This is a genomic window from Actinoplanes sp. NPDC004185 (assembly GCF_053603475.1).
On record NZ_JBSGFR010000001.1, the window covers coordinates 1 to 57,671 of the forward strand.

A 57,671-nucleotide genomic window follows, 5' to 3' on the forward strand; every position below is an offset into this window, starting at 1 on the left:
GAGGCGGTCGAGGTCTACAAGGTCCAGGGCCAGAACCAGTACCTGATGATCGTCGAGGCGATCGGCAGCCAGGGCCGCTACTTCCGCTCGTTCACGGCCACCAGCCTGAACGGCACGTGGACCCCGCAGGCGGCCACCGAGAGCAACCCGTTCGCGGGCAAGGCCAACAGCGGCGCCACCTGGACCAACGACATCAGCCACGGTGACCTGGTCCGGACCAACCCGGACCAGACCAAGACCGTCGACCCCTGCAACCTCCAGCTGCTCTACCAGGGCAAGGACCCCAACGCCGGCGGCGACTACAACAACCTGCCGTGGCGCCCGGGCCTGCTCACCCTGCGCCGATAGGGCGGTGACCCGGCGGGCTCGGCATCACGCCGAGTCCGCCGAGGCCCGCCAGAAGCTGTCGGGCAGGGCCTCCACGTCGGTCGCGGAGCGTTCCAGGAGCTCCGCGACAGGCAGCAGCGCGATCGACGCCGGATCCCCGGCCCCGGCCATGTCGCGGATCACCCCGGCCTGCCGCCGGGCCCGCTCCGGCACCACGGCACCGAACGCGAGCCGATCGCCGTCATACCCGTACGCGTCGAGCAAGAGATGGAGCCGCCGCGACCGCTCCCGGAGATCCGGGCCGCTCAAGGCGGCGCCGTCGCGCGGCGACGCGAGCGGCACCCAGGTGAGCGCGGAGAAGGCCAGGTCCCACTCCCGCGAGGACGGGCCGGCGATGTCCCAGTCGCAGAAGCCGACCAGCCGGTCCCCGTCGACGACCGCGTTGTAGGGAGCGGCATCCTGGTGCCCGACCACGAGACCCGGACCCATCGCCCCACCGATGAACCAGCGCTCGTCCTCGGGCGCCGTGAACCCGGCAGTCAGGTCGTGCAGACCGCGCAGCCACCGGCCGACCTGGGCCAGCATCGCATCGGCCGAGGTCCAGGCGGGCCCGGGCTCCCGGTCACCGATCGTCTCGCCCGGCAGATAGGTGAGCACCTCCCGGCCCTGATCGTCGAAGCCGAGCGCGCGCGGAGCGCCGGCAAAACCGGCATCTTCCAGATGCCGCAGGACAGCATGCACGGTCGCGGTCCACGGCGAGGCCCGCTTGTGGACGAACCCGTCGATGAGTACGGCACCAGTGGTGTTACCGCCGGGCAGGGTCTCTTCGCGCATCCACCGTGTGTATCGGGCCCCGCCGAGTTTGGACAGCGAGTTTCAGTCGCCCAGCGCGAACGGCGAGTAGTAGCCGAGCATGTTCGTGGCCACCATGAACATGGCGAACAGCAGGGCGGAAACCGTGACGGCGACCGCGGAACGGCCCCGGATCCAGCCCGCGACGACGAGACCCACGCCCCACGGCACCGAGTACGCCAGGGTGGCGATCTGGTGCAGCCCGGTGATGTCGCCGGTTTCGTCGGCCGCGTTCCACAGCTGCGGCAGCAGGCCGAGCACCGCGACGCCGGTGGCGACAACCATGGGCCGGGCCGGGACGAGGCTGCGCCACCCGCCGACGGGCTCGCGCCACACCAGTCCGGCAGCCGACACGGTGGCGGCAGCCGCGACCAGCGCCGCGGCAGCCGCGTAGGTGATGTGGGTCTCGGTGAGGCTGCCCGATCCGCCGAAGTCCTTGATGGCGGACCAGGCCCGGACGGCGATCAGCCCGATGCCGACCAGCTGCGCGGCCACGACGGCGGCGAGCAGCGCCGCGGCGCGGGCCCACCGGTGATGCGCCATGACCGTCACCCCGGCGACTGCCAGCGCGAGCAGCAACGGCCAGGTGACCGCCGGGTACTCCAACCGGCGGGCCGGACCGTCGGGCGTCAGCACGTGGTCCGTGGTCGCTATCGCCCCGGCGATGGCGACGGCGCACACCAGGATGAACGCGCCACCGACGGCAGCGGTCACCGGCCGCCGCGCCTGCGTGCCGGTCGTCACGGACTCTTCGGTTCTCAGGTCGCTCACCGGTGATCAACGCGGTCACGAGCGACCGGATGTGGCCGCCGCTGCCGCGCGCCTATCGGGTGGCGGGGCTCGTGCGGTGGACGATCAGGCCGTCCAGCAACAGCGAGATCAGCCGCGAGGCCAGCCCACGCTGACGCTCGTGGCCCCCGGTCGAGAGGGATCCCGCCCAAGGCCATCAGGACATCGGCCGCCGCGATGTCGGCCCGGAACTCGCCGGCGGCGACGCCGGCGTTCAGCAGCGTTTCCACGGCGTCCGAGCGCTTCGCGGCTGTGCCGCCGCAGACCCCCGCGCCGTTCGGCTGTGAGCGTTAGTCTGCCTCGATGGCTCCCACCCCGCTCACCGCCGAGATGGTGGTCGACGGTCGTGTTCCGCGCGCGCCGGCGCTGTCGCCGGACGGCCGGTGGGTCGCCTACGTGGTCGCTCCGGTCGGACGGGCCGGCGATCACCCGGCCGGCGAGCTCTGGGTGGTGGCGGCCGACGGCACCGAATCGCCCCGGCGATTGACGTCAGGGGAGGCCAACGATGCGGCACCGCGGTGGGCCGCGGACTCGCGGCTGATCTACTTCCTGTCCGACCGGGCCGAGCGCGGCACGGCGCAGGTGTGCCGGGTCGGGTTGTTCGACGGTGTCGCGGAGACGGTCACGTCGGAGCCGGGCGGGGTGTCGGCTCACCTCCCGCTGACCGATCCGGACCTGGTCGCCGTGATCGCGGCCCCCGCTGAGGCCGGGCCCGACCGGCTGCGGCTGCTCGACGTCCGCAGCGGGCAGGTCCGGACACCTGACACGTTCGGCGATCGTCATGTCGTCGAAGTGGTCCAGCGGCCCGGCGACGGCATGCTGGCGGTGCTCACCTGGTCGACGCCCGAGGTGGACCCGGGTCTGCTCGAAGCTGGTCTGCACCTGCTCGACCCGGTCAGCGGCACGGCCCAGGATCTGGGTCCGGCCGCCGCGGCCGCGTCGTCACCGGTCTGGTGGTCCGCCGCCGACGGCCGGCACCTGGCGTACCTCGCGAAGACCCCGCCGTTGCTGGTGGGCGGGCAGGCGGTTCTCGAGGTCGCCGTACCGGTGGGCGAGCACCGCAGCGTGACCGCCGGCACCACCGTCTGCCCGATCGGTCTGGTCCAGGTGGACACCGGCCCGCCGCTGGCGTTGGTCGCCGACGGGCTCGACACCGCGATCCACCGGCTCGATCCGGCCGGCCACGGCCTCGTCGAGGTCGCCCGGATCGCGGGCCACGCGACGTCGCTGACCACGAGCCGCGACGGTGCCGCCGTTGCGGCGGTGGTCAGTACGACCTACGAGCCGGCCGACATCCACGCCGGCCCGACCGGTGGGCCACTGACCCGGCTGACCAACCTCAGGCCGGACCTGGACGACATCCGGTGGGGTGTCCAGGAACGCTTGTCATACCAGGCGTCCGACGGGCTGGACCTCGACGGTCTGCTGATCCTGCCGGCCGGTCGATCCGGGCCCTTTCCCCTGGTGACGCTGGTCCACGGCGGCCCGTACGACCGGCACGCCGACCGGCTGCAACTCGGCTGGGACCCGTCCGGCCAGTGGCTGGCCACCGCGGGATACGCGGTGTTCCTGCCGAACCCGCGCGGCGGCATGGGCCACGGCCACGACTTCGCGGTACGTGTCGCCGGGGCGGTCGGGCTGGAGGAGTGGACCGACATCTGCACCGGCATCGACCGGCTCATCGCCGACGGCGTGGCCGACCCGGACCGGCTGGGCATCGGCGGCTGGAGCCACGGCGGATTCATGGCGGCCTGGGCGGTCGGGCAGACGGACAGGTTCAAGGCCGCGGTGATGGGCGCCGGCATCAGCGACTGGGCAATGCTGGCCGCGACCGGTGAGGAAGGCCGTTTCGAGTCGGCCCTCAGCGGCTGGGAAGGGCCAGGTCCACACCGCCAGAGCCCGATCTCGTACGCCGGGCAGGTGCGCACGCCGGTGCTGATTCTGCACGGCGAGAACGACACCAACGTTCCGGTATCGCAGGCGGAGCTCTTCCACCGGGCGTTGCGCAGGTATGGGGTGGAGCACGAGTACGTCGTCTATCCCCGGGAAGGGCATGGGATCCGGGAACGTGGACACCAGCTCGATGTGCTGCGCCGTACCCGGGGGTGGTTTGATCGCTGGCTCTGATAATCCCGGCACCGACTATCCGCGGCAGGTCTTGGCATTGGCGACTGAGGCGATGCCCGTGGCGGCCTGCGCGGTCAGGCTGACCGTCGACATGGCGGCGATGGCGGCGGCGGTCAGACCGACGCCGGCCACCAACCTGTGCAGCAATAGGTCCATGCGAATTTGCCCGAAGTGAAGACAGTCGATGGCTGTTGCGCCGGCGCGTCATAGCGGTCGTCGATCCCGGGGCGCCTGCCGCTTGGGTCGGATCAGCCGCCGCGGACAAGGCGACGGAGCTTGAGGTAAATGGACAGGCCTCCGGCCGTCGTCATCACCAGGCCGATCAGAATCGCCGGGATCTGCGGCGCGGACCCGGCGGGATCGGTCACCAGCGCCAGAAGCAGAAGCAGCGTGACGATCGCGAGAAGCAGTGTGACCGGAGTCGATACAACTATGTAGACGATGGTGCCCGTGCGCTTGGCCGAGGAAAGCCGTGGCTTATCGGTCGTAGATGTGGGTTCAGGGATTGTCACGACGCGCAGCCTAGGTGACCGCGGCTGACCGCACCGCTGCCGGGACGAGGTTTGAGGTCCAGGCAGTTCCAGTGGCTCCGCCGTGCGACCGTGGTCACCATTCGTCGCGATGCGGTGACGATGGGTCTTGCGAACGATCGCCGCCGATCGATATCGTACCGGCGGCGGTGATCTTGCTGAGGAGTGCGATTCCTCGGGAGCGGCGCCGGTCTCACGGGGGATTTGATGACGCACGGCATGCGGCCGGTGGGCCGCCGTTTTGACCTGTCCAGGAGCAGTCTGGCGCGTGCGCTGACGGTCTCCACGGCCGCAATGATCACGGTGGCCTTGGGGGCTCTCGTCGTCCCGTCTTCCGCGGTGGCAGCGGTACCGGTCACCGTCGCGGCGCCGGTTCCGACCGAGGCTCATGACGAGGCCACGGCCATGCATCTCGCGTGGAAGAGCCGCCGGGAGGTTGAGATCCTCGACGAGCGGACCGAGTCGTCGGAGACGTTCGCGCAGCCGGACGGCACCCTCCGGACGAAGACGTACGCCTCGCCTGTCCGGGTGCGCCGCGGCTCGGGCTGGGTCGCCGTCAACACCGACCTGAAGGTGGCCGGCGGCGCCGTGGTGCCGGAGGCGACGACGCTGGATGTCAGGTTCTCCAACGGCGGCGACGGTCCGCTGTTGACGGTGGTGCGCGATGGGCGGTCGATGGCCTTGTCGTGGCCCGGCACCTTGCGGCCTCCGGCGTTGACCGGCGACACCGCGACGTACTCGGAAGTGCTGCCGGGTGTCGATCTGCTGCTGACCGCTCATGTTGATTCGTTCAGCGAGGTCCTGCTCGTCAAGACGCCGACCGCGGCGGAGAACACCGAACTGCGGCAGCTCCGGTTCGATCTCGCCACCCAGGGCGTCGTTGTCCGACGCGCCGCCGACGGGTTCATCCGGGCCGAGACACCGTCGGGCGAGCCGGTCTTCGTCTCCGACGGGGCTCGGATGTGGGACAAGCCGCAAACGTCGGCCACCGCGGTCTTCAAGCGGGCACTCGGTGCTGAGCCGGGCGCGGCAGTTCTCCCTCAGGATCCGGAGCCGCGTCGGGTCGAGGATCTGCCGGTGCACCTGGACAGCACCTCGCTGACGGTTGTGCCGTCGCAGCAGATGCTGACCGATCCGGCCACGGTGTATCCGGTGTCGATCGACCCCGGTTTCAACGGTGGCAAGGAGATCTGGACGCACGTCAACCGCAAGAACCCCACCAAGTCCTACTGGAGTGACACCTCGACGCGGGGCGACATGCGGGTGGGTCAGCTGTGGCACGGTTCCTCGGACGACGACTGGCGCACGATCGTTCAGTTCGACGTGACGAAGCTCAAGGGCTCCCAGATCAAGAGGGCGGCCGTGCTTGTCAACGTCCGCCACAGCGCCGACTGCTCGCCCTCGCCGTTCCAGCTGTGGCGCACCAACTGGGTCGACAAGTCGGCGTCGGTGACGTGGAACAGCACCAAGGACAAGTGGTGGAAGTCGCTGGGCCAGGTCAACGCCACCGCGAACAAGAGCGCCTGCCCGAAGGGCAACGACGAAGTCCGGTTCGCCCAGACGGCGGTCAGGGACGCCTTCCAGGATGCGACGGCGAACAGCACCATCACACTGGCATTCCGGGCCAAGAGCGAGTCCGACGATTACCAGTGGAAAAAGCTGATCCCGGATTCGGCGTACCTGGACATCTTCTACAACAACACGCCCGGTAAGCCGACCGGCCTGGCCTTCAGCCCTTGCTATGTGGCGTGCGGCAGCGGCACCGCGGTGACCTCCAGCAAGCGGCCGGCGCTGAGCATGAAGGCGACGGATCCCAACGGCGGCAAGCTGACGTACACGTACGAGGTCTACGCCGCCAACAAAACCACGCGAGTGGCCGGATCCGACAAGACCGAGACCGGTGTGGCCAGCGGCAGTCAGCGCTCGTGGACGCTCAAGTCCGACCTGAAGGACGGGCAGTACTACTGGCGCGGCAAGGCCTGCGATGCGTACCTGTGCGGTTCGTACTCTGATTGGTTCGGTTTCAAGGTCGACACCGCCAACCCGAAGAACCCGATCGTGACCAGCGCGGACTATCCACAGACCGAATGGAGAGGCGGACCGGGTGTTCCCGGCAAGTTCGTCTTCAGCCCAGGAAGCACGAGCGACGGTGTGAAGACGTACTCCTATTCACTCAACGGTGCCAAGGAAGAGAAGGTCTCGCCGCCGAGCAGTGGAGTGCTGGAGCGCACCCTGATCCCGACCAAGGATCTCACCAACACCCTGACGGTCAAGGCGATCGACACCGCAGGAAACCTGTCCGGAGTCGCCCACTACCTCTTCAAGGTCAGTCCCGTGGGCGAGTCCTGGTACTGGTCGCTCGACGAGAAGTCCGGAACAACAGCGGCCTCAGCGCCTGAGAACAACCGCCCCGCCACGGTCTCCGGTACCGGAGTGGCATGGTCGGATGTCGGTAAGAGGGGTGACTCGGCCCTGAGCTTCGCCGGCACCGGCGAACTCGCCACCTCCTCGCCGGCGTTCGACACGCGCTCGCTTTCAGGGTTCACCGTCGCCGCGTGGGTGCGCCTACCCGGGTTGCCCACCGCCGATGGCGACTCCGACGCCGATCCCGGCACCGAGCCGACTGAACCGGACCCTGGAACCGGTGACGATCCCGACGAGGAACAGACGCCACCGGATGACGAGCAGACCAACGAGCCTTCGCCGCTGCCGACCGGGAACCGCGTCGCCGTCTCCCAGGACGGGCAGAACACGTCGATGTTCGAGCTCGGCTACCGCACCGACCTGGACATCGACGGCGACAGCGTGAAGGACCGCGCCTGGTGCTTCACGGTGGCGGCCGCTGATACGGCTGGTGCCGCCACCACGGACGCGTGCACCACCAGTTACGTCGAAGCGGGCGCTTGGGTGCACCTGGTCGGCATCGTGAACCCGCTCACCAACCGCATCCAGCTGTACGTCAACGGCACACCGGCCACCGAAGGGGTCCTGGCCGAACAAACGGGCACGGCGACCTGGGAAGCGACCGGCAAGTTCGCGATCGGCCGCGGTTGGATCCTCTCGCTCGGCGAACGGTGGACCGGCGAGATCGACGAGGTGCACCTGGCTCCACGGATCTGGGAGGAGCAGGACATCTTCCAGATGTCGCGGGCCGAAGAAATTCCCGATGTCTGACCGGTCGGAGATCTTCTCGCGACCGCAACATCGACCATCGTCGGCCCCGGCCGATGCACGGGGGACTGCCGCTTCGGCGGCTGACAGGAGACTGGTGTGACGGCGAACGCTGCATCTTCGCGTGCCTTTCGGGATGTCAAGCGCAGAGGCGCACGGCTGCTACGCGTAGTGCTTGTCCTGCCGCTGGTGGCGGGCGTCGTAGGGCAGCTTCCGGCCGCTCCAGCGGCCGCGGCGGCAACAACGGCGGTCAAGCCGACCGATGTCAAAGGCATCAAGGTGACACCCGTGATGGCAAAGCCGTTGCCGGAGTACACCGCGGAGAATCGAGAGCTCACTGAAGCCGATCTGCCGCCGGATCCGGAGGACCCGGCGGATGAACAACTGGTCGACCTCAGCGGGCAGGCCGCGACGCGGGTGAAGGCAGGGGCACTTCCCGTTTCGGTCACGCCGGTGGCCAAGCTCGCTGCGTCGCAGAACGCTGCGGCACGGGAACCCGACAGCACGGTACGCAAGGTACGGGTCAGCACCCTGGGCCGCACCGCGACCGAGAAGCTGGGCGTGAAGGGCCTCGTGGTCCGAGTCGCCCGCGCTGACGGTGCGAAGCAGGCAGGCCGGGTGCGGCTGGCCGTGGACTACCGACAGGTGGCCGGTTTGTTCAGTGGTGATGCGCTGAGCCGCCTTCGACTGGTGCAGCTCTCCGACGGTCGGCCGGTGTCGTCGAGCATTGACGTGCGCAAGGCGACGGTGACAGCGACTGTGCCCCTGGCCGCGGCGGGGGCGGTGTCCTCGTTCGCGCTGGCCGCCGCGCCGGAGGGTGAGAACGGCGACTACAAGGCGACCACGCTGACGCCGGCGTCAACGTGGCAGGTGTCGCAGCAGAACGGATCGTTTGCTTGGTCGTACCCCATCAAGGCCCCGCCGCCGCCCGGCGGCATGGCGCCCGACCTGGCGCTGAGCTATTCCTCCGCCGCGATCGACGGCCGGACCTCCGGCAACAACACCCAGGGCTCGTGGATCGGAGACGGTTGGTCGCTCGAGCCCGGCTACATCGAACGCAGCTACCGTTCCTGCGCCGACGACAAGGGTGAGCAGGACGGCAAGGCGGCCAACAACAAGGACGTCTACGGCGACGACCAGTGCTGGTTCAACGACAACGCGACGATGTCGTTCAACGGCGCGTCGACCGAACTGGTCAAGGACGCGGCCACCGACAGCGGACCGGCTGACACCAACGTGCGCTATCACGGTGTGGCCGATGACGGCTCGCGGATCGAACAGCTCAAGGGTGTGGACAACGGCGACGACGACAAGACCTACTGGCGCGTCACCACCGTCGACGGCACCCAGTACTACTTCGGTCGAGGCACAACCGACGGTGGCAGTTCCTCCGGCGCCGAAACGAACTCGGCCTGGACGGTGCCGGTCTACAGCAACCACCCCGACGAGCCCGGCTACGACAAGGACTTCGCCAAGTCGAGGGTGAAACGCGCCTGGCGCTGGAACCTCGACTACGCCGTGGACCCCAACAAGAACACGATCACCTACTTCTACGGCAAGGAGACCGGCGCCTACGCCCGCGAGGGCGACCAGGACAAGCGCATCACCTACGACCGGTCCGGTTACCTCACCAAGGTCGAGTACGGCAGCCGCAGCGACGCGGGTTCCACCGTCCACCCGGTCAACCGGGTCCGGTTCGACACCGTCGACCGGTGCATCGGCACCTGCCGCACCAGCACCGACAAGCCGATCGCCAAGCGGTTCCCGGACACCCCCTGGGACCAGTACTGCGACAAGGCACCTTGTAAGACGCAGTACTCGCCGACGTTCTGGACCAACAGGCGGCTGGCGACGATCACGACAGAGGTGTACTCCGGCAGCGGGAGCGCGTACACCCCCGTCGGGACCTACCAGCTCGCGCACGCCTACCTGCAGGCCGGCGGCAACGAGAGCACCCCGATGTGGCTGAAGAGCGTCACGCACACCGGCAACGTGACCAGTGCCGGTGGCCCGGCTGTCACAGACCCGGCGGTGGTCTTCAACCCCAACGCCGACGTCATGCCGAACCGGGTGGACACCCCCAACGGTCACTCCAGCCTGTTCCGCAGCCGCCTGGAAACGATCACCACGGAATCCGGCGCGCAGATCGGCGTCACCTACTCCAAGCCCGAGTGCGACACGATCACTCTCCCCAAACCCTGGGCCAACACCAAACGCTGCTTTCCGCAGTACTACGCGGCCGAGGGCGAAGACTCCAAGATTGACTGGTTCAACAAGTACGTCGTGACCCGTGTCGACGTCTACGACGACACCGGCGGCTTCGAGCACCAGCAGACCAACTACGACTACCTCGACAGCCCGGCCTGGGCCTACGACAACTCGGAACTGATCAAGCCCAAGCGCCGTACGTGGGGCCAGTTCCGTGGTTACGGCCGCGTCCAGGTCCGTACCGGTCTCGAGTCAGAAGTTCAGTCCAAGACCGAGTACCGGTACTTCCGCGGCCTCGACGGCGATCCGCAGCCGGTCGGCGACGCTCTTCCGCCCAAGGGCACACCGCGCGACGTGCAGATCGAGGACTCCCTCGGTGGCAAGGTGAACGACCACGAGGCGTTCGCCGGCATGCTGCGCGAACAGATCGACTACAACGGCACGAGCTGGATCGCCGGCACCCTCAACACGCCGGTAGCCGAAGGCCCCATGGCCAAATCGGGTCCGTTGAAGGCCTGGAAGACGCACGTCGAAACGGTCCGCAAGCGCACCAAGCTGTCCACCGGCACCACCCGGTGGACCAAAACCGTGACCAAGGTCAACGACGACAATCTCGTCAGTGAGATCAACGACCTCGGCGACGAATCCGACACCGACGACGACCGCTGCACCCGCACCGAATACACCCGCAACGAACCGAACTGGATGCTCGACCGGGTCAAGCGCAAAGTCATCGTCGGAGTCGGCTGCGGCACCGCTAGCAAGCCGGAAAATGTGCTCAGCGACATCCGCACGTACTACGACGACGCGGACACCTACGGTGCTGCCCCGACCCGCGGCCTGCCCGTCCGTGTCGATCAGGTCGACCGTTTCGATGGCAACACGCCCGTCCTCGTCACCGCCAGCCTGACCGGATACGACGAAACCGGCCGCGCTACCAAGCAGACCGACGCCCTCAAGCACGTCACCACCACCGACTTCACCCCCGCCGTCGGAGGGCCGGTCACCCAGACGAAGGTCACCAACGCCCTCAAGCAGACCGCCACCCAGATCTTCAACCCGGCCCTGGCCGTACCGGTCAAGGTGATCGACACCAACGGCCTGGTGACGGAGTCCAGCTTCGACGGCAACGGCCGCCTGCTCAAGGTGTGGGCACCAGGCCGCGACAGCACGACGTTCAAGAACGAGCCCTCGGTCAGCTACACCTACAGCCTGAGCAAAACCGCGCCCAGCTCGGTCATCATCAAGAACCTGATGCCGTACGGCTCGAAGAACTACCGCACCACCATCTCGCTGTACGACGGAATGCTGCGCCTGCGCCAGACCCAGACACAGACCCTCGCCGGCGGCCGGACCGTCACCGACACCGTCTACAACGCCCGCGGCCTGGTCGACTGGGCCAGCAACCCCTACTACGACATCGACAACTCCGCACCGAGCACCACCCTGGTCACCCCGGTGCGCCGCCCCGAGATCCCGGCACTGACCGCCAACGTCTATGACGGCGCCGGGCGGATCACCGACGCGATCTTCAAGATCAACGGTGACGAGGCGTGGCGCACGCACACCGCCTACGCGGGGGAGAAGACAAGCGTCACCCCGCCCCACGGCGGCATCGCCACCACCTCGATCACCGACGCCCGCGGCAACCTGGCCGAGCTACGCCAGTACAAGGACCCGGCGAAGGCCGGCAACGACGACGCGGCGACCTTCGAACGCACCACCTACCGCTACACCAATCGCGACGAACTCGCCTCGGTCACCGGCCCCGGCAGCAACACCTGGAAGTACCGCTACGACCTACGCGGTCACAAGATCTACACCGAAGACCCCGACGCCGGTACGTCCACCAGCGGCTATGACGCCGCCGGACAGCTGAGCTGGACCAAGAACGCCCGAGGCAAGACGCTGTACTTCGGCTACGACGAACTCGGCCGCAAGACCGCCGAGCGTCAAGGAACAGAAGACGGCCGCCCGCTCGCGGAATGGGCCTACGACACCCTGCCGAACGGCGTCGGACGGCCGACCAGTGCAACCCGCTACGAGTACGACCAAGCCGGCAATGCGTCGGCGTACGTCACTGCCACCACCGGCTATGACACTGCGGGCCGCCCGAAGGGCACCTCGGTGACCATCCCGGCCACCGACAGCGGCCTGTGTGTTTCCGGCGAGGCCAACCCGTGCCGGTTCACCCAGACTCTCGGCTACCGGCCCAACGGCACGGTCTCGGAGGTCACCACCCCCGCCGTGGCCGGCCTGCCCGCTGAGGCCCTCACGACCCTGTTCAACCCGATCGGCCTGCCCAACGGGCTCGTCGGTAAGCAAATCTATGCCCAGGGGATCGTCTACAACCAGCTCGACCAGCTCATCGGCCAGAACCTCGGCGAGCACGGTTCCCGCGTCGGACTGACCTATGGCTACGACGATGCCACCGGCCGGCAGCTGTTCTTCAACGCCGTACCCGAACTGAAGAACGACATCTACAACCTCAGCTACCGCTACGACGACGCCGGCACGATCACCGCGATCACCGACACCCCCGACGGCAACCAGCCGGCCGATACCCAGTGTTACCAGTACGACCACCTCAGGCGGCTCACCGAAGCCTGGTCCCAAGCCGCCGCCACCTGCCCGGCAACCGTCACACCCACCGCCGTCGGAGGACCGGCCTCGTACTGGCGGTCCTACAGCTACGACGACTCCGGCAATCGCAAATCCGAGGTCACCCACCAGACGACCGACACCACCCGGACCTACAGCTACCCGGCCGCCGGAGGCGCCTCGGGCAGCAAGCCGCACGCGGTCACCTCGGTCACCGCCACCGGCGGCAGCACCGCCACGCTGCAGTACGCCTACGACGCGACCGGCAACACACAGTGCCGCCCCACCGGGGCCACGGCCAACGTCTGCGGCAGCGACGGCACGGCCGGACCCGGAAGCCAGGCACTGACCTGGAACGACTACGGCAAACTCGGCACCAGCACGGACACCACCGGCACGACCAGCTACACCTATGACGCCGACGGCGGCCGGCTCATCCGCCGGGACCCCACCGGCGCCACCCTCTACCTGCCCGGCGGCCTCGAGATCCGCAAGCCGAAAACCGGCCCGGCGGTCGGAACCCGCTACTACAGCCACGCCGGCTCCACCATCGCCGTGCGCACACCGACGTCGCTGACCTGGATGGTCAACGACCACCAGGGCACCGCGACCGCCACGGTCTCCAGCGACGCCGGCCTGACCGTCAACCGTCGGCGCACCCTTCCGTTCGGCGAGGACCGCGGCACCAAGCCCGGCGCCTGGGCCGGAGACCGCGGCTTCGTCGGGGGCACCCGCGACAACACCGGCCTGACCCACCTCGGGGCCCGCGAATACGACCCGGCGCTCGGCCGCTTCATATCCGTCGACCCGATCATGGACCTGGCGGACCCGCAGCAATGGAACCCCTACTCCTACGCCAACAACACCCCGATCAGCTTCACCGACCCGTCCGGCCTCACCCTCGGTTCCGTCGACTGCACCACCGGCGGCGGCGTGGCCTGCACCGGCAACGAAGGCAGCGGCAGCGGCAGCACCGGAGGCCCGGGCGGCACCAGCGACAACGGCGGGGGTAGCGGAACCGGCAACGGCGGAGACAACGGCGGCGGAAGCAGCGGCGGCAACAACGGCGCCGGATCACCCAGCGGCAACGTAGCGCAGGCTGTGCCGGCCGTGCAGCAGAAGGAGAAGTGCGGCTGGTTCGCACCCGTCTGCAACGGCTGGCAGCGCTCCATGGAGTGGGTCCACGAGAACCAGGACACTCTCGGCCAGATCGCCATCGACCTCGCCGAAATCGAACTCGGCCTCTTCGCCGTGGAAGGCGGTGCTGCACTGGCTCTGTCCGGCGGTGTGGCGGAGATCGGTTCCTTGGGCACTTTGTCGATCGGTGCTGTACCAGCTGTTGTCCTCGGCGTCAGCATCGCGGCCGGTGGAGGACTGGCCCTAGGGAACGGGGCCAAAAACCTGGGGCAACACATTGACGATCTCCACTGGAACAATCAAGCGACCGGCGGAGGCGGTTCGACGGGTCGGCCCCGGTTCGGTGAAATAACGCCCGAGCGGAGCCGTCACATCGATGATGGGCATTCTGAACAGAGTACGGTTCGAGATCCGAACAAAACGGTGTGGGGCGGGTCGAAGGACGACCGCAACAATCGGATCCGCGAGACGCTGGAGCAGGATCCCGACGGTGTGCCGAACACCAATGGTCGAGATGGAACCATTCACCGGGGCAGCTTCGACGACCCGGTGGGTCGTACCGGTGACAGCAGGGGCAAGTATCCTGTGTACGACACGGAGGTCGTCCTCAATCCGGATGGCTCCGTCCGTACGGCGTATCCTAAAGGCGACGATATCCCCGGCGCGGAGTGGTAGAAAATGATCGAGCTACTTGCGTTGCTACAGCCCGACGAGGCGCCGTTGGTGCACCTCCGTGAGGCCGACATCGTGGCACGGATCAAGCAATCCCCGGAGTGGCAGATTCGCGAGGAGTCGTTTTGGACCCGCGTGCAGTTCCGTGTGGGCGATCTGGAGCTCACCCGCTCCCGTGAGCCGATGCTTGATTTTGGCCTGTCATTACGAAGTAATCTGGATTTGCTTGCGCTGAGAAGCCGGGCTGAGCTCAGCTTCCAGGGTACCGGCGATCGAATTCGATTTACTTTGGTGGAAGATCGAGTCGAGATTCGTGCTAATTATGCTGAGGGCACAGCTTACTGCTCCTATGTTGACCTGCTTCGTTCCGTTCTTTCCTATATGCGCAACTCTTTGGACGTTTTGACATCAGCGGCCCCAAGCCTGCTGGAAAACACATTCATTGAGTATTTGTATCGAGAGTTTTTGGTACGGGAGATGGGCGAAAGGCAATTCAGTCGGCACAGCGAGGCAATGGCCAAGGCTCATGGCGCCGCTCAAGGGTTCTCTTGACGAGAAGCCACACGAGCTTTGAAATGTTGCCCGTCCAGCATTGTCACCGTGAGTGCTCCTTCCGGGCCCTTGCAGTTCAGTCAACTGGTTCCGGAAGGCTCGGCTCCTTGTCGACGGCAGTCCAGATCCTGCCCTCGTAAGTTCCGCGACGATGTCGTTCTGGTGGCGCGTGACCGTGACGCCAGCCACGGCGTGTCTGTCGCACCGGGAGTCTGTCGAAGAGGGCTCCACCTGCCATTGAGCGAGCCGGGCGCCGGCGGGGATACCGACACGGTGACGCGCCGGGTGTTGGGCATCGCTGGACGGCCGCACTGGCGGTGCCTACCGGGATGACCCGGAGCCGGTCGCCGGTTCCGACCAAGAACGCTTGGGCGGCTGGAGAACCGATGGTGGAGCGCACTGCCTGAAGGGACCTGCTCTGGCATGGGTTGGCGGATCATGTCCAGCCGCACACGACGGGGAGGGGCGGCGTGGTTCGTAACAGACGTCGATCGCGCTGGCTGTGCCTGGACTCATGAGATCTGTCGCACAGGTATGCCGTTCGTGAAACGGCGCGAGCTTGGACGGTGGGTTGATCTTGTGCTCTCGTTTCGCTCTCACCATGAGCGTCACAACGGAAGCGGCTCGCTCCCAGTAATGTGGTCGCGAGCCGTAGATCTGCACAAACTGTGGTGGGCGATACTGGGATCGAACCAGTGACCTCTTCCGTGTCAAGGAAGCGCGCTCCCGCTGCGCCAATCGCCCTCGTTCAGATGCCGAGGTGGAGACGGGATTTGAACCCGTGTACACGGCTTTGCAGGCCGTTGCCTCGCCTCTCGGCCACTCCACCGAGCTGGCCCCGCACGTAACCTGTGGCGGCCTCTCCGAGCGGACGACGGGATTCGAACCCGCGACCCTCACCTTGGCAAGGTGATGCGCTACCAGCTGCGCTACGTCCGCTTGTCTCTCCGGTGCGTTCCCCGGCGACGGATGAAACATTAGCGGGTCCCCGGCCGCCTTGCCAAACCGGGGTCCCCCGGCGCGTCGCCCGTGCGTCATCCACAGGTAAGGAAACCGGGGAGCGCGGCCACCCCGTACCCGCTTGGATGGGCTCATGCAGATCCGACAGGTCACCGCCGACGAGCGCACCGACACCATGTTCCCCCTGCAGACGTATGCCTTCATGCCCTCACCCTGGGCCGACGGCGACCGGGAGACCTACGCCCGCCGCATGCAGTACTTCCGGACCGCCGTGAGCCTCGTCGCCGAGGAGGACGGGCGGGCGCTCGCCGGCGTCGGTGCCTTCCCGATGCGGCAGAACGTGCGCGGCACCCTGCACGACATGGCCGGTGTCGCCTCGGTCGCGACCCATCCGTCGGCCCGGCGCCGAGGGTTCGTCCGGGCGCTTCTGGGCCGCCTGCTCCAGCAGATGCGCGACCAGGGCTGCACGGTCAGCGCTCTCTACCCCTTCCGTCCGTCCTTCTACGGCCGCTACGGCTTCGTCGGTCTGCCCCGCGTGCGCACGGTCACTTTCGCCCCTGAGGGCCTCTCGCACCTCCTGAAAGCCGATCTGCCGGGCGAGGTGGAGCGCCTGCCCATGCGAGACGCCTTCGACGACTACACCGCCCTCACGCTGCGTCTGCTGGAGGAACGGCACGGGTTCTCGGTGTTCGACGAGGTGCGCACCGCTGAGTTCCGGGACACCCCGCGCTGGGTCGCGATCGCCCGGGTCGAGGGCGAGGTGGTGGGGGCGGTGACCTACCGCATCGACCGGTTCGGCGGTGAGCTGCTGGCCGACGATCTGCTGACCACCGGTTCGCTGGGCCGGTCACTCCTCCTGCAGTACTTCGCCCGGCACGTCGACCAGGTCGCGCGGGTGATCCTGAAGGTCGGCACGGATGAGGTGCCGGATCTGTGGGGGACCGATTTCCCGGTGCTCACCCAGGGCCGGGTCGAGCATCCCAGCCAGAACGGACCGATGGCCCGCCTGTTGTCGATGGAGGCGCTCACCGGCACCGCTACGACCGCCGAGCAGGCCATCACGGTCGAGGTGGTCGACGACGACTTCATCGCGGGCCGCTACCAGCTGGCCGGCGAGAGCGGGCAGCTCACCGTGGAGCCGAGCAAGAACGAGCCGCAGGCGACGGTCACCTGCGCGGGCATCTCAGCGCTCGCGTACGGCGTGCTCGATCCGATAGAGGTCGTGACCAGGGGCTTCGGGCAGGTTGACGCGTCGGCGGTCGAGCCTTTGGCGGCGCTGTTCCCGAAGCGGATGCCGTACCTGTTCGCCGACTTCTGAGCCGCATCGATGAGGTCAGACAGCGGCGGGAAGGCCGGCGGAGCTGAATGCCCGGCCGTCGTCCGTCACCAGCGCGGAGTCGTAGCCGTCCGCCGCCAGCTTCGCGAGCCAGGCGATCCCCGCCTCGCCCATCGCCAGCGCCGCGGTCGCATAGGCATCGGCCAGCGCCAGGTCCGGTCCGACCACGGTCACCGACCGCAGGCCCCGGGCCGGTCCGCCGGTGCGAGGGTTGAAGACGTGGTCACCGCGCTCGTAGGTGCCGGACGTGGCCACCGCCTGGTCGCTCACCGCCAGGACCCAGCTGAGCTTGTCCGCCTCCCACGGGTGCCGGATGCCGACCCGCCACGGCGCTCCCGTGGCACATCGCCCCCGGGCCCGGATGTCCCCACCGGCGTTCACACAGTGGTTCACCGAGCCGGCCTCCACCAGCCGGGCGGAGGCGATCTCCACGGACCAGCCCTTGACGTAGCCGCTCGGGTCGAGCGGGCCCGCCGCGTAGGCGTCGAAGTAGCCGTCGGTCTCGCGCCACAGGTCGGCGCATGCCTCGAGCACGTGCCGCATGTCGGTCGAGCAGTCGGCCGGGTCGATCTCCCGGCGGCGCAGCTTGCTGACCTCGCTGTCCTCGCGGTAGGTGCTGAACCGCCGGTCCACCTCGTGCAGCCAGCCGCACACGTCCTCGACCATCGCCCGCAGCTTCGCCGGCGGCAGATCGTCGGCCAGGTCGATGCTGACGACCGTCCCCATGACGTGCTCGGCGTGGTGCATGGCGCCGGACTCTACGCCGTCGCTTCGTCGATGGCCGCCTGCAGCGACTTCACGTACGACTCGGAGGTGAAGGTCGCGCCGGAGACCGCGTCGACGTCGGCGCTCTGGGCCTTGAGCGTGCTCTGCTTCAGCGAGGCGATCGCCGGCGGGTTGATCGTCGCGCTGTCGCCGGTGACCGGGTACGTCGCGTCGGCCGCGGTGATCTTGCCACCGGAGATCTTGATCGAGACCTGGATGGTGCCGTACGGGTTCTTCGCCGCCGCGCCCTTGAAGATGCCGTTCTTGAGGCCGCTGCCGCCGGCTTCGCCCGAGGCGTCCTCTTCGTCGGCGTTCTCGGTGGGCTTCGCGGCCGGCTTCTTCGACGACGGCTTCTTGTTTCCCGAGGCAGCCGGTTCCGGGTCGGCGTCCTGGCCCGAGTTGGCCAGGTCGACGGCGGGCGGCGCGGCCGAGGGAACCACCGGCGCGGAGACGCTCAGCCGGACCCCGACGATCAAGGCGGCGCCGGTCAAGGTCCCCACGGCTGCTGCGGTACTGCGTCGCATGAGCAAACTCCCGGGATCAGAATTCGAAGGGGTCGAGGTGCAGCTGGCTGTCGGGCACTTCCAGCTCGCGCAGGGTCTGCACCGCGGCGTCCACCAGCCCGGGCGGCCCGCACAGGTAGACATCGCGGCGGTTGACGTCGGGCACCAGCCCGAGCAGCCCGTTGGCCGTGAAGAGCCGGCGCGGGCCCGGGTCGTTGCGCGAGCCCACGATGTAGCGGACCCACGCGTCGCGGCGCTCGGCCAGCTCCTCCAGCTCCTCGCGGAAGACCAGCTCGTCGGGGCGGCTGGCCCGGTAGATCACGATCGTGTCCGGCGGCATGTCCTCGAGCAGGGCCCGGATCGGTGCGATGCCGCTGCCGCCGGCGATGAGCAGGGCGCGGCGGCGTGTCCGGCGCTGCGCGGTGAAGGTGCCGAACGGGCCTTCCGCCCAGATCGACGTGCCCGGCTGCATCTCCGCGAGCTTCGCGGTGTGCCCGCCGACCGCGGTGACGGTCAGGCGCAGCCACTGCGAGTTCGGCGCGGCCGAGAGCGAGAACGGGTGCGTCTGCCACCAGCCGTTGGCGGTCAGGAAGCGCCAGCGCATGAACTGCCCGGCCTGAGCGGTCAGGCTGTCCAGGTTGCGGCCGTCGATGTAGATCGAGAACGTGTTCGCGCCCTCGGCGACGACCTCGGCCACCTCGAAGCGGTGCCGCACGTTGAGCCACAGCGGCTCGACCAGCCGGCCCCAGAACAACGCGGCGATGACCAGGGCGGCCAGCGCGGGCCAGAAGACCGACGCGAAGCGGCCGGACAGGTCGGCGCCGGTGGCGACCTGGTGGCCGTAGCCGAGCAGCAGCACCAGGTAGGCGCTCAGGTGGATGACGTGCCAGAGCTCGTACGGCAGCTTGGTCCGCGCGGCCCGGATCGAGATCACGCTGATCAGCACCAGCAGGCCGGTGGCCACCGTGGCGCTGATCATCTCGGGCAGGGTGGTGATGATCGTCCAGCCCTGGTCGACGACGCCGGACTCGGCGGTCAACGCGTAGCCGTAGACGATGAAGACGATGTGGGTGAGCACCGCGACGACCAGCGTCGTGCCCAGCCAGCGATGCCAGCGCAGCAAGTCGCGGGCGCCGACCCATTCCTCGAGCCAGGACACCCGGCTCATCATCAGCAGCTGGATGAAGAGCAGGTAGCCGGCGATCAGCCCGGTGATCCGGCCGACGGCCAACATCAGCGTGGCGGTGTCGTTGATCGCCCCCGCCTGCGTGTCGAAGAGCCAGAGGGCGACGCTCGTGGCCAGGCCTGAGAAGAACAACAGCACCGTGAGCAGGCGGTTACCCGACGTGGCCTCGGCGGGCGGGCGGTCGTCGGTCACGATGGCCGGGCCGGAGCCCTGCCAGCCCGACTCGTCCGGCGCCTCGACGATGATGTCGCCACGCGGCACGGCCTCGTTCAGATCCGGCTGCTCCCAGAAGCCACGCTCCGGTGCCAGCGTGGGCGCGAACGACGGCGCCGGCTCGTACTCGGGTTCGCGCTGGTCATCGAAGCGCTGGTCCTCGAAGGATTGGAACACGGTCGGCCCTGATCGGCCGGCAGTATCGCCGTACGCTCGCGCCATCGACCTCACCCGCTCAGCAGTCGTCCTTCGGCATCGGCCACCCCCCAGCGCCCGACGTGACGGTCCGGTCTCGGCGGGCCGTCGACGGTTACTACGCGGTTCAGCGGGTGAAGGCTCAAAACTGAACGGAAAAAGTCCGTGACCAGGGATGATCTTGCTCCGTGGCAGGCAGCGGCGACTCGGGCCGAGGTCCGCCGGTCAGGGGCATGATCGCGACGCAGCCGCAGGTAGATCAGCAGCGCCGGACCGCGGTGAGGCGCGCCGGCCGCGCGATCAACCGGCGTTCTCGGTGCGGCGAAGTGGTTATGTGCGCTGTCAAATGTGACAGACCTGCGGATTGGATCATTTGTGACAGAGCGTCATTGCGGGGCGGACGCTGCGCGCCGGAAACAATCGACAGGCATCGACCAGGGGTGCGGCGGGAGGAGGCTCGGTGACCGACGACTACCGTCACGGCGTGACTGACGAACCCGCCGGCCTCACCGTGGTCGGCATCGGCGCCGACGGCTGGCCGGGATTGTCGGGTACGGCCACCGCGGCCCTGACCGCCGCAGAGGTGATCTTCGGCAGCACCCGGCAGTTGGCCCTGGTGCCGTCGGCGGTCGAGGGTGAGCGCGTGCCGTGGCCGGCACCGCTGGTCCCCGCGCTGCCGGGTCTGCTCGAAGCGCACCGGGATCGGCGCGTGGCGGTGTTGGCCAGCGGCGACCCGATGTTCCACGGGATCGGCGCGACGCTGGTCCGGCTGCTCGGGGCGGACGCCGTACGGGTCATCCCGCACCCGTCCTCGATCTCGCTCGCCGCGGCCCGCCTGGGCTGGCCGCTCCCGGAGATCGACGTCCTCAGCCTGGTCACCGCCCCGGTCGAGGAGCTGCATCCGCTCATCCACCCGCGCCGCAAGATCCTGATACTCAGCGCGGGTGCGAAGACCCCGGCTGAGGTGGCCGCCCTGCTCACATCCCGGGGATACGGTGACAGCACGATCACGGTCCTGTCCCAGCTCGGCGCCCCGGCCGAGAGCAGGATCTCCGGCCCTGCATCGTCCCTGGACCTGGCCGGTATCGATCCGTTGAACATCATCGCGGTGGTCTGCTCGGCGGGCCGCGCTGCGAGCTCGGGGGTCGAATCGGCGGCACAGCCGACGCGAGCGGCCGCACCAGCCACGATCCCGGCTGCCGACCGGACCGGCCCTCGACCGCTGGTGCCTGGTCTGCCCGACGCCATCTACGAGAGCGACGGCCAGCTCACCAAGCGTGAGGTCCGGGCCGTGACGCTCGCCGTGCTCGGCCCCCAGCCCGGCGAGCTGCTCTGGGACGTCGGTGCCGGCTCCGGCAGCATCGCGATCGAATGGATGCGGGCTCACCGGGACTGCCGTGCCGTCGCTGTCGAGTCCTCCGCGGAGCGGGCCGGTCGGATTGTGCGTAACGCTGCCGCTCTGGGCGTACCGAAGCTTCGGGTTGTCGAGGGCCGGGCGCCCGGCGCTCTGGCCGGGTTGCCGGCGCCCGACGTGGTTTTCATCGGTGGCGGGGTGACGCGGGACGGCGTCGTCGAAGCTGCCCTGGACGCCCTGCCCGCGGGTGGGCGGTTGGTCGCCAATGCGGTGACCCTGGAATCGGAGGCCGTGCTGGCGGCCTGGTACGCGAAGCTGGGCGGTGAACTGACCCGGCTCGCCGTGCAGCGGGCGGCGCCGGTCGGCGGGTTCACGGGATGGAGAGCGATGATGCCGGTGACCATCTGGTCGGTGACGAAGCCGTGACGGTGCATTTCATCGGCGCCGGACCCGGCGCCGCCGACCTCATCACGGTGCGCGGTCAGCGGTTGATCGAGGCTTCGCCGGTGTGCCTGTACGCCGGCAGCCTCGTGCCCGCCGAGCTGCTCGCCTACTGCCCGCCCGGCGCTCGGCTCGTCGACACCGCCCGGTTCACCCTGGACGACATCATCGGTGAGCTGATCTCCGCGACCAAGGCCGGGCACGATGTGGCCCGGCTGCACTCGGGCGACCCTTCGGTGTTCAGTGCGGTCGCCGAGCAGATGCGCCGGCTGGACGAGGCCGGCGTCGCTTACGACGTGACGCCCGGCGTTCCGGCGTTCGCGGCGGCTGCCGCGTCGCTGGGCCGGGAGTTCACCGTGCCGGGGGTCGCGCAGACGGTCATCCTGACCCGCACGGCCGAGCGAGCCACCGCCATGCCGCCGGGCGAGGACCTGGCGACGCTGGGCGCGAGCCGCTCGACGATGGTGCTGCACCTGGCCGTCCAGCGCATCGACGCGGTGGTCGCGGAGCTGGTGCCGCGCTACGGCGCGGAGTGCCCGGTCGCCGTGGTAGCACGGGCGAGCCGGGAGGACGAGCTGATCGTGCGGGGCACGCTGGCGGACATCGCCGCGAAGGTGACGGCCGCCGGGATCAAACGCACCGCCGTGATCGTGGTCGGTGCGGCCCTGACCGCCTCCACCTTCCCGGACAGTCACCTCTACTCCGCAGACCGATGCCGCCCATAGCCAGACCCGAGCCTCCCGCACACAGGCCGGATCCACCCGCGAACGACCACCTGACAGAAGCGGAAGCGAGCGGGCCGACATCGCGCGTCCGGGTGCTCATTCTGGGCGGTACCACCGAGGGGCGAGCGCTGGCGTCAGCCTGCGCGCTCATCCCCGGCATCGAGGTGATCAGCTCCCTCGCCGGCCGGACGACGGCGCCGCTCCTGCCCGCCGGCACGGTCCGCATCGGCGGCTTCGGCGGCGTGGACGGCCTTGCCGACTACCTACGCCAGGAACGCATCCAGGCTGTCGTCGACGCCACCCACCCTTTCGCCGCAGTGATGACCGCTCACGCGGTGGACGCGTGCGCGCAGGCCGACGTGCCGCTGCTGATCCTCCGCCGGCCGGGCTGGACCGGACGACCAGGCGACCGGTGGCACCGCGTGCCCGACCTCGCGACAGCCGCGAAGCTGCTGCCCGACCTGGGCGAACGGGTCTTCCTCACCACCGGCCGCCAGAGCATCGCGGCCTTCGCGGAAGTGGACGCCTGCTGGTTCCTGTCCCGGTCCGTCGAACCACCCACCGGATCCCGGCCGGGCCGCCTCCAGGTAGTCCTGGACCGGGGCCCGTTCACCCTCGCCGGCGAACGAGCCCTCCTCACCGGGCACCGCATCGACGTCCTCGTCACCAAGGACAGCGGCGGCAGCAGCGCCAAGCTCGACGCCGCCCGCGAACTCGGCCTTCCGGTCGTGCTGGTCGACCGGCCACCGCTGCCACCCGAAGCGGGCGTGGCGCCCACCGTCGAGGCCGCGCTGGAGTGGCTCAGGCGGGGTAGTGGCGCGGCGTGTACACCTGAGTAGAGCCGTCCCCGCGGGTTGTCACCCGGGTCTGGCTCGAGCCGATGATCAGCAGGCAGCGCATGTCGACCGTCGCCGGGTCCAGGTCGCCCAGCGTCGTTACGCGGATCTCCTCCTCCGGGCCGCCCACATCCCGGCCGACCACCACCGGAGTCGCCGCGAGGCGGTGCTGCAGCAGCAGCTCACGGGCCCGGACCAGCTGTTCCTTGCGGCTCTGCGATGCCGGGTTGTAGATCGCGATCACCAGGTCGGCGCTCGCCGCCGCGGACAGCCGGGCCGCGATCACGTCCCAGGGCTTCAGCCGGTCCGACAGCGACATGATGCAGAAGTCGTGCCCGAGCGGCGCGCCGGCCCGGCTCGCCACCGCCTGCGCCGCCGTCAGCCCCGGCACCACCCGGACCGGGACGTCCTTCCACTGCGGATCCTCGCTGACCTCCAGCACCGCCGCGGCCATCGCGAAGACGCCCGGGTCCCCGGACGACACCACCGCCACCTTGCGGCCGCGTTTGGCCAGGTCGAGCGCGAACGCCGCGCGTTCGGCCTCCACCCGGTTGTCCGACGGGTGGCGGCGCTGGCGGGCGTTCGGCGGCACGCGGTCCACGTACGGGCCGTAGCCGACCACGTCATCCGCCGCCGCCAGGGCCTCCTGCGCCTCCGGGGTGAGCCAGTCGCGGCCCGCCGGACCCAGCCCGACGACCGTCACCTGCCCCGGCTGCTCCTGCGGGACCGGCTCGGCCACGAACGTCGCGGCGGCCGGGCTCGGCAGCAAGGCCAGGGAGAAATACGGCACGGTGTCGGGGTCGACGTCGGCCAGCCGGGCGTGACGTTCCCGGTCGGTGGTCGCGCGTTCCACGTACCAGGCGTCGTCGAGGCGGCCCGCCTGAGCGAGTGCTTCGCGGACGCCGGTGAAGGTGCGGCCGAGCTTCATGATCGCGGCCGAGTCCGTGGCGGCCAGCCGCGCCGCCAGCTCCGCCGGGGGCAGGGTGCCGGGCAGCACGGTGAGGATCTCGTCGCGTTCCATCAGCGGGCGGCCGAGCACCGCCGACGCCGCGCTCACCGAGGTCACCCCGGGCACGACCTGCGTCTCGTAGCGGTCGGCGAGGCGCTTGTGCATGTGCATGTACGAGCCGTAGAAGAACGGGTCGCCCTCGGCCAGCACCACCACGTCGCGGCCCGCGTCCAGGTGCGCGGCCAGCCGCTCGGCGCTCCGGGCGTAGAACTCGTCGATCGCGCCCTGGTAGCCGCCCGGGTGGTCGGTCGTCTCCGTGGTCACCGGGTAGATCAGCGGTTCCTCGATCTGGCCCTCGCGCAGGTACGGCTCCGCGATCGCGCGGGCGTTGCTGCGGCCGTGCCGGGCCGCGTGGTACGCGATCACCCCGGCCGCGCTGATCAGCCGGGCCGCCTTGACGGTGACCAGCTCCGGGTCGCCGGGGCCCAGCCCGACCCCGAACAGTCGGCCCGCCATGGCTACTCCTCCTCCGAGGCGAGGGCGTTGACCGCCGCCGCCGTGATCGCGCTGCCACCGCGTCGCCCGCGCACAACCAGATGTTCCAGGTCTGATGCGGCCAGCGCGTCCTTCGACTCGGCCGCGCCGATGAACCCGACCGGAATCCCCAGCACCGCCGCCGGTCGCGGCGCCCCGGCCTCGATCATCTCCAGCAGCCGGAACAGCGCGGTCGGGGCGTTGCCGATCGCCACCACGGCACCGCCGAGCCGGTCGCCCCACAGGTCCAGCGCGGCCGCACTGCGGGTGTTGCCGAGCTGCGCCGCCAGCGCGGGCACGGCGGGGTCGCGCAGCGTGCAGATGACCTCGTTGCCGGCGGGCAGGCGCTTGCGCGTCACCCCGGACGCCACCATCTCGGCGTCGCACAGGATCGGCGCGCCGCCGAGCAGCGCCTTGCGGGCCGCGGTCACCACCCCGGCGCTGAAGCCGATGTCGCCGGCCAGGTCCACCATCCCGCAGGCGTGGATCATCCGTACGACGACCCGCGCCACGTCGGCCGGCAGCCCGGACAGGTCCGCCTCCGCCCGGATCGTGGCGAACGACCGCCGGTAGATCTCCGCGCCGTCGCGCACGTACTCCATCTCAGCCCTTCCTCGCGGCGCCGACCAGCGCGCCGACCTCACCGACCGAGGTGACGCCGCACGCATACGGCGATCGCACCTCGTAACCCGTCCCGGTCGCCTCGACCCGCACGTGCGGACCGGCGGGGCTCCCGCATCCGCGCGCGCAGCCGACCCAGTGCACCGGCAGTCCCCGGCCCGCGACGGTCGCGGCGTCCGCGTCGGCCCGCACGTCGGCCAGCGACTTCGCGCACCCGGGCCGGCCCGCGCAGGCGGTCACCCCGGCCCAGCGCGACCCCGCCTCGACCTCGAGCCCGGCCCCGGCCAGGGCCGCGACCCAGGACCCGGCCGCCTGCGGCGTCAGACCGGGCAGGACGACCCCACGCCAGGGCGTGAAGATCAAGCTCTCGGCCGATGCCAGCACCTTCAGTTGTACGTCGTTGAGCCGCCCGAGCGGCACCAGGGCCCCGACGGCGACGGTCCCGTCGGCCTGCTCGACGACACCGAGCGGCTCCCGCACGGCGGGCCGACGCAGCTCAGCGGGCTGGCCGAGCGTCCGGCCCAGCGCCGCGGCGGTGCGCGCGGCGACGCGAGCCGGCCCGTCCCGAAGCTCCCGCACCCGCCAGGCGACCCGCTGCTGCCCGTCGCCCTCCGCGCCGGACCGAGGGCCGGGCAGGCGCGGCCGAGAGCCAGCGACACTATCGGCAGCCGGCGGCGTGAGGTCGGCACCGGGCGTGGCGCTTGCGGCAGCCGGCGGCGTGAGGTCGGCGGGGAATGCGGCGCTTCCGGCGGAAGCGGATGCGGAGCTGGGGACGGCAGCCGCGGACAGGGCGTCGCCGGAGCCCGCCGCAGCGAGCGACGAGCCCTGAGGGGTGGGTGCGGTTGTGGAGGTCTGGGCGGCGCGTTCGTCGAGGAAGGCGTGAGCCGCTGCCAGCAGCGCCGGGATCACCTCGGCCGGCAAGACGCGCAGGCCGGCGTCCACCCCGGCGAAGATGATCGCCACCTCGTCGCCGACCGGGAGGGCCGCCACGTCCGCCCCGAAGGCCACGTCCCCCTCGCCGCCGTCCAGGGCGAATAGGAACCGTCCGGGCAGCTCGGCCAGGGACGGATCGGCACACAGGGCCTGGTCCAGGGGCCCCACCGGCAGTCCTCCGGCGAGCGGCGAGGCGGCTATGTTGCGTACGAGTTCGTGGGTTTCGGAGGGCAGCAGGCCCGCTGCCCGCAGCCGGGCCGCCAGCTCCTCCACCGGGGCCTCCCGGAGGGCCCTGAGCTGGAGGTTCGCCCGGCTGGTGAGCTCCACGTGCCCGTCGCCCCAGCGGGCCGCCAGCTCGTGCACCGCCGTGAGCTGCGCGCCGGTCATCCGACCGCCCGGCACCCGGACGCGGGCCAGCGGCCCGTCGGCCGCGGCGTGCAGCCGCAGCGCGCCCGGGCAGGCATCGGCGTCGGCGCGCACGGATGGGATGGGCACGGCCCGGATACTACGGATCCGGGCCGACACTTTCCCGGCGGCGGTCGGCATCGTCACACCCGGCGCCTCGCCTTGACGTTGCTCGCGCGCTTCTGGAGAGTGGGAGGCCACGTGCGGCGACGCCGCGGAGGAAGCCGGTGCGAGTCCGGCGCGGTCCCGCCACTGTCAGAGGGTCCTGATAGACCTTCGAGCCAGGAACTCCGGTCGCCGTGAATTCCACCGATCCGGGGCGCGGACCCCGAGGGGAGAGCCGTGTTTCTGCTGCTGTCGACGTCTGACACCGACCTGCTGAGCGCTCGGGCCAGCGGGGCCGCCTATCGCCTGGGCAATCCCGCGCGCACGCAGGTCGCCGATCTGCCGGCGCTGCTCGACGGGGTCGAGCTGGTCGTCGTGCGGATCCTCGGCGGGCGGCGGGCCTGGGAGGAAGGGCTCGACGCGCTGCTGGCCGGGCCGGTCCCGGTGGTGGTGCTGGGCGGCGAGCAGGCGCCGGACGCCGACCTGATGAAGCTCTCCACCGTGCCCGCCGGTGTGGCCGCGGAGGCGCACGGCTACCTCGCCTACGGCGGCGCCGACAATCTGGCCGCCCTGCACGACTTCCTCTCCGACACGATCCTCCTGACCGGGCACGGGTTCGCCGCTCCGGTGCCCGCGCCCGACTGGGGCCTGCTGCCGCGGGAGGCGACGACGCAGACCGGCCCCACCGTCGCGGTGCTCTACTACCGCGCTCATCACATGGCCGGAAACACGGCGTTCGTCGAGGCCCTGTGCCAGGCGGTCGAGGCCAAGGGGGCGCGGCCGCTGCCGATCTTCACGTCCTCGCTGCGCACCGCTTCGCCCGAGCTGCTGGCCGAGCTCCGCAAGGCCGATGCCCTGGTGGTGACCGTGCTGGCGGCCGGCGGCACCAAGCCGGCCACCGTCTCCGCGGGCGGTGACGACGAGGCCTGGGATGTCGGGGTGCTCGCCGATCTCGACGTGCCGATCCTGCAGGGCCTGTGCCTGACCAGCAGCCGGGCCGCGTGGGAGGCCAGCGACGACGGGCTCTCCCCGCTGGACGCGGCGACCCAGGTGGCCATCCCCGAGTTCGACGGCCGGATCATCACTGTGCCGTTCTCGTTCAAGGAGATCGACCCGGACGGCCTCTCGGTCTACGTTCCCGACCCCGAGCGGGCCGCCCGGGTGGCCGGCATCGCGGTCGCGCACGCCCGGCTGCGGCACATCCCGCCGGCCGAGCGCCGCATCGTGGTCATGCTCTCGGCCTATCCGACCAAGCACTCCCGGATCGGCAACGCGGTCGGGCTCGACACGCCCGCCTCCACGGTCCGGCTGCTGCAGGCCATGCGGGAGCGCGGCTACCGGATCGGTGACTTCCCGGGCGTCGCCGAGGGCGACGGTGACAAGCTGATCCACGCGCTGATCGCGGCCGGCGGCCAGGACCCGGACTGGCTGACCGAGGAGCAGCTCGCCGGCAATCCCGTACGGATCGCCGGCTCGGCCTACCGGGAGTGGTTCGCCACCCTCCCGGCCGACCTGCGCGAATCCATGGAACGGCACTGGGGCGAGGCCCCCGGCGAGCTGTACGTGGACGACGACGCGATCGTGCTGGCCGCCCTGCGCGACGAGAACGTGGTCGTGATGGTGCAGCCGCCGCGTGGCTTCGGCGCCAACCCGGTCGCCATTTACCACGACCCCGACCTGCCGCCGAGCCACCACTACCTCGCGGCCTACCGGTGGCTGGCCGACGACTTCGGCGCGCACGCGGTCGTGCACGTGGGCAAGCACGGCAACCTGGAGTGGCTGCCCGGCAAGAACGTCGGCATGTCCGCCTCGGACGGCACCGACGCGGCGCTGGGCGACCTGCCGCTGATCTACCCGTTCCTGGTCAACGACCCGGGCGAGGGCACCCAGGCCAAGCGGCGGGCCCACGCGACCCTGGTCGATCACCTGATCCCGCCGATGGCGCGGGCCGAGTCGTACGGCGACATCGCCCGCCTCGAGCAGCTGCTCGACGAGCACGCCAACATCGCCGCGCTCGACCCGGCGAAGCTGCCCGCCATCCGGGCGCAGATCTGGACCCTGATCCAGGCGGCCAAGATGGACCACGACCTGGGTCTGGACAACCGGCCCGACGACGAGGAGTTCGACGAGTTCATCCTGCACGTCGACGGCTGGCTCTGCGAGATCAAGGACGTGCAGATCCGCGACGGCCTGCACATCCTCGGGGCCGCGCCGAGCGGCGAGGCCCGGGTCAATCTGGTGCTCGCCATGTTGCGCGCCCGGCAGATGTGGGCCGGTCAGGTGGCCGCGCTGCCCGGCCTGCGGGAGGCCCTCGGTCTGGCCGAGGACGCCTCCACCGCCGAGACCGACGCCGTCGAGGCGCAGGCACACGCGCTGGTCGCCGCCATGGAGGAGGCCGGCTGGGAGCCCGCCGCCGCCGACCGGGTCACCGACGACGAGACGGTGGCTCAGGTCCTGCGCTTCGCCGCGACCGAGGTCGTGCCCCGGCTCGCGCGCACCACCGACGAGCTGACGAATGTCCTGCACGCCCTCGACGGCGGTTACGTGCCGGCCGGGCCGAGCGGGTCACCGCTGCGCGGCCTGATCAACGTGCTGCCGACCGGCCGCAACTTCTACTCCGTTGACCCCAAGGCCATCCCGAGCATGCTGGCCTGGGAGACCGGGCAGGCGATGGCCGAGTCGTTGCTGACCCGCTACCGCGCCGACTACGGCGACTGGCCCAAGTCGGTCGGCCTGTCCGCCTGGGGCACGAGCGCCATGCGGACCGCCGGCGACGACATCGCCGAGATCCTGGCCCTCATGGGGGTACGCCCGATCTGGGACCCCGCCTCCCGCCGGGTCACCGGCATCGAGCCGATCGACCTGGCCGAGCTGGGCCGGCCCCGGATCGACGTGACCGTGCGCATCTCCGGCTTCTTCCGGGACGCGTTCCCGCACGTGGTGGCCATGCTGGACGACGCGGTCGGACTGGTGGCCGGGCTGGAGGAGACACCCGAGCAGAATTTCGTCCGGGCGCACGCGCTGGCCGACGTCGACGCGAAGAAGTCGTGGCGGCAGGCGACCACCCGGATCTTCGGCTCGCGGCCGGGCGCGTACGGGGCGGGGATCCTGCCGCTGATCGACAGCCGCAACTGGCGCGGGGACGCCGACCTGGCCGAGGTGTACGCGGTCTGGGGCGGCTTCGCCTACGGGCGCGGGCTGGACGGGGTCGAGGCGCGGGGGGACATGGAGACCGCGTACAAGCGGATCGAGGTCGCGGCCAAGAACATCGACACCCGCGAGCACGACATCGCCGACTCCGACGACTACTTCCAGTACCACGGCGGCATGATCGCCACGGTACGGGCGCTGACCGGGCGGGCGCCGGCGGCGTACATCGGCGACTCGACCAACCCGGACGCCACCAAGACCCGCAGCCTCACCGAGGAGACCGCCCGGATCTTCCGCGCGCGCGTGGTGAACCCACGCTGGATCGCGGCGATGCGCCGGCACGGCTACAAGGGCGCGTTCGAGCTGGCCGCGACGGTCGACTACCTGTTCGGCTACGACGCGACCGCGGGCGTGGTCGCCGACTGGATGTACGAGCAGCTGGCGGCCAGCTACGTGCTGGACCCGGACAACCAGAAGTTCATGACCCAGTCGAACCCGTGGGCGCTGCACAGCATCACGGAACGGCTGCTGGAGGCGGCGGACCGCAAGCTCTGGGAGTCCCCGGAGCCGGCGACGCTGGCCGCGCTGCAGCAGGTCTACCTGGAGACCGAAGGCGATCTGGAAGGCGGCGCGGAATAGTTCTCGCGCGCATGTCGAGCCGGCGCCGGTGACTCCGACCCATGGGCATGAAGAGCGAAACGAGCAACCGCCGCGTCGTCGGAAACATCTCCCTGTCCCTCGACGGCCGCACCAACGGCGTCGGTGGCGACTACGACATGGGCTGGATCGTGCCGCACGCGGTCACCGAAGCCGGCCGTGACCACATGGTCCGGGTGACCGGGCCGGCCACCACGGTGCTGCTGGGCCGCAAGAACTACCAGGGCTTCGGCAGCTACTGGCCGGCCGTCGCCGGCAACCCCGAGGCCGATGAGCGCGACCGGACCTTCTCGGCCTGGCTCAACCGGACCGAGAAGGTCGTGTTCAGCACGACCCTGACCGAGGCGCCCTGGGAGAATTCCCGCATCGTCGCCGGTGACCTGCCGGGCGAGGTCCGCAGGTTGCGGGCCGGGGACGGCGGCGACATCATCGTGCTGGCCAGCAGCAGCATCATCCGGGCCCTGCTCGACGCCGACCTGCTGGACCGGCTGTGCATCACGCTGTGCCCGGCTGTGGTCGGCGGCGGCGCGCGGCTGCTCGAAGACGGTCTGCCCGCCTCCACGTGGACGCTCGCCGACACGACAGCCGCCGAGACCGGCGCGCTGTGCCTGATCTACGACCGGGTGTCCGTCTGATCGGCGTCGCGGCGGCGCAGCAGGTACGTGTCCATGATCCAGCCGTGCCGCTCCCGGGCCTCGGCGCGGACCCGGCGGATCTCGTCGCCGACCTCGGCCAGCGGACCGGAGACCAGCAGCTCGTCCTCGGTGCCGAGGTACGCACCCCAGTAGATGTCCACGTTCGTGGCGTCGACCGACCCGAACGTCTGGTGCGCGTCCAGCATCACGATCACGTCGTCGACGTCGGCCGGCCACTGCTCGGCCAGCCGCCGGCCCGTGGTGACCTGGAACGGGCGACCCACCCGGTTCAGGCCGACCCGGTGCTTCGCGGCCAGCGTCGAGACGCTGCTGATGCCCGGGATCACCTCGTAGGTGAACGTGGTCTCACCGCGGGCCAGGATCTCGTCGAGGATGCTGATCGTCGAGTCGTAGAGCGACGGATCACCCCAGACCAGGAACGCCCCGGTCTCGTCGTCGAGCAGATGCTCGCGGATCAGGGCCTCGGTCACCTCGGACCGCCGGTGCCGCCAGTCCGCGATCGTGCCCTCGTAGTCGGCGGGGGTGCGGTCGCGGTCCGGGTCGCGGCCCTCGGCGATGCGCCGGCTGGGGCGGGCGTACGCCTTGAGCAGCCGGCGCCGTAGCTCGATCAGGCTTTCCTTGGTGTCGCCCTTGTCGAGCAGGAAGAACACGTCGGTCCGGCCGATCGCCTTGGCTGCCTGCAGGGTCAGGTGGTCCGGGTCGCCCGCGCCGATCCCGATGACGTAGATCTTCCGCACGCCCAGCAGTCTGCCGCACGCCACCGACGCACCGAACCCCAGGCCCAAGCCAACGCCGCCCGAGCGGGCCGGGCACCGGAAGGCGCCGGGAGGCGGGGCGCGGGAAGGCGGGGCGCCGGGAGGCGGGGCGCCGGGAGGCGGGGCGCCGGGAGGCGGGGCGCCGGGAGGTGGGCGCGGGGGGAGGCGGGGCGCCGGAAGTCGGGCGCAGGAGGGCCAGGCGATGGGACGCCGCACGCCGGAAGCGCGACGCCCAAGGGGGGCCCATCGGGTCAGACGGCGACCGCCGCCGCCCGAGCATGCGCCAACGCCAACTCCAACGCCCCGTGCAGCGCCGCCTCCGTGCCCAGGGTCCCGTGCTCGACCCGCGTCGGCCCCGGAAAGGAGATCGCCGCCCGCACCCGCGGCAACAGCGCCGGATGTGTCCCGACCGGCCCGCCCAGCAGCACCAGCGCCGGATCCACCACCGCCGCCACCGAGATGATCGCCCGGGCCACCGCCGCCGCCAGCACCCGCAGCGCCGGCTCGTCGCCGCGGTCGAGCAGTTCCAGCGCCGCTGCCACGTCGTTCGACGGGGCGTCCGAGCGGCCGAGCCCACCAGCCGCCAGGTCGGCGGCGATCGTCGAAGCTCCGGCGCCGGGCAGGTAGCCGATTTCACCGGCCAGCCCGTGCGCGCCGCGGATCAGCTGGTCGCCGATGTAGAGCCCCACGCCCAGTCCCGCCCCGACGTAGACGTACGCGAAGCTGGCCTCGCCCGCCGCCCGGCCGGCGCGGTGTTCGGCCAGCGCGGCCAGGTTGACGTCGTTGTCGACCAGGATCGGGGCCGGCACCAGGTCGCCGATCAGTTCGGCCGGGCTGAGCAGGCCTTCCGGGAACGGTGTGCCGGCCAGCGGGACCACCTCGTGGGTGACCGGGTGCACCGGGTTGGCGATGGAGATGCCGACGGCTCGCAGCGGGCCCGGCCCGGCGGGGAAGGCGCCGACGGCCGCGCGCAGGTTGGCCACCAGGGCAGCCACGTCGCCGGGGGCGCCGGCCGGACGCCGGTGCTCGTCCAGGGTGCGGCCGGCCAGGTCGGCGGCGCGCGCCCGGACGCCGGACTGGTCCAGCTCGACCGCCAGCACCCAGCCGGCCCGGGCGCCGAGCTCGTAGAACGTGCCGATCCGGCCCCGGCGGCCGGTCTCTTTCAATCCCGTGGCGTCCAGCAGGCCGCCCTCGACCAGGCGCCGGACGGCCTCGGAGACGGTGGGCCGGGAGTAGCCGGTCAGGTCGGCCAGTTCGGCCCGGGTGGTCCGGCCCTGGCGGATCGTCTCGTCGAGCAGGCGCCGGTCGGTGGCCGCGCGGAGCACCGTCTGCGGCAGTGCCCGGCTGACGTCGTTCACCGTCACCTCTTGTGATCTTCCGGCGGGATCTCCTACATTAGGACAAGGTTCTAGTTAGGTCACCTAATCAAATGGAGGCAGCGATGCACACCGCCCCGGACGACATCCCCCGCGCCATCCGTGAGACCAAGGCCGAGCTGCGCAAGCGGATCGGCGATGTCACCGGCGCCTTCGCGCGGGCCGAGGCCGCGGTGCGGGCCGAGGTCGCCGAGGTGGTCGCGCAGCGCGACCGCGGCGAGCAGGTCTGGCCGGTCATCCGGTTCGCCGACATCGCCGCCGGCACGGTGCCGGCCGATCTCGTCGAGGCGGTACGCCGCCGCGGCTGTGCCGTGGTCAAGGGCACCTTCGGCCGGGACCGCGCCGAGGGCTGGGACGCCGAGCTGGTGTCGTACCTGGACCGCAACGACTTCGCCGGCAAGTACCGCTACCTCGACGACGGCATCTTCGGCGGGCTGTCCGCGAGCAAGCCGTCGATCTTCCCCATCTACTGGTCACGTCCGCAGATGGAGGCCCGTCAGGACGACAACATGGTCGCCGTACGCGGCTTCCTCAACTCCTTCTGGAAGCACGAGTCCGAGGGGCGGGTCTGGTTCGACCCGGCCCGCGACACGGCGTACCCGGACCGGGTCCGGCGCCGCGAGCCCGGCACCGACTCCGCCGGGCTGTCCGCGCACACCGACTCCGGCTCGATCGAGCGGTGGCTGCTCCCGGCGTACCAGAACGTCTTCCGGCACGTCTTCGCGGGCAACCCCGAGGCGTACGACCCGTGGGACGGCGCCTACCGCACCGAGGTGCACGAGTTCGAGTCCACGGTCATGTGCTCGGCGTTCCGCACGTTCCAGGGCTGGACCGCGCTGTCCGACATGGCCCCGACCGAGGGCGTGCTGCACGTCGTGCCGATCCCCTCGGCGATGGCCTATCTGCTGCTGCGGGCCCTGCAGGACGATGTGGCCGACGACGACCTGTGCGGGGCGGCCAACGGCCAGGCGCTGCCGATCAGCGAGCGCTGGCACCCCGCGCTGATGCCCGCCCTCACGCCGATCCCCGCGGTCGAGCCGGGGGACACCGTGTGGTGGCACGGCGACATGATCCACTCTGTCGGCGCGGTGCGGGACCAGCAGGGCTGGGGCAACGTCATGTACATCCCGGCCAGCCCGTACTGCGAGAAGAACGCCGCCTACGCGGCCGAGTGCGGTCAGGCGTTCCTGCGCGGCGTCAGCCCGAGCGACTTCGCCGCCGAGGACTACGAGGTCGACTGGGCCGGCCGGCCGGCCGCCGACGAGCTCAGCCCGACCGGCCGCGCGCAGCTGGGTCTGCGGGCGGGCTGAGGTAGGCGAGCACGGCCAGCACCCGGCGGTGGCTGTCGCCGGTGTCGGGCACCCGCAGTTTCTGCAGGATGCTGCGCATGTGGGTCTCGACCGTCCGCTCGGCCAGCGTCAGGCCGGCGGCGATGGCCCCGTTGGACCGGCCCTCGGCCGCCAGCGCCAGCACCTCGGCCTCGCGCGGCGTCAGCACGGCCAGCGGGTCGGCGCGACCGGTCGAGGCCAGCAGGGCCGAGACCACCTCCGGGTCGAGGGCTGACCCGCCGGCGGCGACCCGCCGGATGGCGTCCAGGAAGTCGTCCACGCCCAGCACCCGGTCCTTGAGCAGATAGCCGAAGCCGCCGGTCGCCACCAGCGGCACGCAGTGCCGGGTCTCGACGTGCTGGGAGAGCAGCATCATCGGCAGATCCGGGTGCGCGTCGCGGAGCCGGCGGGCCGCCAGGGCGCCGTCCACCGTCATCGTGGGCGGCATCCGCACATCGATGATCACGAAGTCCGGCCGGTGCCGGTCCACGGCGTCGTCGAGCAGATCGGCGGCACCGACCGCGGCGACCACCTCGTGCCCGCCCTCGGCCAGCAGCCGCCGCAGGCCCTCCCGGAACAGCGCCGAGTCCTCGGCCAGCACGATGCGCACTCAGATCACCGCCTCGACGGTGGTGCCGCCACCGGCCGGGCTGCGCACGGTCAGCTCGCCACCGATCGACAGGACCCGGTCGCGCGCAGACATCAGCCCGAATCCGGGCCGGGCCCCGCCCACGCCGTCGTCGGAGACCTCGATGCGGAGTCCGGACTCCTGCTCCCGGACCATCACCGCTATCCCGGTGGCCCCGGCGTGCTTCATCGCGTTGGTCAGGGCCTCGGCGACCACGAAGTACGCCGTGGTCGCCACCACCTCCGGCGGATCGACGTCGGGAACTGTCACTGTGACGGGCACCGAGCTGTCCGTGGCCAGCGCCCGCAATGCCGCGGGGAGGCCGTCCTCCAGCCGGGCCGGGCGTACCCCGTGGGCCAGCCGCCGCAGCTCGGCGACGGTGTCGCCGAGCGTGGTCACGGCGGTCTCCAGATCCTGGTGGGCGGGCTGGTCCGGGGCGATGCCGCGCTGCACCGACCGCAGGCGCATGCCGACCGCGATGAGCTGTTGCTGGGCGCCGTCGTGCAGATCGCGGGCCAGCCGCTGCCGTTCGGCCGCCCCGGCCAGCGCGAGCCGGGCCTGGCCGGCCCGGGTCTCGTCGAGCGCCAGCCGCAGCTCCAGCCGCAGCCGGCTCACCTCGATCGGCAACCGGGCCTGGACGGCCGCCTCACGGGCCCGCCGCAAGCGCCGCGCGGACGCCAGCCCGAGCACGATGACGCCCACCTCGGTGTCACCCGTGGTCAGCGGCACGCGGACGGCTCCGGGCGCGACCTGCGACGGTTCCCCGGCCGGATCGACGTACTGGTCGGCCGCGCTGCCCGGCAGCCGCACGAGCAACCGCAGACCCGGATCGCCGAGCACGGTACGCAGCACCGTCTCGGCCTCCTCGGGCTGCGCGGTGCCGCCGCGCACCTGCCGCACGAACTGCTCCACCCGGGCCCGGGTGACCGTGCGCTCGCGGTCCACGACCCGGCCGACCAGCTCGTTGATGAGCCGGTGCAGCGGCAGCAGGCACATGGCGGTGACGAAGGCCGCGCCGGTCAGCCCGACCCGCGAGTCACCGCCGGCCGCGTCGGCGACCGCGAACACCACCCCGGCGAAGATCGCGGCGGAGAGCACCGACGTGACCACCCAGGCCAGCGTGGTGCCCAGCAACCGGTCGACGTCGAAGAGGTCGTGCCGCACCACCGCGACCGCGATGGCGGCGGGCACGGCGAGCAGCATCGCGGCCAGGAACCCCAGGTACGCGACGGCGACCGGGGCACCGAGCAGCTCGGCGATCCAGCCACCGGCCAGCAGCACGGGCACAGTGCCCGCGCCGAGCACCAGCCAGCGCAGCTGCGTCCGTACCGTCTCGCCGCCGGCCCGGTAGCGCACGACCAGGCTGCCGACCGCCAGGCCGAGCGCGACCAGAGCCGCGCAGAAGGCCGGGATGGCGACGGATGCGAAGACGGCGTCCGGCACCTCGAGGCCCGGGCTGCGGAGGCCGGGCGGGTAATCACCAGAATCGGGCCGCAGCAGCGAGACGACCGCGTGCACGGTCAGCGCGGCGGCCACGCTGAAGACGGCGGCGAGCCGCCGGCGCCGGCCGGGCAGCATCCCGTCCGGGAACACCAGGCAGAGAGCGACGAAGCCGGCCAGATTCCACACCCAGGCGCCGAGCTGGAAGGTGTAGACCCAGCGGGCGGCCGGCCAGGGATCGGCCGTCAGCGCGGTCGCGCCCCAGCTCTCGACCGCGAAGACCGCCGCCGGCGCGGCGCCGACCCAGCTCAGCGCGGCCCCGACCGGGCTGCCCGGCACGCGCCGGTGCAGCAGCAGGCCGGTCACCACCGGTACGGCCAGCAGGCACGTCTGCACCGCCCAGTCCACGACCGAGGAGTTGAGCGGGGCCGACACCGAGACGGCCACGGCGAAGACCAGCCCGGGCACCAGCGCGCCCCGGCGCAGCATCGTCCGGGCGCCCATCCGAACATCCTGGTCCACCGGACGGTTCCCGTCATCAGTGTCAGCACTTAGCCGCGTGCACTCGGGCGGGTCCGGCGCCGGCCCGGATGTGCGCGCGGGTGCCGTCCGGCCAAGGTGAAGCGGTCACCAGCGCCGCCCTCGGAAGGAAACGTCATGGAACTGATCGTCACTGTGCTGCTCGCGTTCCCGCTCGGCTTCGCCCTGCGCTCGCGGACGGCGGCCTATCTGGCCTTCATCGCCGTGCACTCGTTCGTGTTCACCTTCCAGAGCCTGCAACTGCTCCGGGCCTGGACGGCCGGCGACACCTCGGCCTTCGCGGCCGACGCCGACACCGTCCCGTGGTCGTACCTGCTGGTCAACGCGGTCATCTACGCCGCCGGGCTCGGCCTGGTCGCCCTGGGCCACCGGGTGCGCAGCCGGCGGGCGAACCGTCCGGCGCAGGCGGCCGACCTGGCCGCTTGAACCCTCGCGCCCGCGGTGCTCAGTCGGGCAGGATCGGCACCGACGGATTGAGGTCGCGGCCCAGCGACGCCGCCCGGGTCACCGAGGACGAGCCGAACCTGTCCCGGACCGCGTCCAGCGCGGTGTCCAGACTGTCGGCCACCGGCACGTCGAACGGCAGCTCCAGCTGCACCGCGCCGTCGCTGTCCAGGTTGCCGACCGCGACGCCGACCAGGGTCAGGCCGCGCTCGTCGATCAGCGGCCGGGCCTCGGTCAGCAGCTGACGCGCCGTGGTCAGGATGGCGCTGGTCTGCATGGTCGCCTTGAGCAGGCTGCGCGAGCGGGTGGCCCGGGTGAAGTCGCCGAAGCGCAGCCTCAGGGTGATCGTGCGGCCGGCCCGGTGGGCCGAGCGCATCCGGCGGGTGACCCGGTCGACCAGGGCGGCCAGGGTCGCGTCGATCTCCTCGAACGGGCGCGGCCGGCGACCCAGCGCGCACTGCGAGCCGATCGAGCCGCGCCGGTGGCCGGTGCGGACCCGGCGGGGGTCACGGTTGTGGGCGAGCGCGTGCAGGTGCCGGCCGGCGTGCGCGCCGATCATGGTGACCAGGGCGGCCTCGCCGATGCGGGCCACGTGCCCGACGGTCAGGATGCGGTGCTCGCGCAGCTTGCCCGCGGTGACCGGGCCGACGCCCCAGAGGCGTTCGATCGGCAGCGGGTGCAGGAACGCGAGCTCCTCGCCCGGCGGCACCACCAGCAGGCCGTCCGGTTTGCCCACGGCGCTGGCCACCTTGGCCAGGAACTTCGTGCGGGCCACGCCCACGGTGATCGGCAGGCCGACCCGCTCGCGGACCTCGGTGCGCAGCCGGGCGGCGATGCCGGCCGGGGTGCCGCTGATCCGGTGCAGCCCGCCGACCTCCAGGAAGGCCTCGTCGATGGAGATGCCCTCGACGATCGGGGTGGTGTCGCGGAAGACCTCGAAGACGGCCTTGCTGGCCGCCGAGTACGCCGACATCCGCGGCGGGACCACGAGAGCGTGCGGGCACAGTGCGCGGGCCTGGGCGATGCCCATCGGGGTGCGGACGCCGTACGCCTTGGCCTCGTAGCTCGCGGCCAGCACGACCCCGCCGCCGACCAGGACCGGGCGACCCCGCAGGGCGGGGTCGTCCCGCTGCTCGACCGACGCGTAGAACGAGTCGAGGTCGGCGTGCAGGATGGTCGCCTGGTCGGGCACCGCGTCATCTTCGCACACCTGTTCGAATTCGGCGACGCGCGAGGATGGGGGACATGACGACGCGACCGCCGCTGGCCGAGAAGCTCGATCTGCAGCCCCACCCCGAGGGTGGCTGGTACCGCGAGACCTTCCGGTCCGCGGTCACCATCCGGCCCGAGGGGTACGCGGGCCCGCGCGCCGCCGCCACCGGCATCTACTTCCTGCTCCAGCCGGGCGAGTTCTCCGCGTGGCATGTGGTGGCCTCCGACGAGCTGTGGTTCCTGCACTCGGGCTCGCTGGAGTTGCGCTACGGCGGCGCCGGCCCGGACCCGGTGGAGGGCGGCGAGACGGTGGTGCTCACCGCTGACAATCCGCAGGCGCTGGTGCCCGCCGGGGTGTGGCAGAGCGCGTATCCGGCCGGTGATGAGCCCGTGCTGGTGAGCTGCGTGGTGTCGCCGGGCTTCGACTTCGCGGACTTCCGGCTGGCCTAGTGTCGCAGCTCACGGGCCGTTCAGGAAGTACCAGGGGGGTACCCCGGTTATCCAGGTTGAGTGCAACACGCTCAACCTTGAACCGGAGGAATCTGCCATGGTGCTGCGTACCGATTTCGACCGCCTGACCACCCGCGTCTTCGACTCCGCCACCCGTAGCGCCGGTGCCCGCCTGGACGCCTACCGCGAGGGTGACTCCTTCTTCATCGACATCGATCTGCCCGGCGTCGACCCGGCCGGCATCGACATCACCGTGGACCGCAAGGTGCTCACCGTGCGGGCCCAGCGCAAGCGGGCCGAGCGCGACGGCGTGCAGTACGTCGTGACCGAGCGCCCGATGGGTCCGGTCAGCCGGCAGGTCTTCCTGTCCGACTCGCTGGACACCGACCGGCTCGACGCCCGCTACGACAACGGCGTGCTCACCCTGAGCATCCCGGTGACCGAGAAGGCCAAGCCGCGCAAGTTCGAGGTCGCCGCCGCCTGACGTCTCAGGTGTCACTCCCGGGGCCGCGCGCCGATCGAGGCGCGGGGCCCCGGCGCGTCAGTGGGCGAACGCGAAGTAGTTCACGTTGACGAACTCGGCGGCGTCGTCGCGGGCGAAGGTGAGGAAGACGGTGTGCCGCCCGGTGGTGGGCTCGATGTCAGCACTGCGGGACTGCCACTCCTGCCAGCCGCCGGTGTCCTCGACCGGCACGGCCCCGGCCGGGGCGTTGCCGGGGCTGTCCAGGCGCACCTCGATCCGGCCACCGCCGCCGTCCACGTCGGAGGCCAGCCGGACGGCGACCTCGGTGGCCGGCTCGGTGCCGAACTCCACGTCGTCGAAGCGCAGCCAGTCGCCGTTGCTGATCCAGCCGATGTTCTGCCCGCCGCCCTCGTCCTCGGTCTCCTGGAACTGGGTGCCCTGCTGGCCGGCGGCCGTCTCGGCCTGGATCACCGCGTAGGCGTCGACGCCGCCGGGCGCCGGGGTCCTCGGTGACGGGGAGGGCTCCACCGGAGGGGCGGCCGGCTCCGACGGGGACGACGCCACCGACGGAGGGGCGACGACCGCGGCGGCGGCCGGGGTGTCCGATCCGCCCTGGAGCCGCCCGATCAGGTAACCGAGCAGGACGAGGGCCAGTCCGGCCGCGGCGAGCGCGAGCCGGTTACGGGTGACCCGCGACCGGGAGTGATAGACCCCGGGCGGCGGGGAGGCTGGAGTAGTCATCGGCTCAGCAGGATAACGCAGCGGCCGGCCTTTTTCGAAAAGCGTCGACCATGGACGCTGAGCTGCGGTAACGGGCCGAAGTGCCGGTGGGCGAGGGCTGTGCTATCGGCGGGGACATCGGCCGGCGTCATCGGTTGACATCTTTCGGAGGCCGTACCAAGCTCGGTGAGAGCGCTCTCACTGGTTGCGGAGCGTGATGGCCGGGACGCACCCCCCTTCCTTGTCCGCCCCCGAAGCGGCCCGGCCGACGCCGGATCCCTCCCGCGCGGATGTCCTCCCGCCGGGCCGGTGTCATCCGGGGGCCGACAGTTAGGTGCTCATGCGTCTCAACCGCAGATCTCTGCTCGGGCTCGTCGTCGCGGCGGTCGCCATCCCCGCCGCCGTCGCGGTGATCCCCACCGCCCAGGCCGCCACCGGCCCCGACCTGCTCCCGCTCACTGTCACCAACAACTCCGGCCGCGGCGAAGCCACCCACCTGTACGTGCTGGGCGTCAGTGGCGGCAAGCTCGGCTACGTCACCGAGGGCGGCACCTTCACCCCGTGGACCGGCGGGGCCAACCCGCCCGCCCCGGCACCCGACGTGTCGATCGACGGCCCGGCCGACGGGGCCAGCAGGACGATCCCGGTGCCGAAGGGCCTCTCCGGCCGGATGTACATGGCGTTCGGCGACAAGCTCGACTTCAGGATCAGCCAGGACGGCGGACTCGTGCAGCCCGCGCCGTGGGCGGCCGGCGACCCCAACAGCGACATCCTGTTCGACTGGAGCGAGTTCACCTACAACGACTCCGGCATCTGGCTCAACAGCTCCCAGGTCGACATGTTCGCCGTGCCGCACGCGGTCAGCGTCACCAGCTCCGACGGCACGACCGCGGTCACGGGTCAGCTCAAGCCCGGCGGGCGCAACGCCGTCATCGACGCCGTGAAGGCCGACCCGTCGTTCAGCGGCCTCGTCCGGACCCGCGCCGACGGCACCGTGCTGCGCGTGCTGGCTCCGGGCAAGGGCGCCGACGGCGGTGACTTCGACCCGGACTACCTGGCGTCCTCCATCGACAAGGCCTGGGCCGCGTACGAGAACACCGACCTCACCGTGAAGCCCTTCGCCGACCAGCCCGGCAAGATCTTCACGGGCCGGACCAGCGGCGCCGTCATGACCTTCACCGACGCCACCGGCGCCCAGGTCGCGACGTTCACCAAGCCGACCACGGCGCACGTCTGGGGGTGCGACGGCAACCTGGCCGCCCCGAACGACCTCGTCGTCGGCCCGATCGCGCGCAGCCTGTGCGCGGCGCTGCAGCGGACGACCCTGGGCACCCAGGCCGTCGAGCCGAGTACCGACGCGTCGACGTTCTACCGCAACGAGCCGACCAACCTGTACAACAAGGTGATCCACGAGCAGATGGTCGACGGCAAGGCGTACGCGTTCGCCTTCGACGACGTGGCGAACCAGGAGTCGCTGGTGCACAGCGGCGACCCGGCCGCGATCGGCATCACGCTCACGCCGTTCGAGTAGGACCGTGCGGGTACGGCGCACCGGGAGTCCTCGGTGCGCCGTACCCGTCACTCAGATCTTCGGAATGAGCACCTGAGCGACCGCCGTCGCCTCGGCCAGGTTCTCGTCGTCGCTGTCGCCGCGGCTGTAGACGTCGATCGAGACCGTGCCGTAGAGCACGTAGAGGTGCCCGGCCAGCTGGAACGCCCGCTCACCGAGGTCGTTGACCGGCGTCGCGTCGGCGATCTTGACGGTGAAGTCCTGCTCGGTGGTCCGGCTCAGGAAGACGGCCAGCTGCCCACCGGCCTGCTGCCACTGGCAGAAGCGGGTGCTGTCGCCGGCCGGCAGCCCGTCCTCGTCGAGCTGGGTGATCTCCCGCCCGGTCAGCTCGGTGACCTGCTTCTTGCTGAGCAGCGTGCACGGGTCCGGGATGTCACCGGCGTCCTTGACCGAGTCACCCAGTCCACTGGCGGCGGTCGGCGACGGGGCGGCCGGTGACGGGGCAACCGGCGGGGAAGCCGTCGAGGTTTGCTCCACCGCACCGCAGCCCGTCAGGGCGAGACAGGCGACGAGGGCGGCGAACGGGCGGCGGTGGTTCATGGCTCTCCCTGGGTTCACGCCGCGCGGTACGGCGTCCGCCCAGGTTGCCGCGTCCGGCCGGGCACCGGAAGAGCCGGTGCGCCCAGCTGGCACGGAGGCAGGAGAACTTCAGCCGTTAGGGGCGAGGGCGGACAGGATCTCCTCGGCCCGCTCCCCGGCGGCCCGCGGGTCGCCGTCCGGTGAACCGATGAACGGGTCCCAGTTCAGGTCGTAGAACAGCTCGGTCACGCCGGCCTCGGCGTAGAGCTGGGCGCCGGCCCGGATCTGGTCCCAGGTGCCCGACAGCGGCACGCCGTCCTCGCGCAGCCCGGCCTTGACCACGCCGCGCACCACGATCCGGAGGGCGTCCGGGTCGCGGCCCGACTCCTCGGCCGCGCGCCGCACGATCTGCGCACCCCGCGCGATGTCCTCGAGACCGGCCCGGCTGCTGCTGACCCAGCCCGCGGCGATCCGCCCGGCGCGGCGCAACGCGGCATCCGCCGTGCCGCCCAGCAGGATCGGCGGGCCCCCGGGCTGCACCGGCGCGGGAGCCATGACGCTCGGCGGCACGGTGTAGAACTCCCCGTCGAAGTCGACGTGCTCACCGGTGAACAGCGCGCGCAGCACGCGCAGATACTCCTCCGTGCGCCGGCCGCGGGGATTCGGGTCCGAGCCCGTCGCCACGAACTCCACCTCGGACCAGCCGGTCCCCAGACCCAGGTCGAACCGGCCGCCGGAGAGCACATCGAGCGTGCTCGCCTGCTTGGCGAGGTAGGTGGGGGAGAGGTAGGGCAGGTTGATGACGGCGACCCCGAGGCGGATGTCCGTGGTGCGGGCGGCCGCGTAGGTCAGCGCCAGCAGCGGATCGAGCACGCTGCGGTAGACCGGCTGCAGATTCTGCTCGTCGCCGGCCAGCAGCCGCTGGAACGACCACAGCCCGTGGTAGCCCAGCTCCTCGGCCCGCATCGCGAACCCGGTCAGGGACAGGGGATCCGCCCACACCCCGGAGACCGGGCATCCGCAGCTGATCAACATGCGGTTCACCGTACTGCGCGCCGATCGGATGCGCCCGGGGCCGCGGTGCACAATCGACGCAAGTTCCCATCCGGTCGGGAGAGGGCCGCCGCTTGTCGCTGACGCTCGCAGAGATGAACCCGGACGACTTCGTGCGCCGCCGGGCGCTGCTGGTCGCGAGCTACGCGCAGGCGATCACCACGGCTCGGGCGCTGACTCCCGCGCAGGCGCGGGCCGAGGCCGAGCGGGACGTCGCCGAGAGACTGCCGCGCGGACCGGCGACCCGCGGCCAGCTACTGCGCAAGGCCCTGGTGGACGGCACCGAGGTCGGCTGGATCTGGCTGTCGATGCCCGGCACGACCGTGCCGGACATCGCCTGGATCAACGACGTCGAGGTCGATCCGCCGTTCCGGTCCCGGGGGTACGCCGGCGCGATCATCACCGCCGCGGAGGCGGAGCTCGTCGCCCGCCGCGTGCCGGCGATCGGCCTCAACGTCTTCGGTGACAACGACACAGCCCGTCGCCTCTACGAGCGGCTCGGCTTCGAGGTGACCGCGGAGCAGCGCTCGCGCTCGCTGGCCGAGGTGCCCCGGGCCGAGGGGATCGAGCTCGTGCCGATGGCCGACTACCGGAGCCGGATCGAGGCGCTGTTCGCCGACTACGCCCAGGATCTGGTGCACGAGCGGGGCCTGTGGCACGGCGAGGCCGAGGACCGGGCGGCCCGCAGGCTGGCCGAGCTGCTCCCCGACGGGGCGCGGACCCCGGGGATGCTCCTGCGCACGGTGGTGGCCCGGGGCGTACCGGTCGGATGGGTCTGGGCCGGTCTGCCGGCGCCGCCGCGGGTCGCCCTGGGCTGGCTGCACAACATCGAGATCGACGAGCCCTACCGCCGCCGGGGTCACGGCCGCGCGGCCATCGCCGCGGTCGAGGCCGAGCTGGCGCGGCGGGGCGTCGGCACGATGGGCCTCAACGTGCACGGTGCCAACACCGGGGCCCGCCGGCTCTACGCCCGGCTGGGCTACCGCCTGCTGGCCCAGCAGATGGCCAAGCACCTACCGGCCCGGTGACCCGCGCGGCGGGCGTCAGTTGCTGTAGATCCGGGTGGGGCTGATCAGCACGGCGGTGCGCCGCTGCTCGGCCATCACCCGGTCGTACTCGGCCCAGTCGTCGTGGGAGCCGCCGGCCGCGATGAAGATCTCGCGCAGCAGCAGGCGCAGCCGGTCGGCGTCCAGCCACGGCCGGGCGTCGTCCGGGCCGGCCAGCTCGGCGTGGCCCTCGACCGTGGCCCACTGCCAGCCGCTGCGGAACGCCGTCGTGACCTGGGGGCGGGCCCGCAGGTTGGCCAGCTTGACCCGGCCGTACGTGACGAAGGCCAGCACCTGCTCACCGGTGCCGGGATGGGCCACGACGCCGGCGTTCACCAGCGAGGACTGGATCGTCCCGTCGGCGCGCAGGGTGGAGACGATGGCCAGGCCGCTCTCGTTCGCGGCCAGGCTCCACGCCTCGGACAGGGTTGTCACCGTTCGGCCTCCGCCTTGTCGAGGAAGTCCTGCATCCAGGCGACGCGGTGCGGGCTCAGGCCGGCCTCCCGGCCCTGGGCGACCGCTTCCCGGACGTGCGCCAGCCCCTGCTCGCGCAGCCCGTCGGCCAGCTCGGCGATGCCCAGGGCCATCGTGCCGCCCGGGATCCAGCGCGGGTCGCCGAGCTCGGCGCGCAGCTCGTGCGAGATGCGCAGGTGCTCCAGCGCCTTGTCGGACTGCAGATCGGACGCCGCGTAGTAGAAGCCGACGTGGCGGTGCACCTCGGAGCGCAGCAGCAGGTCGCCGTACCGGTCGGCCAGGTCGAGGGCCTCCCAGTAGTACGGCATGGCGGCATCCCAGTCCTGGCGCAGCACCTGGTGGACCAGCCCGACACCGAACAGCGACTCGGCCGTGCCCGCCGGGTCGCCGAGGCCGCGCCGGATCTCCAGGGCCTGCCGGAAGAGGGCCTCCTCACCCTCGCTGTCGGCTTTGCCGAGGTCGTCGTCCTCCAGCGCCCGGAAGTGCATGAGCATCGCCTGCCGGTCCAGCACCGCGGCCTCGAGGGCCCGGTCGCCGTCGGCCCGGGCCTGGGTCAGCAGCTCCTCGAAGGTCCGCTCGGCCGCCTCGTAGTCCCCGGTCCGGAACGCGGCCTCGACCATCGCCTCGTTGCCGGCCGCCAGTGTGTCCCCCGTTGTCCCCATCCTTCGCAGGCTACCGGCGGATCGGCGCCCAGGCTGACCGCCCGCGCGTTTGCTTGCCCCGGCCTGCTCGAATCAAGGGCGTGACCGAGGACATCGAAACCCGCCTGACCGCGCTGGCCGGACTGGTCCGCGAGGCCGAGCTGCTCCGCGCCCGCCGGGCCCAGCTGGACCAGCGTCTCACCGAGCAGGTGACCGCCCTCGCCGAACTGCGCGCGACGTGGGCCGGGGAGGTCCGCGACGTCGAGCGCCTCGAGGGCCTCTCGCTGTCCCGGGTGCTGGTTGCCCTGCGCGGCGCGCACGCCGAGGAGCTGTCCCGCGAGCAGGGCGAGGCCGACGCGGCGCGCTACCGGGTCGCCGAGGGCGAAAGCCGGCTGGCTGCCCTCCGCGCCGAGCAGGCGGCCGTCGACGCGCGGCTGGCCGAGCTGGCCGACCTGCCGGCCCGCTTCGCCCGGGCGGTCGACGACAAGGAGAGCCACCTGCGCCGGACCGGTGGCCCGCAGGTCACCCGGTTGCTGGCCCTGGCCGGGGAACGCGGCCGGGTGGAGGCGGAGCTGCGCGAGCTGCACGAGGCCGGCCGGGCCGCCGACACCGCGCTGGGCGCGCTGGCCGAGCTGCGCCGGCAGCTCGACCGGCTCTCGGGCCGCCAGACGAGCAACAATCTGCTCGGCGGCGCGGTGGCGCTGGGCGCGCCGGACTGGCTCGACGGGGTCGCCCGGTCGGCGGCGTACGCCGACCGCTGCCTCGTGGTGCTGCACACCGAGCTGGCCGACGTCGGCCTGGCCCGGCCGCTGGGCCACGCCCCGCGGCCGGTCGTCGCACCCACCGGCGTCGCGCAGGTCTTCTTCTCGGACCTGCTCATGCGGGACCAGATCAACCAGGCGATCCGCAACACCGACGGTTCGGCCGGGGTGGTCGCGCAGGTACGCCAGGACGTCGACCAGCGCACCGAGACGGCCCGCGCCCACTGGAGCGGACTGATGCGCGAGCGGCAGGACCTGCTGACGGCGTGACTACAGCGCGGCGAGCGCCTCGGGGATCGGGGTGTCGCCGGCGAACAGCTCGAACGTGGCGCCGATGGTGGCCGGCGTGGTCAGCACGGCAGCCAGCACCGCCGCCACGTCGTCCCGCGGGACCGGCCCCCGGTGGCCCAGCTCGGCCGAGACCCGGACCAGGCCGGTGCCGGGATCGTCGGTGAGCGAGCCCGGGCGCACGATCGTGACGTCGAGTCCGCTCGCCCGGACGTAGTCGTCGGCCTCGGCCTTGGCCTGCAGATAGGCCCGCATCGACTCGCCCGCGGAGTCCGGCCGGTCGGCGCCGATCGAGGAGACCATGACGTAGCGGCGTACCCCGGTGGCGCGGGCCGCGTCGGCGAGCTTGACCGCGCCACCCAGGTCGACCGTCCGCTTGCGCTCAGCCCCGCTGCCCGGCCCGGCGCCGGCCGCGAACACCACGGCGTCGGCGCCCTGCACGTACGCGTCCAGCGTCGCGTCGTTCTCCAGGTCACCGACGACCGGGACCGCACCGAGCGCGGTGAGGTCGGCGGCTTGGGCGGGTGAGCGGATGAGGCCACGGGCGGTGTGCCCCTGACCGGCCAGCAGTCTGAGCAGGCGGAGCGCGACCTTGCCGTGGCCGCCGGCGACGAGAATGTCCATGACTCTGTTCTACTCCGCCGGCTGCGGCACCGGCTGGAACGCGACGTCGGTCACGTCGGCCGCGAGCTCGGTGAAGTCGGTGCCGTAGGCGGCCGGCTCGACGATGCGCAGCACCAGCGCGAAGGGGCGGTCGGCGCCGTACCGGCGGGCCAGCTCGGGGTGGTGGGCGGCCAGGTAGCGGGCGCCGGCCAGGTTGCTGCCGGCGCTCAGGCCACCGATGAAGAAGACCGGGTGTCCACCCGCCGGTCCCCAGAACCGGGCGAGCAGGACGTAGCTGGTCTCCGGGGTGAGGACGTACTCGGTGCCGCCCACGGTGAACGACAGGCGGGGCTTCTCGTCGTCGAAGACCGCATACGTCACGCCGCGCAGGATCGTGCGTACGTGGGTGGCGCTGCGCGGGCTGGCGTCGCCGGGGCCGCCGACGCAGAACTCGGTGAGCCGGCCGATCTCGCCGGTGGGCTGGTTCTCCCCGACCCGGTCGGCGTGCGCGCCGCACTCGCGGGCGATGGTAGCCAGCTCCACCAGCGCGGCGACGTCGCGGCGGTGCACGCTGAACTCGCGCGGTGAGGAGGCGTGCCGGGACACCACCAGCAGGCAGCTCGCTCCCTCGGTGAGACCGAAGAAGGCGCGTTCGCGGCTCAGCTTGCGGCGGCGCAACAGGAAGCCGGCGAGCCAGACGGCCGTGCCGGCGATGACGCTCGCCAGGAGATTGATCGCAAGGTCGCCCACGCGGTCATGATGGCCGATGTCGTCGACCGGGCTTCACGCGGACTCGCGGACCACCAGCGTCGGCTGGAAGGTCACCGAGCGCGGCAGCCGGCCGGGCGCGGCGATGTGGGCCATCAGCACCTCGGCCATCTCGGCGGCCATCTCCTCGACCGGCTGCCGGATGGTGGTCAGCAGCGGCCGGCAGTCGAGGGCGGCGCTGCTGTCGTCGAAGCCGACCACGGCGATGTCGTCGGGGACCCGGCGGCCGAGATCCTGCACCGCCCGCAGCGCGCCCTCACTCATCAGGTCGCTGGCCACGAACAGGCCGTCGATGTCGGGGTGCTCGGCGAGCAGCCGGCGGGCGCATTCCTCGCCGCCGTGCCGGGTGAAGTCGCCCTCGATCGACGGCACGTCGCCCAGGCCCCGGTTGGCCAGGAAGGACCGGAAGCCGTCGAGCCGGTCGGAGCCGGCCGGGATGTCCAGCGGCCCGCTGATCGTGGCCAGCCGGCGGCAGCCGCGGCTGAGCAGGTGCTCGGCGGCGAGCCGGGCGCCCAGCCGCTGATCGACGTCGACGAAGCTGGCGGCCAGCGGCGACGCGGGCCGGGCCGAGACGACGGCCGGGATGCCCAGCTCGTGCACCTGCCGGGGCAGCGGGTCCTGCTCGTGGCTGCTGATCAGCAGCACCCCGTCGACGTGGCCCTGGCGCAGGTAGCGGATGACGTGGTGGTGGTCCGTCGAGTCGGTCGGGATGATCACCAGGTGCACGTCGTGCGGGCGCAGCGCGCCGGTGGCGCCGGCGGTGATCCGGCCGAAGTACGGATCCGTGAAGATCCGGTTGAGGAACGAGGAGTTGTGCGGCCGGTCGGGCTCGGAGATCACCAGGGCCACGGAGTTCGACTTGCGGGTGACCAGCGAGCGGGCCGCCACGTTGGGCACGTAGCCGGTGTCGGCGATGGCGCGCTGGACGATCTCGCGGATCTTGGCGTCGACGCTGGGGGCGCCGTTGATCACCCGGGAGACGGTGGCCCGCGACACCCCGGCCGCCTCGGCGACCTGGTCCATCGTCGGGTGCTGCCCTGCGCGGGAGGGCCGGGTAGTCATGGCGTCTGTTATAGCACCAGGCGTTTTTTGCTTGAGAGCGCTTTCACGCCCGGAGCCGCCGGGGCGGCGACGAGCCCCGGCGGCTGCGGACGTCATCTCACGGCCGTCCGTTCGTGCCGCACTTGACGATGATCCGGATGCAGTCGTTGACCCGGCGGGCCATCTCCTCCACCGGCCAGGCGTTGAAGAAGTCGCCGTGCATGCTGTACCCGTTGCCGGACGCCAGCCGGAAGTTCGCCGTGCTGCCGTTGACCGGGTAGCGCATGACCTGCCGCAGCTTCGGCACGACGACCGGGTGGGTCGCCGGGCAGGCCGCGTTGACCGGGTACGCCATGTGACTCTTGTGGTCCGGCGAGTCCAGGTCGCGGCCGTTCCAGCACTGCGGGAAGTCGAGGTACGACTCCAGCATCGTGCCGGCCGGACACTCCACGAAGTCGTGCGACGAGCCCACCTGCCCGGCGTGCAGGCACGACCAGCGTGAGTTCGACGCGTCGGCCGGGCCGGTCGCCTTGGCGTTGCCGGCCACGATCCGCAGGCCGAACGGCAGCGGCTGGGCCTGCGCGATCAGGTCGTCCCGGACGCCCTCACCCAGGTAGTAGAAGATGCCGGTGGTCGGCTCGACCGGGGTGTTGCCGTTGTAGAAGGTCGGGATCCAGTACGACGACTTGTCGATCGACGGGTTGCAGTTGCTGTTCGCGTTGAACAGGTCGTTGACGGTCGAGTTCGCGTTGGTCACCGTGCTGCCGAAGAAGCTGTGCATGTGCGAGGCGCCCGGCATGTTCGGGAACACGATCGGGTCGTCCGGCAGCCGGTGGCTGAACGGGCAGTCGGCGAGGAACTCGGCCACCCGGACGGCGCCGGGCGGGATCGTCGGCGGGGGAGCGGTGCCGCCGCCGCTGCCGTACACCTCGAACTCGGCCAGCGAGACACCCCACTGGGTGGCGCGGGCGGTGGACTGCAGCCGGACGTAGCGTCCGGAGCCGGTGACGGCGACGGTCTGCCGGCCGCCGGTGCCGGCGACGTTGGCCTTGATCGTGGTCCACGAACTGCCGTCGGCCGAGGTCTGCAGGTTGAAGGTGCGTGAGTACGCCGTCTCCCAGTCCAGCACCACCGAGGAAAGGGTGGCGGTGCCGCCGAGGTCGACCTGCAGCCACTGCGGGTCGCTGAACGCGCTGGACCAGCGGGTGCCGGGGTTGCCGTCGACGGCGTTGGAGGCCGGGAAGGCCGCGGACTCGAGGGAGGAGGCCGTGGCCGGCCGGTTCGCCGACAGCAGCCCGTCGGCGGCGCTGGCCGAGCCCTGGGTGATGGCCACGAAGCCGGTGAGGATGGTCGCGACTGCGGCCGCGGTGAAAAGACGTCGTTTGCGCATGGGGATCCTTCCTGGGCCGGGGCGGGCGGGGAAACCCGCCCCGGCGCGGGGGTCAGCTCACTTGTAGACGCGGACGTAGTCGACGAGCATCCGGGCCGGGAACGGGGTGGAGGCGTCGATGGGACCGGGGAAGTCGCCGCCGACGGCCAGGTTGAGGATGACGTAGAACGGGTGGTCGAAGATCCACGGTCCGCGGGTCGCCTCGACGGTCGCCTTGCTGGCGTAGAACACCTGGTTGCCGTCGAGCAGGAACTTGATGCCCTTGCTGTCCCACTCCGCCGCCCAGACGTGGAAGTCCTGCGACAGGTCCACGGTGGCGTACTTCTGGCCGTAGCCGCCGGCCCCGTTGTACTGCGGGGCGTGCAGCGTGGAGTACGCCTCGCTGGTGTTGCGGCCGAGGACCTCCATGATGTCGATCTCGCCGTTGTACGGCCACGGGCGGCCGGTGAGGAAGTCGGCGCCCATCATCCAGAACGCGGGCCACAGGCCGTTGCCCTTCGGCACCTTGATCCGGGCCTCGACCCGGCCGTACTGGGTGGTGAACTTGCCGGCGGTGTTCATCCGGGCCGAGGTGTACTCGCGGCCGTTGGAGGCTTCCTTGCGGGCCTCGATGACGAGCTGGCCCTGACCGTTCATCTGCGCGTTGTTGCTGTTCTCGGTGTAGTACTGGACCTCACCGTTCTGCGGCACGCCCGGGTCGTAGGTCCACTTGGCCGTGCTCGGCTTGGTGCCCGCCGGGTCGTTGAACTCGTCGTTGAAGACCAGCCGGCCGGCCGGGAAGACCGGGTCGGCGGGCTGGGCCGGCGGGGCGGTGGGGGCGCCGCCGGTGCCGTAGACATTGAAGTCGTAGAGCGAGTAGCCGTACGGGGTCGCCCGGGCGGTGCCGTACATCCGCACGTAACGGCCGGTGCCGCTGACGTTCAGGACCTCCTTGAAGCCCTTGCCGGTGGTGGTCGAGTAGATGTCGGTCCAGCTGGTCGCGTTGGGCGAGACCTGGATCTTGTACGAGGTCGCGTAGGCCGGGTCCCACTGCAGCTCGACCCGGCTGATCTGGGCCGTGGCCCCGAGGTCCACGTAGATCCAGCCGGGGTCGACCCAGCCGGTGGTGGAGCTGGTCGCCCAGCGGGTCGCCGGGTCCAGGTCGAAGGCCTTGTTGACCGTGCACGGGTTGCAGTTGACGTCGTTCTGCTCGCTCGACGCCGCACCCGGCTTGTTGTAGGACAGCAGCGTCGCGCCGCCCGCGGGCGGCGGGGTGGTCGGACCGGTCGGCGGGGTGGTCGGCGGGGTGGTCGGCGTGCTGCCGCCCGCGAAGACCTGGAACTCCCACAGCGAGTAGCCGTAGATGGCCAGGGCCCGCTCGGTCAGGTTGAGCCGCACGTAGCGGGTGTTGCCCGCGACCGTGATCGTCTGCTCGCCGGCGTTGCCGCGCAGCGTGCCGGTGGCGTTGGTGAAGGTCGTGCCGTTGGTGGAGAACTGGACCGTGAAGGCGGTCGCGTACGCGGCCTCCCAGTTCAGCTTCACGCTGCTGACCGCCGTGGTGGCACCGAGGTCGACCTGCAGCCACTGCGCGGCCGCGAAGGCGCTGGACCAACGGGTGCCGGTGTTGCCGTCGGTGGCGGCGGAGGCGGGCGTGCCCTCCCATTCGACGGAGGAGGCAGTGGTCGGCTTGCCCTGCGAGACCACGACCTCAGCCGCGTCGGCGTTGCGGACTGTGGCGACCAGATAGGCCGCCAGCAGGCCGAGCAGGGCGAAGGTGAGCGCGGCGACCCGCACGGGCGCCAGGCGGCGCCCGTTACTTCGGAAAACTTCAGGACTCATGGACGGTCCTCCTTGCGGGGAATCAAGAGGTGGGGAAACCAGCGGGATGTGTCGGAGCGGTTTCAGAACTGCTTCGGGGATGAGAAAGCGCTCTTTGGTACGTCACTCTGAACCGCCGGTTAACGGGTGTCAATGCCTGCTAGAGCGTCGGGAAGCGCTTTCTCGTCCGCGTGCTCCGGGCTCGGGGCAGATCGATGCAGGTGAAGAGGGTCGCCCGGCGATCAGCGGTCTCGTCGGCAACGCCAGGTTCCGGAACCGGGCGGAAGGTCAGCGGGCGTGCGCCGCCGGCTGAAGGGCCGTCGTGACGAAGGCGGTGACGAGCCGGGTCCAGAACACCGGCCGCCGCAGCAGGGTGTGCGTCTCACCGGGAACCGGCACGAACGAGGCACCGATCCGGGCTGCGTACGCGGCGGACGACCGCGGGCTCGTCACCCGGTCCGCGTCACCGTGCGCGATCACGATCGTCGCGCCGGGCCGGGGTGCGGGCTCGCCGGCCTCGATCCACGGCGCCAGCGCGCACACGCCGGTCACGCCGGGCTCGCCGGCCAGCCGCAGGGCGACCCGCCCGCCCATCGAGTGACCCACGAGCACTATCGGGGCCCCGGGATGCGACCGGCGCGCCTGCTCCAGGGCCCAGCGGGCGTCGCGCACCGGATCCTCGGCGCCGCCGTTCCAGCCGCGCAACCGGTACCGCAGGGTCCAGACCGCGACATCCTGACCCCGGGTGCTCCAGGCGATCGCCGCGGCGAACGGCACCATCCGCAGATACGCCGGACCCCGGCGCGCCGGAGCGACGCTGGTCTCGCGGCCCCCGGGCAGCAGCAACACCACCGCGCGACCCTGCTCGCGAGGACCGGACATGTCGAGCCCTGGCATCGGCTCGGCGGGGGTCCGGGGCGCAAACGCGGTCATGCCCTCATCACTACCCGTTTTTGCTGTGGAAATCCCGGGAGGGCCTGGTCACTCCGGTATCGGCATCGGCCGGCGGTGCAGCCGCGGCACCGCGGTCACGACCCAGATCAGCAGGGCGACGACACCGAGGGCCAGGACCGCCGCGCTGACCGCCTTGTCGATCGACTGCGCGGTGACCATCATCGGCAGCAGCTTGACCGCCACCGAGCCGCCGAGCGCCCGGACCGACGCGCTGTAGGCCAGCGCCGTCGTGATGCCGTCGGCCGGCGCCTCGTCCGCGACCAGCGCGTCCATGTCGCCCTCGAACGCGGTCTGGCTCACGCCGGCGAGGAACTGGGCGATCAGCACACTGACCGCGTGCATCGGCGCGCCGATCCAGCCGACCAGCATGGCGACACCCCACAGCGTCCAGCGCAGGACGGCCGGCAGCTTCATGGTGCTGATCGCCTCGACCGCCACGGTCGCCAGCAGGCAGCCGAGACTGAACGCGATGGCGGCGCCGGCCACCCAGTGCCGGCCGTGCAGCTCGGTGGTGAGCGGGACGGCGAGCAGGGTCGGTCCCGAGGCGAGCAGCATGATGCCGCCGCCCGCGACGAGCAGCCGGGGCGAGACCGCGAGCCGGCGACGGAGCGGGCGGGCCGGGTTCCGCCGGTGCCCGGTGGTTCCCGGACCGCCGGTGAGGGTGCTGACGGCGTACCGCAGGATCCGGGCGGGCATGATCCGGCGGGCCGCGCCGTGCGGGGTCATCCGGGCCCGCCGCGAGCTGATGATCGTCGGGATCAGCGAGCCCGCGTACGCGATGAAGATCAGCACCAGCGGCCAGCCGGTCGGGTGGCCGTCCGGGCCGGCCGGCAGCAGCGCGCCCAGCCCCGTGCCGGCGGCCTCGACGGCGGCGATGGCCAGGGCGTAGCGCGTCATCGACCCCGGCCGGGCGTCCACCGCCGCGACCTCGGCCCGCATCGCGGCGAAGCCGATCCAGGCCGCCACGTGCATCGCCGTGACCGCGACCGCGATCAGCCAGGACGGCAGGCCGGCGATGAGCCCGGCGAGCGCGCCCACGCGCAGCAGCATCTCCGTGCCGGCGGCCCCACGCAGCAGGGTCCGGCCGGCGTAGCGGCGCGAGAGCCAGCCGGTGACCGGCGCGGACAGCACGACGCCGATGAGCATCGCGGCGTTGTAGAGGGCCGCCTCGGCCAGGCCGCCCCGGGAGACGGCCAGCAGCACGAGGATCGTCCAGCCCAGCGCCATCCCGAACGAGTCGATGACGCCGGACACCACGAGCTCGCGGGCCCGGCCGGCCCGGCGCAGGCCGACCGGTCCGACGCGGCGGTGCCCGCCGCCCCTGGGCTCACGCCGCTTGTGGTCAGCGACCACCGGAGGTTCCGGACCGGACCAGCTCGTCCGTCAGCTCCCGCAGGTCCGGCTCGCCGGTGCCGCCGCCGACGAACAGCGGCGTGGGTGGCGCGAAACCGTTGAAAGCAGAGGCGTAGCTGAGGGTGTAGGCACCCGCCGAGCCGATGTAGACGACGTCGCCCACGTCGATACCGGCCGGCAGCTCGACGCCGTGGAACATCGTGTCCGAGCTGTCGCAGCTGGGACCGGTGATGGTGAAGGGCAGCGTGGGGACCTCGCCGTGACCGGGCACGGACGACCAGATCGGGTAGTCCCAGCCGGTCGGCACCTGGATCGTCTCCATCATGCCGTTGTAGGCGCCGACGTCGACGAAGAGCCAGTCGCGGCCGCCGCGGACCTCCCGGCCGATCACCCCGACGGCCATGACCGCGGCCTCGGCGACCAGGTGCCGGCCGGGCTCGGCGACGAGCAGTTCCGGCCGGTACGGCAGCAGCTCGGCCAGCGCGGGCAGCACCATGGCGCCGATCTCGCCGATCGAGGGCACCTCGGCCTGGTAGCGGGCGGGGAAGCCGCCACCGAGGTCGATCATGTCGAGCCGGATGCCGTCGTCGAGCAGGTCGGCCATGATCGCCCCGGTCGCGCCGAGGGCGTGCCGCCAGGCGGCCGCGGTGCCGCACTGGGAGCCGACGTGGAAGGTGATCCCGTACGGGCGCAGCCCCAGCCGCCGGGCCAGCACCAGCAGGTCACGGGCCTCGGGCAGCTCGGCGCCGAACTTGCGCGACAACGGGAACGAGCTGGCGGTGTCGTCCACCCGCAGCCGCAGGTAGACGGCGCTGCCCGGGGCGTGCTCGGCGATCTTGCGCAGCTCGTTGGCCGAGTCGAAGCTGAAGCGCCACAGCCCGGCGGCGTACGCGGCGGCGATGTGCCCCGGCGCCTTGACCGGGTTGCTGAAGAGCACGCCGGCCGGGTCGACGCCGAGGCGCTCCAGCATCCGCAGCTCACCCAGCGAGGCGACCTCGAAGCTCGCGCCGTGGTCCCGCAGGGTCGCGAGGATCTCGGGCGAGGGGTTGCACTTCATGGCGTAGCACGGCAGTACGCCCGGCAGCGCCGCGGTGAACGCCGACAGCCGGTCCACGACCGTGTCGAGATCGGTGACCAGGTACGGGGTGGGCATGTCGATGACCTCGAGGCAGTGCGGGGACAGCGCGGCCGGCCACTGGGCCGGGAGCTGAGCGCGGGTGCCGGTGAGGGCGGCGGTCATGCGGACTCCTGAACGGTGGTGGGGGTGGGGGTACGGGGGATCAGGCCGGGGCCGGCTGGGCGCCGGCTCCTTCGAGCAGCAGGCGGCCGGCCTCACCGGCGGGCACCGGGCGGGAGAAGTAGAAGCCCTGGGCGAAGGTGCAGCCCATCTCCCGCAGCAAGGCGAGCTGGCCGTACTCCTCGATGCCTTCGGCGACCGTGGACATGCCCAAGCTCTGCCCGAGCTGGACGATGGTGCCGGCCAGCGCGGCGTCGTCGGCCTGCTCGCCGAGCCGCTCCACGAACGAGCGGTCGATCTTGAGCGTGTCCACCGGGAACCGGCGCAGGTAGGCCAGCGAGGAGTAGCCGGTGCCGAAGTCGTCGATGGCCAGCGTGACGCCGAGCGCCTTGAGCCGGACCAGCTGGGCCAGGTTGTCCTCGGTGTCGGTCATCAGCACGCTCTCGGTCATCTCGAGGCAGAGCTGGTCGGCCGGCATGCCGGTCTCGGTCAGCACCTCGCGGACGACGGCCGGCAGGTCGCTGCGGTCGAACTGGCGCACCGACACGTTGACGGCCATCTTGACCGGGCGGCGGCCGTCGCGCGCGGACCACTCCATCGCCTGGCGGCAGGCCTCGTGCAGCACCCAGCGGCCGAGCGGCACGATCAGCCCGGTGGCCTCGGCGATCGGGATGAAGTCGAGCGGGTTGATCAGGCCGCGGGTCGGGTGCTGCCAGCGCACCAGGGCCTCGAAGCCGACGACCCGGCTGTCGGCCATGTCGATGGTCGGCTGGTAGTGCAGCCGGAGCTCGCCGCGCTCCAGCGCCAGGCGCAGGTCGGCCTCCAGCTCCAGGCGCTCGACCAGGCCGGCCAGCATCCGCGGGTCGTAGCTGGCGAAGCCGCTGCCACCCGTGCCCTTGGCCCTGTACATGGCCAGGTCGGCGTTGCGCATGAGCTGCTCGGCGTCGTCGGCGTGCCCGGCCCCGGCCGCACCCTCGCCGAGGGCGGCGTACGCGGCCAGCCCGATGCTGCCCCGCACGTGCAGGTCACGGTCCCCGACGCGGAACGGCTCGTGCAGCTCGTCGACGATGCGCTGGGCCACGATCTCGGCCTCACCCTGGCCGAGCGCCGAGCGGATCAGCACCGCGAACTCGTCGCCGCCGAACCGGGCCACCACGTCGCCGTCGCGCACCGAGGCGGTCAGCCGGTCGGCCACCCGGACCAGCAGCTGGTCGCCGGCCAGGTGCCCGAGGCTGTCGTTGACCTCCTTGAAGCCGTCCAGGTCGAGGAAGAGCACGGTCACGTCGTCGTCCTCGCCGCGCTGCTCCAGCGCCTCGGCCACCCGCTCCCG

The 57,671-nt window shown here is 71.4% G+C and carries 47 protein-coding genes, 3 tRNA genes and 1 riboswitch (1 of these 51 running past the window's edge); of the genes, 18 read left to right on the forward strand and 32 right to left on the reverse strand.

All coding sequences use genetic code 11. The features are described from left to right. A partial coding sequence (locus tag ACWEOZ_RS00005; RefSeq protein ID WP_451908535.1) for a non-reducing end alpha-L-arabinofuranosidase family hydrolase occupies positions 1-348 on the forward strand: 348 nt, incomplete at its 5' end. 24 nt (positions 349-372) lie between these two features. On the opposite strand, the gene ACWEOZ_RS00010 is transcribed toward ACWEOZ_RS00005, so the two are convergent. Both ACWEOZ_RS00010 and ACWEOZ_RS00015 read right to left on the reverse strand, forming a co-directional pair. Beyond that, the gene (locus ACWEOZ_RS00010) at positions 373-1,161 is read right to left on the reverse strand and encodes an aminoglycoside phosphotransferase family protein (RefSeq protein WP_451908536.1); all 789 of its coding nucleotides are present in this window, start codon (positions 1,159-1,161) and stop codon (positions 373-375) included. 42 nt (positions 1,162-1,203) lie between these two features. Next, the gene (locus tag ACWEOZ_RS00015; protein WP_451908537.1) at positions 1,204-1,923 is read right to left on the reverse strand and encodes a hypothetical protein; all 720 of its coding nucleotides are present in this window, start codon (positions 1,921-1,923) and stop codon (positions 1,204-1,206) included. Between the two features lie 348 nt (positions 1,924-2,271). Here ACWEOZ_RS00015 and ACWEOZ_RS00020 point away from each other — a divergent pair, with 348 nt between their 5' ends. Beyond that, complete coding sequence (locus tag ACWEOZ_RS00020; protein WP_451908538.1) at positions 2,272-4,095, forward strand: S9 family peptidase; 1,824 nt, start codon at positions 2,272-2,274, stop codon at positions 4,093-4,095. 15 nt (positions 4,096-4,110) lie between these two features. Here ACWEOZ_RS00020 and ACWEOZ_RS00025 read toward each other — a convergent pair whose 3' ends face one another. After that, entirely contained in the window at positions 4,111-4,251 is a 141-nt protein-coding gene (locus ACWEOZ_RS00025; RefSeq protein ID WP_451908539.1) for a hypothetical protein, read from the reverse strand. 92 nt (positions 4,252-4,343) lie between these two features. Beyond that, complete coding sequence (locus ACWEOZ_RS00030) at positions 4,344-4,607, reverse strand: hypothetical protein (protein WP_451908540.1); 264 nt, start codon at positions 4,605-4,607, stop codon at positions 4,344-4,346. A gap of 357 nt (positions 4,608-4,964) precedes the next feature. Between ACWEOZ_RS00030 and ACWEOZ_RS00035 the strand changes: the two genes are divergently transcribed. The 3 genes from ACWEOZ_RS00035 (at position 4,965) to ACWEOZ_RS00045 (ending at position 14,966) form a co-directional block, all read left to right on the forward strand. Then, positions 4,965-7,799, forward strand: coding sequence for a LamG-like jellyroll fold domain-containing protein (locus tag ACWEOZ_RS00035; RefSeq protein ID WP_451908541.1), 2,835 nt, complete (start codon positions 4,965-4,967; stop codon positions 7,797-7,799). Positions 7,800-8,087: 288 nt separating this feature from the next. Next, complete coding sequence (locus ACWEOZ_RS00040; RefSeq protein WP_451908542.1) at positions 8,088-14,417, forward strand: RHS repeat domain-containing protein; 6,330 nt, start codon at positions 8,088-8,090, stop codon at positions 14,415-14,417. 3 nt (positions 14,418-14,420) lie between these two features. Further along, a complete protein-coding gene (locus ACWEOZ_RS00045) occupies positions 14,421-14,966 on the forward strand; it encodes a hypothetical protein (RefSeq protein WP_451908543.1) in 546 nt (181 codons plus the stop codon). Between the two features lie 669 nt (positions 14,967-15,635). On the opposite strand, the gene ACWEOZ_RS00050 is transcribed toward ACWEOZ_RS00045, so the two are convergent. The 3 genes from ACWEOZ_RS00050 to ACWEOZ_RS00060 form a co-directional block, all read right to left on the reverse strand. After that, positions 15,636-15,710, reverse strand: a tRNA-Val gene (locus ACWEOZ_RS00050). Positions 15,711-15,724: 14 nt separating this feature from the next. Beyond that, positions 15,725-15,795 (reverse strand) — tRNA-Cys (locus ACWEOZ_RS00055). Between the two features lie 37 nt (positions 15,796-15,832). Continuing rightward, positions 15,833-15,905 (reverse strand) — tRNA-Gly (locus ACWEOZ_RS00060). Between the two features lie 154 nt (positions 15,906-16,059). On the opposite strand from ACWEOZ_RS00060, the gene ACWEOZ_RS00065 reads away from it, so the two are divergent. Continuing rightward, on the forward strand, positions 16,060-17,244 hold the full coding sequence (locus ACWEOZ_RS00065; protein WP_451908544.1) for a GNAT family N-acetyltransferase: 1,185 nt from the start codon (positions 16,060-16,062) through the stop codon (positions 17,242-17,244). 15 nt (positions 17,245-17,259) lie between these two features. Here the strand turns inward: ACWEOZ_RS00065 and ACWEOZ_RS00070 are convergent, their stop codons facing one another. From ACWEOZ_RS00070 to ACWEOZ_RS00080, 3 genes are read right to left on the reverse strand one after another with little or no spacing between them, the layout of a single operon-like run. After that, complete coding sequence (locus tag ACWEOZ_RS00070) at positions 17,260-18,009, reverse strand: FAD:protein FMN transferase (RefSeq protein WP_451908545.1); 750 nt, start codon at positions 18,007-18,009, stop codon at positions 17,260-17,262. Positions 18,010-18,020: 11 nt separating this feature from the next. After that, entirely contained in the window at positions 18,021-18,551 is a 531-nt protein-coding gene (locus ACWEOZ_RS00075) for an FMN-binding protein (protein ID WP_451908546.1), read from the reverse strand. 16 nt (positions 18,552-18,567) lie between these two features. After that, the gene (locus ACWEOZ_RS00080; protein ID WP_451908547.1) at positions 18,568-20,106 is read right to left on the reverse strand and encodes a ferredoxin reductase family protein; all 1,539 of its coding nucleotides are present in this window, start codon (positions 20,104-20,106) and stop codon (positions 18,568-18,570) included. A 502-nt stretch (positions 20,107-20,608) separates the two neighbouring features. Between ACWEOZ_RS00080 and cbiE the strand changes: the two genes are divergently transcribed. From cbiE to ACWEOZ_RS00095, 3 genes are all read left to right on the forward strand, one after another. Then, positions 20,609-21,904: a precorrin-6y C5,15-methyltransferase (decarboxylating) subunit CbiE gene (gene cbiE, locus ACWEOZ_RS00085; RefSeq protein WP_451908548.1), complete on the forward strand. Its 1,296-nt coding sequence runs from the start codon at positions 20,609-20,611 to the stop codon at positions 21,902-21,904. Continuing rightward, positions 21,856-22,644 carry a precorrin-4 C(11)-methyltransferase gene (gene cobM, locus ACWEOZ_RS00090; RefSeq protein ID WP_451908549.1) on the forward strand — a complete coding sequence of 263 codons (789 nt, stop codon included), beginning with the start codon at positions 21,856-21,858 and terminating at the stop codon, positions 22,642-22,644. The genes cbiE and cobM overlap by 49 nt, the downstream gene beginning before the upstream one ends. 92 nt (positions 22,645-22,736) lie before the next feature. Continuing rightward, a complete protein-coding gene (locus ACWEOZ_RS00095; protein ID WP_451908550.1) occupies positions 22,737-23,483 on the forward strand; it encodes a cobalt-precorrin-6A reductase in 747 nt (248 codons plus the stop codon). Here the strand turns inward: ACWEOZ_RS00095 and ACWEOZ_RS00100 are convergent. From ACWEOZ_RS00100 to ACWEOZ_RS00110, 3 genes are read right to left on the reverse strand one after another with little or no spacing between them, the layout of a single operon-like run. Further along, entirely contained in the window at positions 23,446-24,945 is a 1,500-nt protein-coding gene (locus tag ACWEOZ_RS00100; protein ID WP_451908551.1) for a precorrin-2 C(20)-methyltransferase, read from the reverse strand. The genes ACWEOZ_RS00095 and ACWEOZ_RS00100 overlap by 38 nt on opposite strands. 2 nt (positions 24,946-24,947) lie before the next feature. After that, positions 24,948-25,565 carry a precorrin-8X methylmutase gene (locus tag ACWEOZ_RS00105; protein WP_451908552.1) on the reverse strand — a complete coding sequence of 206 codons (618 nt, stop codon included), beginning with the start codon at positions 25,563-25,565 and terminating at the stop codon, positions 24,948-24,950. Position 25,566: 1 nt separating this feature from the next. Then, positions 25,567-27,012 (reverse strand): precorrin-3B synthase, encoded by a 1,446-nt coding sequence (locus tag ACWEOZ_RS00110; RefSeq protein WP_451908553.1) that lies wholly within the window; start codon positions 27,010-27,012, stop codon positions 25,567-25,569. Positions 27,013-27,139: 127 nt separating this feature from the next. Next, positions 27,140-27,213, forward strand: a riboswitch (cobalamin riboswitch). Positions 27,214-27,264: 51 nt separating this feature from the next. On the opposite strand from ACWEOZ_RS00110, the gene cobN reads away from it, so the two are divergent. Together cobN and ACWEOZ_RS00120 are read left to right on the forward strand one after the other, a co-directional pair. Beyond that, positions 27,265-30,816, forward strand: coding sequence for a cobaltochelatase subunit CobN (gene cobN, locus ACWEOZ_RS00115; RefSeq protein WP_451908554.1), 3,552 nt, complete (start codon positions 27,265-27,267; stop codon positions 30,814-30,816). Between the two features lie 47 nt (positions 30,817-30,863). Next, entirely contained in the window at positions 30,864-31,469 is a 606-nt protein-coding gene (locus tag ACWEOZ_RS00120; RefSeq protein WP_451908555.1) for a dihydrofolate reductase family protein, read from the forward strand. Here the strand turns inward: ACWEOZ_RS00120 and cobF are convergent. Both cobF and ACWEOZ_RS00130 read right to left on the reverse strand, forming a co-directional pair. After that, on the reverse strand, positions 31,448-32,227 hold the full coding sequence (gene cobF, locus ACWEOZ_RS00125; protein WP_451908556.1) for a precorrin-6A synthase (deacetylating): 780 nt from the start codon (positions 32,225-32,227) through the stop codon (positions 31,448-31,450). The genes ACWEOZ_RS00120 and cobF overlap by 22 nt on opposite strands. Positions 32,228-32,496: 269 nt before the next feature. Beyond that, positions 32,497-33,609, reverse strand: coding sequence for an ROK family transcriptional regulator (locus tag ACWEOZ_RS00130; protein WP_451908557.1), 1,113 nt, complete (start codon positions 33,607-33,609; stop codon positions 32,497-32,499). Positions 33,610-33,686: 77 nt separating this feature from the next. Between ACWEOZ_RS00130 and ACWEOZ_RS00135 the strand changes: the two genes are divergently transcribed. Then, positions 33,687-34,931, forward strand: coding sequence for a YbiU family protein (locus ACWEOZ_RS00135; RefSeq protein ID WP_451908558.1), 1,245 nt, complete (start codon positions 33,687-33,689; stop codon positions 34,929-34,931). Here the strand turns inward: ACWEOZ_RS00135 and ACWEOZ_RS00140 are convergent. Both ACWEOZ_RS00140 and ACWEOZ_RS00145 read right to left on the reverse strand, forming a co-directional pair. Further along, the gene (locus ACWEOZ_RS00140; protein ID WP_451908559.1) at positions 34,888-35,559 is read right to left on the reverse strand and encodes a LuxR C-terminal-related transcriptional regulator; all 672 of its coding nucleotides are present in this window, start codon (positions 35,557-35,559) and stop codon (positions 34,888-34,890) included. The two genes, ACWEOZ_RS00135 and ACWEOZ_RS00140, sit on opposite strands and share 44 nt — an antisense overlap. Beyond that, positions 35,560-37,521, reverse strand: a complete 1,962-nt coding sequence (locus ACWEOZ_RS00145; protein WP_451908560.1) for a sensor histidine kinase — start codon at positions 37,519-37,521, stop codon at positions 35,560-35,562. It abuts the gene before it with no gap. Positions 37,522-37,674: 153 nt separating this feature from the next. On the opposite strand from ACWEOZ_RS00145, the gene ACWEOZ_RS00150 reads away from it, so the two are divergent. Then, complete coding sequence (locus ACWEOZ_RS00150) at positions 37,675-37,983, forward strand: hypothetical protein (RefSeq protein ID WP_451908561.1); 309 nt, start codon at positions 37,675-37,677, stop codon at positions 37,981-37,983. A 19-nt stretch (positions 37,984-38,002) separates the two neighbouring features. Here the strand turns inward: ACWEOZ_RS00150 and dinB are convergent, their stop codons facing one another. Beyond that, positions 38,003-39,193: a DNA polymerase IV gene (dinB, locus tag ACWEOZ_RS00155; RefSeq protein ID WP_451908562.1), complete on the reverse strand. Its 1,191-nt coding sequence runs from the start codon at positions 39,191-39,193 to the stop codon at positions 38,003-38,005. A gap of 53 nt (positions 39,194-39,246) precedes the next feature. Here dinB and ACWEOZ_RS00160 point away from each other — a divergent pair, with 53 nt between their 5' ends. Then, complete coding sequence (locus tag ACWEOZ_RS00160; protein WP_451908563.1) at positions 39,247-39,663, forward strand: cupin domain-containing protein; 417 nt, start codon at positions 39,247-39,249, stop codon at positions 39,661-39,663. A 97-nt stretch (positions 39,664-39,760) separates the two neighbouring features. After that, a complete protein-coding gene (locus ACWEOZ_RS00165; protein ID WP_433720906.1) occupies positions 39,761-40,147 on the forward strand; it encodes an Hsp20 family protein in 387 nt (128 codons plus the stop codon). A gap of 57 nt (positions 40,148-40,204) precedes the next feature. Here ACWEOZ_RS00165 and ACWEOZ_RS00170 read toward each other — a convergent pair whose 3' ends face one another. Then, complete coding sequence (locus ACWEOZ_RS00170) at positions 40,205-40,867, reverse strand: carbohydrate-binding protein (protein ID WP_451908564.1); 663 nt, start codon at positions 40,865-40,867, stop codon at positions 40,205-40,207. A gap of 319 nt (positions 40,868-41,186) precedes the next feature. Between ACWEOZ_RS00170 and ACWEOZ_RS00175 the strand changes: the two genes are divergently transcribed. Then, positions 41,187-42,377 (forward strand): beta-1,3-glucanase family protein, encoded by a 1,191-nt coding sequence (locus ACWEOZ_RS00175; protein ID WP_451908565.1) that lies wholly within the window; start codon positions 41,187-41,189, stop codon positions 42,375-42,377. Between the two features lie 51 nt (positions 42,378-42,428). Here ACWEOZ_RS00175 and ACWEOZ_RS00180 read toward each other — a convergent pair whose 3' ends face one another. Both ACWEOZ_RS00180 and ACWEOZ_RS00185 read right to left on the reverse strand, forming a co-directional pair. Continuing rightward, complete coding sequence (locus tag ACWEOZ_RS00180; protein WP_451908566.1) at positions 42,429-42,956, reverse strand: DUF3558 family protein; 528 nt, start codon at positions 42,954-42,956, stop codon at positions 42,429-42,431. Between the two features lie 108 nt (positions 42,957-43,064). After that, positions 43,065-43,970: a TIGR03619 family F420-dependent LLM class oxidoreductase gene (locus ACWEOZ_RS00185; protein WP_451908567.1), complete on the reverse strand. Its 906-nt coding sequence runs from the start codon at positions 43,968-43,970 to the stop codon at positions 43,065-43,067. A 113-nt stretch (positions 43,971-44,083) separates the two neighbouring features. Between ACWEOZ_RS00185 and ACWEOZ_RS00190 the strand changes: the two genes are divergently transcribed. Beyond that, the gene (locus ACWEOZ_RS00190) at positions 44,084-45,016 is read left to right on the forward strand and encodes a GNAT family N-acetyltransferase (protein WP_451908568.1); all 933 of its coding nucleotides are present in this window, start codon (positions 44,084-44,086) and stop codon (positions 45,014-45,016) included. A 15-nt stretch (positions 45,017-45,031) separates the two neighbouring features. Here the strand turns inward: ACWEOZ_RS00190 and ACWEOZ_RS00195 are convergent, their stop codons facing one another. Then, the gene (locus ACWEOZ_RS00195) at positions 45,032-45,469 is read right to left on the reverse strand and encodes a TIGR03618 family F420-dependent PPOX class oxidoreductase (RefSeq protein WP_451908569.1); all 438 of its coding nucleotides are present in this window, start codon (positions 45,467-45,469) and stop codon (positions 45,032-45,034) included. Beyond that, entirely contained in the window at positions 45,466-46,170 is a 705-nt protein-coding gene (locus ACWEOZ_RS00200) for a tetratricopeptide repeat protein (RefSeq protein WP_451908570.1), read from the reverse strand. Before ACWEOZ_RS00200 ends, ACWEOZ_RS00195 begins: the two co-directional genes overlap by 4 nt. Positions 46,171-46,250: 80 nt before the next feature. On the opposite strand from ACWEOZ_RS00200, the gene ACWEOZ_RS00205 reads away from it, so the two are divergent. Further along, positions 46,251-47,180: a hypothetical protein gene (locus ACWEOZ_RS00205; RefSeq protein WP_451908571.1), complete on the forward strand. Its 930-nt coding sequence runs from the start codon at positions 46,251-46,253 to the stop codon at positions 47,178-47,180. On the opposite strand, the gene ACWEOZ_RS00210 is transcribed toward ACWEOZ_RS00205, so the two are convergent. From ACWEOZ_RS00210 to ACWEOZ_RS00250, 9 genes are all read right to left on the reverse strand, one after another. Beyond that, complete coding sequence (locus ACWEOZ_RS00210) at positions 47,181-47,822, reverse strand: SDR family oxidoreductase (RefSeq protein ID WP_451908572.1); 642 nt, start codon at positions 47,820-47,822, stop codon at positions 47,181-47,183. 9 nt (positions 47,823-47,831) lie between these two features. After that, positions 47,832-48,551 (reverse strand): hypothetical protein, encoded by a 720-nt coding sequence (locus ACWEOZ_RS00215; RefSeq protein ID WP_451908573.1) that lies wholly within the window; start codon positions 48,549-48,551, stop codon positions 47,832-47,834. Positions 48,552-48,584: 33 nt separating this feature from the next. Next, positions 48,585-49,631, reverse strand: a complete 1,047-nt coding sequence (locus ACWEOZ_RS00220) for a LacI family DNA-binding transcriptional regulator (protein WP_451908574.1) — start codon at positions 49,629-49,631, stop codon at positions 48,585-48,587. A gap of 97 nt (positions 49,632-49,728) precedes the next feature. Next, entirely contained in the window at positions 49,729-51,000 is a 1,272-nt protein-coding gene (locus ACWEOZ_RS00225; protein WP_451908575.1) for a DUF1996 domain-containing protein, read from the reverse strand. A 57-nt stretch (positions 51,001-51,057) separates the two neighbouring features. After that, positions 51,058-52,818 carry a discoidin domain-containing protein gene (locus tag ACWEOZ_RS00230; RefSeq protein ID WP_451908576.1) on the reverse strand — a complete coding sequence of 587 codons (1,761 nt, stop codon included), beginning with the start codon at positions 52,816-52,818 and terminating at the stop codon, positions 51,058-51,060. 267 nt (positions 52,819-53,085) lie between these two features. Beyond that, complete coding sequence (locus ACWEOZ_RS00235) at positions 53,086-53,730, reverse strand: alpha/beta hydrolase (RefSeq protein ID WP_451908577.1); 645 nt, start codon at positions 53,728-53,730, stop codon at positions 53,086-53,088. A 48-nt stretch (positions 53,731-53,778) separates the two neighbouring features. Then, complete coding sequence (locus tag ACWEOZ_RS00240) at positions 53,779-55,104, reverse strand: hypothetical protein (RefSeq protein ID WP_451908578.1); 1,326 nt, start codon at positions 55,102-55,104, stop codon at positions 53,779-53,781. Continuing rightward, complete coding sequence (locus ACWEOZ_RS00245; protein WP_451908579.1) at positions 55,094-56,344, reverse strand: type III PLP-dependent enzyme; 1,251 nt, start codon at positions 56,342-56,344, stop codon at positions 55,094-55,096. The genes ACWEOZ_RS00240 and ACWEOZ_RS00245 overlap by 11 nt, the downstream gene beginning before the upstream one ends. Positions 56,345-56,384: 40 nt before the next feature. After that, a protein-coding gene (locus ACWEOZ_RS00250; RefSeq protein WP_451908580.1) for a putative bifunctional diguanylate cyclase/phosphodiesterase crosses the window boundary here: on the reverse strand, positions 56,385-57,671 show its 3' end. It continues 1,482 nt past the right edge of the window; only the last 1,287 of its 2,769 coding nucleotides appear in the window; the start codon falls outside the window, past its right edge; it ends in the stop codon at positions 56,385-56,387.

Coding starts and splice junctions, on each gene's coding strand:
- ACWEOZ_RS00010 (WP_451908536.1), bottom strand. CDS start 1,161: ATGCGCGAAGAGACCCTGCCCGGCGGTAACACCACTGGTGCCGTACTC.
- ACWEOZ_RS00020 (WP_451908538.1), top strand. CDS start 2,272: ATGGCTCCCACCCCGCTCACCGCCGAGATGGTGGTCGACGGTCGTGTT.
- ACWEOZ_RS00025 (WP_451908539.1), bottom strand. CDS start 4,251: ATGGACCTATTGCTGCACAGGTTGGTGGCCGGCGTCGGTCTGACCGCC.
- ACWEOZ_RS00040 (WP_451908542.1), top strand. CDS start 8,088: ATGGCAAAGCCGTTGCCGGAGTACACCGCGGAGAATCGAGAGCTCACT.
- ACWEOZ_RS00045 (WP_451908543.1), top strand. CDS start 14,421: ATGATCGAGCTACTTGCGTTGCTACAGCCCGACGAGGCGCCGTTGGTG.
- ACWEOZ_RS00065 (WP_451908544.1), top strand. CDS start 16,060: ATGCAGATCCGACAGGTCACCGCCGACGAGCGCACCGACACCATGTTC.
- ACWEOZ_RS00070 (WP_451908545.1), bottom strand. CDS start 18,009: ATGCACCACGCCGAGCACGTCATGGGGACGGTCGTCAGCATCGACCTG.
- ACWEOZ_RS00075 (WP_451908546.1), bottom strand. CDS start 18,551: ATGCGACGCAGTACCGCAGCAGCCGTGGGGACCTTGACCGGCGCCGCC.
- cobM (WP_451908549.1), top strand. CDS start 21,856: ATGGAGAGCGATGATGCCGGTGACCATCTGGTCGGTGACGAAGCCGTG.
- ACWEOZ_RS00100 (WP_451908551.1), bottom strand. CDS start 24,945: ATGGCGGGCCGACTGTTCGGGGTCGGGCTGGGCCCCGGCGACCCGGAG.
- ACWEOZ_RS00105 (WP_451908552.1), bottom strand. CDS start 25,565: ATGGAGTACGTGCGCGACGGCGCGGAGATCTACCGGCGGTCGTTCGCC.
- ACWEOZ_RS00120 (WP_451908555.1), top strand. CDS start 30,864: ATGAAGAGCGAAACGAGCAACCGCCGCGTCGTCGGAAACATCTCCCTG.
- ACWEOZ_RS00135 (WP_451908558.1), top strand. CDS start 33,687: ATGCACACCGCCCCGGACGACATCCCCCGCGCCATCCGTGAGACCAAG.
- ACWEOZ_RS00145 (WP_451908560.1), bottom strand. CDS start 37,521: ATGGGCGCCCGGACGATGCTGCGCCGGGGCGCGCTGGTGCCCGGGCTG.
- ACWEOZ_RS00150 (WP_451908561.1), top strand. CDS start 37,675: ATGGAACTGATCGTCACTGTGCTGCTCGCGTTCCCGCTCGGCTTCGCC.
- ACWEOZ_RS00160 (WP_451908563.1), top strand. CDS start 39,247: ATGACGACGCGACCGCCGCTGGCCGAGAAGCTCGATCTGCAGCCCCAC.
- ACWEOZ_RS00165 (WP_433720906.1), top strand. CDS start 39,761: ATGGTGCTGCGTACCGATTTCGACCGCCTGACCACCCGCGTCTTCGAC.
- ACWEOZ_RS00170 (WP_451908564.1), bottom strand. CDS start 40,867: ATGACTACTCCAGCCTCCCCGCCGCCCGGGGTCTATCACTCCCGGTCG.
- ACWEOZ_RS00175 (WP_451908565.1), top strand. CDS start 41,187: ATGCGTCTCAACCGCAGATCTCTGCTCGGGCTCGTCGTCGCGGCGGTC.
- ACWEOZ_RS00180 (WP_451908566.1), bottom strand. CDS start 42,956: ATGAACCACCGCCGCCCGTTCGCCGCCCTCGTCGCCTGTCTCGCCCTG.
- ACWEOZ_RS00185 (WP_451908567.1), bottom strand. CDS start 43,970: ATGTTGATCAGCTGCGGATGCCCGGTCTCCGGGGTGTGGGCGGATCCC.
- ACWEOZ_RS00190 (WP_451908568.1), top strand. CDS start 44,084: ATGAACCCGGACGACTTCGTGCGCCGCCGGGCGCTGCTGGTCGCGAGC.
- ACWEOZ_RS00200 (WP_451908570.1), bottom strand. CDS start 46,170: ATGGGGACAACGGGGGACACACTGGCGGCCGGCAACGAGGCGATGGTC.
- ACWEOZ_RS00210 (WP_451908572.1), bottom strand. CDS start 47,822: ATGGACATTCTCGTCGCCGGCGGCCACGGCAAGGTCGCGCTCCGCCTG.
- ACWEOZ_RS00220 (WP_451908574.1), bottom strand. CDS start 49,631: ATGACTACCCGGCCCTCCCGCGCAGGGCAGCACCCGACGATGGACCAG.
- ACWEOZ_RS00225 (WP_451908575.1), bottom strand. CDS start 51,000: ATGCGCAAACGACGTCTTTTCACCGCGGCCGCAGTCGCGACCATCCTC.
- ACWEOZ_RS00230 (WP_451908576.1), bottom strand. CDS start 52,818: ATGAGTCCTGAAGTTTTCCGAAGTAACGGGCGCCGCCTGGCGCCCGTG.
- ACWEOZ_RS00235 (WP_451908577.1), bottom strand. CDS start 53,730: ATGACCGCGTTTGCGCCCCGGACCCCCGCCGAGCCGATGCCAGGGCTC.
- ACWEOZ_RS00245 (WP_451908579.1), bottom strand. CDS start 56,344: ATGACCGCCGCCCTCACCGGCACCCGCGCTCAGCTCCCGGCCCAGTGG.